The sequence below is a fragment of the Vibrio sp. Vb0667 genome, from assembly GCF_033391095.1.
Map to the genome: position 1 here is coordinate 57,672 of NZ_JAWPOL010000004.1, position 57,671 is coordinate 115,342.

The following is a 57,671-nucleotide window of genomic DNA, read 5'->3' on the forward strand; positions in this document are numbered from 1 at the left end:
TTTGTAACATGTTGATTTCCAAATTTTGAATGGAGAACCAGCGCGATCAAGGTGATTACGCTGACTATCGCAGAAAGTAGGAAAGGGACCTCAAGTAGCCCCAAGCTAGAAATGAAAGAAGCGCAAAATCCCGCTGCCACGCCACCCCATTTGGACATGGCATCAAAGCGAGAAAATACTTTGCCACTGAGTTTGCGATCCAGATTGCTCGCAAGATGCTGATGCAATCCGTGATAACAACACACCATCGCGATGCCGAAGATAATTCTCGCAGCAATGAGTGCGGTTTCGGACGCAATCAAATGCAAGGCAGAGCTCACGGCAAGCAATGCAAACCCAAGCCACAACGTGCGCAGCGGTTGATGGCGATTCAACCCATCTGACAACACGTGAATTTTTCCTGCCAGCAACAGATAGACGCCATGCGGCAGTGCGTACAAAAAACCGATCCATGCGTGGTTAGTGATGCCATATTGCTGCACAAACGGCGAGAAGTAAGGAAAGGTCACCACCATAGAAAACGCAAACCCGAATTGAGCAAAGAAGATCCAACGAATGGCATGCATTGCGTTTTTCTGTGCAACCGGTTTTTCTTGCTGAGGTTCTGAGTTTGGCTTTTCGAGGTTTTGGTCGGCGGGTTTATCCGCTGGCAGTGTTAGCGTGATGCCCATAGCAATTAAAGGCAAAACGCATAACCACAGGTACGCGTTGAGCGGGTTGGTCTCTGACAAGCTCCAGCCGAGCCCAATGGGCGCAACGATCAGCGCCAAGCGAGCAGATAGTTGGGTTTTATTGAGTGACTTGCCGAGTGTTTTGGCTTCTTTAATTTGACTAGATAAGTAGCTGTTCGAGGCGGCCATGGTGCCGCCAAAGGTTCCTTGAACAATAAGACCAAACACAAACATGGCGAGGTTGTCTGCCAAGCCGCACAGCGCAAACCCTGCTGCAAGGCCAAGTTGCGCACGCAAGAGTGAGAGGCGGCGACCGTAGCGATCGGCAAAGTTGCCCCAAAATCGCGCCGCCAACGCAGTACAAAACGTAGGTAGGATAAACAATACCCCTGCCCAGTCCGCATCAATGCTTGCGCCTAACGTTGGCAACACGACGGGTAGAAATAGCGGCATACCTAACGCGGCAAACGCAGCGATAAAGTGGCACAACAACACACTGTAGATGAGTTTGGTCATAATCGTTTAACGTACGCTTTTTTTGATGGCTTCTAAGTAGGCGCGTTGCGCTTCTTCGTTAGAAAGCAGCAAGAAGTTCGGAGCCGACAAACCATAGAACTTATTGATGTCACTCGCGCCGGAGGCTTCTTTCGAGAGCAAACTGCCAGAGCTCAACAAGTACTTGGCGTACAAATCAGGCGCCTCTTGCAGTAACTCGCGTGCCAGTTTTGTCTCTAACCCTTCGCCTTCCAATCGGTTGAGTTGCTCTGCAATGCTTTTGGCCACGATGGCGTAAAGCGATGCTGAAGAGGCAATGCCCTTCGCTGCCATAGATTCTACAATCGCTGCGATATCCAGTTGCAGTGTGATGGTGGTAAACATCTGACCGAGCGCCAATTCATTGTCGACTTTGATGCGTTGGTCGAGCAGTTCATCGCAATCCACTGGAATTGTTTTTGCGCCGTGTTTTTCGGCAGCATGGTCTGTTGCAAAGCGGAAGCGCTCTGGCCAAACTCGCGCCGCGTCGTTGTCTTTCATCGCGAGCGTCATTCTGCCCTGTTGATCAAATGCAACGATGGCGTTTTGCTGGTTGGACTCCAATGCGATGCCATAACGAAGCCACAAGGTGAGGTGCACTTGGCATAATAGATCGACGTAATCTTGGAACCACGCCAGCGTATCTTGTTGATAGTAATGTTCTGCCAAATGTTCTAAGAACAAGCGGTCGTCAGGCATTGGGCTTGCTAGTGCTGCAACCGGAACTAACGCTTTGTCTTCGCAATGAGTAAGTGGGTACTCACGTACGATGTACGCGAAGGTTTTATCATCGCCGATGTGTCCACCGTGTTTTTCGTTGCAATGGAACAAGCGACTGTTTAAGTCGGCGTCCGTTTGTTCAAGGTGGCTGAGTAGGCGTTCAAACCAGTGGCCGTCATACAGTGTTGAAGGCTTGATTAAGCGAATATTTTTCGTGCCTAGCGATCGCATGATCAGCGGAACCTTGATGTGAATGTGCGGTGCCTCGTTGACGACCACAGTACGAACGGAAAGCGTCGGCGTCACGTCTAGATACGTTAAAGGCGCTTCTATCACACCTTCGGGTAAGGCTTCTAAAGATCGCAGGGTGAGCGGATGTGCAGGGAACAGAACGTGGCTCAGTGCAAAATCAGCAGGAAGCCCCACTTGCTCCATTGTTGGCCAGCAATCAGGTTGTCCGCTGGTTAATGTCACCAGTGATTTTTCAATCGCAATCCAATGCAGAGCAAAGCTTTGTGCGAACTCGGGCGCGTACTTAGCAAGGTCTTCATCGCTCAGGCCAAACTTCGCCCGCGCAGTTGGATAGTACGGGTGGTCAAGGTAAGAAGCGATCTGGTCGGCTAGCAGCAGTTTTTGATGCCAAGAACCAAGCTCGGATATTGGTTGAGAAATGTGGTCTGCATGATGATGAAACGCTTGGTCACACAGCGCTTTGTGTTTCTCTGCACATTCCAGTTCTTGAAGGTATCCCGCCAGCAACTCGTGAGAGCTCTCGTGCGCCAGTGTCGTTAGTAGCGCAATCCACTCTTTGTAATGCTGTTGATGCTCGACTTGGCCATTTTTCTCCACCCACCAACCTGGTGGTGTTTCGTCATTGGCGTGACCGTAGCGCCAGTGCTGCATGTAATACGTTGGCGCAACAGGTAAATACAACGTGAAATCAGAGTTGGCAAATATCAGCCAGACTTGCTCGTCTTGAGGAACAATTACCCCTTTTGGCGCGTCTCTACTGAACTTGGCCTTCGACAAAATGCCAAACATGTCTTCGCGCAAGCAAGTGTCGATCAATCGTTGCGTTAGATACAAAGCGTTGTCATTCATGCTGCCACCTCACGAGTCGGAGCTAGATCGAAATTGCTAAGCGCGTTCTGCAGCGCTTGGTCGAGGTTTCGCCCTGATGGTGAGACAATCGAAATTCGGGCGAGATAATCCTTATTGGAATAACTCTGTTGGAAGTGTTCTCCAGCGGTTTTTAGTACCTGTTGCTGGGTGATGATATCGTCATCGTGTTGGATGAACGACGTCGAACCTCCGTCAATCACACCACTGTGTTCCGCAACTACGTAGTGCACGTGCGCTGACCCATGAATTTGGTAATCGCCGTCCAATCTTCGACCCAGATGCAGACCCAAAATCGTGCTAAACCAACCGAAGGGAGCGAGATTGTTGAGCAAGAATTCGCGGCCATCTCCAATACTGCGGTAGTTAATTTCCACCAGAACCGGGCCATTTTCCGTAATAATAAATTCGCTGTGGCAAACTCCAAAACCAACGCCGAACGCTTTCAGTTGAGCCAAGCAAGCTTCTCGGTGAGCAATGCCGTTTGGTCCGTTCCAGTCTGCGGCGGTTTCGATAAAGTAAGGCGGCTCAGAGAGCGACACATCAAAACCGCCCACGGCGATAAGTTGGTTACCGTCTCCTAAAGTTTCGAGCGTAACCAACGGTCCTTGAAGAAACTGCTCCACCAGAATGGCGGCGTTTGGGTGCTTTTGCCAAAACGCCTCGCAGTAAGCATCGAGCTCGCTTTGGGAGTCACAGCGCTGTACATCTAAACTTGCCACGCCTTCTTTGGGTTTTGCTACGACAGGGAAGGCCATGCCTAATGCCACATTCGAATGGCGATGCAGCAAACAGCTTTGTGTGTTGGGTAAGGATTTTTCATTTAACACCTGTCGAGTTAAGTGTTTGTTTTTGGCCTTTAACGTGACAGACCAATCTTTGGATGGGAGGCCAAAAAATTGCGCGCAGATGGCGGTGGAAGTTTGTAAGTGATCACTATTGCTGAAAATAGCGTCTGGCTTTAATTCATGCTCCGTGATGGTTTCGATGAGTTCTAATGGGTTGAAGACATCACATTCTAGAATGGTATCCGGATTAAAGTGACTATCACGACTCGCCAGCTCTAAATGGCTTAGCTTGTGGTCGGTGATAAGAACGACGTGAAGGTCCATCGCTTTAGCTGCAGGCACAAAGCCGTGAGTGACTGCATCGTTAACGACATGACTTACGATAATCATCGTAGATTTCATGAGCTTTCCTAATTTTCTAACATTTTCTTCTAACGTTGATAAAGTCGCTCACGGTCGTCTTCCAATGTGCCTCTCTCGAGACGGAGGGCAGAAGTTTTAGTATTTATTGTTATGATATTTGGTTTTTTTTGTTGTTAGTTGTGTTTTTAGGGTAAATAAATATAGAGCATAAAATTAATATTGCAAATAGAAATAATATTTGTTCTTATTTCCATCCGTTGGCTTTATAACAACTAAACGGAATTATGGAATGAATAAATTATTGACCCTGACCCCCTTGGCGGTCGCGATTGGTTCTTCATTAGTAGCACCAAGCGCAGTGGCTTCAGAAGAGACGAACTCAACCTCATCAGCAACTGAAACGATTCAAGTCTTCGGTCATCAGTACGAAGGTTATGCTGAACACATGCCTCAATCAGGCACCAAAACCGATGTGGAATGGCTTGATGTGCCACAAGCGGTATCCGTAGTAACGAAAACAGAAATGCAAGACCGAGGCGCGGTGCGTTTAGTGGATGCGCTAGATGGGGTAGCCGGGGTCAATAACACCTTGGGCGAAGGCAGCCGCGATCAGTTCATGATCCGTGGTTTTGATTCACTCAACGATATGTACCGTGATGGCTTGCGAGATGACGGTACGTTGCAGTCTTACCGCAGCTTAGCGAACGTTGAACGCGTTGAAATTGTGAAAGGCCCTGCGGGTGCTTTGTATGGCCGCGGTTCGGCTGGGGGCATCATCAACTTGGTGACGAAACGCGCTAACGGTGAGAATTTTACTCACGTAAACGGTAGTGTAGGCAGCAACAACCAGTATGTTGGTCAGGTCGACAGCTCAATGGCGTTTACAGATAAGGTCAACGGGCGTATTAACTTGGAATACCGTCAAGCCGACTCGTACGTTGATCATGTTGATTCAAACGATTTCTTCATTGCACCGACCATTCGTGTGTTACCAGCGGACGGTCACACCATTGATATTGACGTGGAATACGCCCATCAAGAACTAGTGCCGTATCGTGGTGTGCCATCAAAAAATGGCAAGCCAGTTGATTTGCCAGTAAGCACTTACTTTGGCGGCACAAACGACTATCAGGAGTCAGACAGTCTCCGTATTGCGGTGGATTACGAATGGCGTCTGAATGATCAATGGGTATGGAACAACCGAGCGGCGTTCAACCATATCGAACTTGAGCAAAAAGGCACGCGTCAGGGCAAAGTGACGGGTAATGAAGTGTCTCAAACCGTCAACAACTTTGGTTACGATCCACGTACTACGACCACTTTACAATCTGAGTTGGTTTGGGAAACCAGGGACAATCAATTGATGGTGGGTGCAGATTTCAACCAGATCGATATCGACCTAACGTTGGCAAGTGACAAAACGCTTCCTCCGCAAAATATATACGACCCAGTCGTTGGTCCAACGCCTGATCCGGGCTTTAAGCCATTTCGTGACAATACCACCACCACGACAGGTTTGTATGTGCAAGACGTCTATACGTGGGGCGACCTTTCTTTGATCGGTAACGTGCGTTACGACTCGATGGAGCTCGAACAACAAAAAGCGGGCTCAGATAAGGAAAAGTTGGATGATGACAAAGTCAGCTACCGTGCTGGTTTGGTATACCGCATCAATTCCGACACATCCGTATACGCCAGTTTAGCGCGCTCTTGGCAGTTACCGTACGCTGGTATCTACATCAATCCAAAATTGGCGGAATTCTTCCACACCGACTTAAAAGAGGTGGGTGCGAAAGCGTACCTTTTGGATAACGCATTAATGTTGAATGCGGCACTGTTCCAGATTGATCAAGAGCAACCACAAACTAACGTGGACGGCGATGTGATCGATAAAATTGAAGTGCGTCACCAAGGCATTGAATTAGAGGCTCGCGGCCAAATCACCAAACAGTGGGACATCTCTGTTGGTTACAGCTACTTAGATGCGGAAGACAAAGCCACAGGCAAAAAGCCTAACGATGTATCAGACCACTTGTTCTCTCTTTGGAGCACTTACCAATTGGATGACAACTGGCGTTTAGGCGGTGGTGTGAAGTACGTGGGCGACCGTTACGCAGGTAACGACGAAGCCGTCGCACTTGGCGATTACACAACGGTGGATTTGATGGCGGCGTACACCACTGGTCGTCACAAAATCCAAGCGAACGCTTACAACATTTTGGATGAGAAATACATTCTTGGCGCAACAAACGGCACGTCTGGCTTAAACCAGATTGGCTACGGCGCACCAGCCGAGTTCATGCTCAGCTACGGATATCAGTTCTAGGCTTTTTGTGCGTAGTTAGCGCCTGTTAGCCGATTTTTGCCTCATATTGAGGATGTTTAGCCCCTAGAGCCTACGGGATGTATTCTGCCCGAGGCTCAATTTCTCGCAAAGGAGATCTTAATGTCTTACCAGAATTTGGATGGTAAAGTGCGTGTACGTGCTGGTTTGTCTACCACTTACAGTGTGCTTGCGATTGCAATCGCTTCTGCCACATCCATGAGCGCGGTTGCTGCTCCTGCTAAAAAAGAACAAACTACCACGATGGAAACCGTCGTTGTCACTGGTAGCGTGATTGGTAAATCTGAAATTGAAGACGTCAAAGAGTACCCAGGTGCTCGTACCGTCATTACCCGCGATCAAATCGAGAAAACCGCCGCAGGCTCGATTGATAACGCGCTACAGCGCGTGCCGGGTATTAAAGTTCAGGATGAAAGCGGAACGGGCGTATTGCCTAACATTTCCGTACGTGGTTTGAAAGCAAGCCGTAGTGGTCATGCTCAGTTCTTGATGGATGGTGTACCGCTAACACTTGCGCCATATGGTCACACTGGTCAGTCTATCTTCCCAGCAACACTGTCGATGCTTGATCGTATTGACATTGTACGCGGTGGTGCCGCAGTACAGTACGGCCCAAACAACGTCGGTGGTGTGATCAACTTAGTGACCAAACCGATTCCACACACGTGGCAAACTGAAATCAGTAACCGCCTTACCGTTTTTGATGGCGGTGATGCGCCGCTGAATGATTTTTACCTACGCACGGGCGGCTGGTTAAGCGACACATTTGCACTACAGTTGGAAGGTAACTTCCTAAAAGGTGAAAGCTTCCGTGAACATTCCGATACGGACGTGAAGAACTTCCAAGCCAAAGCACAGTGGCTACTGAGTGACACTCAAGAGATTCAAGCATTCCTGCAACGTTACGATGCTGAAACGCAAATGCCGGGCGCACTTTCGCCACAAGATTACGAGCAAGATCGTCACCAATCGAAACGTCCTTACGATGATTATGAAGGTAAGTCGACGCGCTGGAGTGTTAAGTACATCCACGATTTGCCATTTGCCGACAGTGCCGAGCTAGAAGTGCTAACGTTTGGCCATAAGTCAGAGCGTCTTTTCAAGTGGGGCTTTAACAGCGCGGGTGGCCATTGGGCGGATCCGGCTCTGCCAGCGACGGACGTTCGTACCTCTCCACGTGAATTTACCGTGTATGGTATAGAGCCAAAAATGGCGATGTACTTTGGCGAAGGTAAATCCGTTACTCAAAACTGGATCGTGGGTACCCGTTATGTTAATGAAGACATTGACTACAAACTCACTCAGACTCCAATCGCCGGTGGTGCAACCAGCGTTCCGCGTGATTGGCATCTAGATACGGACGCGTTTGCTGGATACGTTAGCAACGAAATTGGTTTGTTCAATGATACATTGAAGGTAACGCCTGGGTTGCGTGTTGAGTCGGTTCGAATGACGTTTACCGATCGTGGTAAAAAACAAACGGCAGACAACACCGTGACGGAATGGTTGCCAGGTTTGACGGTGGCATACAACTTAACTGACCAGTGGGTGACGTATGCGAACGCGCAAAAATCACTTCGTGCGCCACAAATTGCCTACATCCGAGGTTTGGGTGAAGAAGGTAGCGAACTGGCTTGGAACTACGAAGTCGGCGCGCGTTACACCCAAGATGCGACCAGCTTTAACGCTGCACTTTATCGCATCGACTTTGAAGATCAATTGCAATGGCAAAGCTCAACGCAGACCTTCGATAACATCGGAAAAACACTTCACCAAGGCATAGAGCTTTCTGCTCGTTACGTGCCTGAAGCACTACCTGCACTGAGTTTAGGCGCAAGCTACAACTATCTAGACGCTACGCTTGAAGAAGAAGGCGCGAATAAAGGTAATCAACTGCCTTACACCTCTAAGCATCAGCTTGGTTGGGATGCAACCTACGCATTTTACGGCATGGACACCACGCTATCGGGCTTCTACTTTAGTGATTCGTATACCGATAACGCCAACACCAGTGCCGAAGATGCAACTGGCGCAACGGGTAAAGTACCATCTTACATGGTGTGGAACTTCAACTTGGGGACGGATTTATACAAAGACGACAAAGGCAAGTTACGCATGAATGTTGCGGTGAACAACTTGTTTGACGAGGAGTATTACTTCCGCGGGATTGATACAAGCCCAGTTGGTCGGTACCCAGCTCCGGGACGCTCTTACACACTGGATCTGAACTATCAGTTTTAAGCGTTTCGTTCACCGAGTTTGAAAAGAAAAGTCGCCAATTTACCTTGGCGACTTTGCCGATCTTAGGTAATGGAAAACTCTTAGCACTGGAAAAAAGCAAGATGAAAAATAAAAAACAATTTACGATCAAACACTTTTCAACAGTTTTGCTGATGCTGTTGAGCTCAGCTTTGATGTCATTTAGCGCATTTTCTCAGGCGCGCAGCGTGCAAGATGAGCAAGGCACTTTTGAGCTAGAAGCGATACCTCAACGTATTGTGGTTTTAGAATTTTCGTTTGTCGATGCATTAGCGGCAGTCGATGTCTCACCTGTAGGCGTCGCCGATGACAACGATGTCACACGAGTCATCCCTGCTGTTCGCGCCAAGATTGAACCTTGGCAATCGGTCGGCATGCGTTCACAACCGAGTTTAGAGGCGATCGCGGTGCTCAAGCCTGATATGATCATTGCCGATGCCGAACGTCATCGCGCTATTTATCAAGATTTGCAGCGAATTGCGCCAACTTTGCTATTAAAAAGTCGTGGTGAGACATATCAAGAAAACCTCGAATCTGCACAGAAAATCGGCGTGGCAATTGGCAAACAAGCGAAAATGACACAACGCATTGAGCAGCACAAACAGACAATGGCGGAGTTCAAACAGCATTTTGCAACACAAGAAACCATTCAGTTTGGTGTGGTTTCTGACAAAGGGATGTGGCTGCATAGCCCGGCTTCTTACGCTGGGGGCGTTTTGAGTACGCTGGGCATCCAAAGCCCGCTGGCTCCATCTGAGCAAAAAGCGTATATCCCAACCAGTTTTGAACTTTTACTAAAAACCAACCCTGATTGGTTGTTAGTTGGACTTTACTCTCAACCAAATATTGTGGATGAGTGGCGCAAAAACCCATTATTTAAGCTGCTAATCGCTGCGAAAAAACAGCAACTTGTTGAGGTCTCTCCTGAACTGTGGTCGTTAAATCGCGGCATGTTGGCTGCGGAAGAAATTGCCCGCAATCTTGAAGCGTTATTGGAGCGCTCATGAGTTCGGCGATAAGCTCGGAAAGCGCGTCTTCGGTTAGCAAATCGCATTGGAAAGCGAGCTTGTTTGTCTGTGCTATGGCGTTGTGTACGCTCTCAGGCTATGCAGCCTCAATGATTGGCTGGTCCAACTTTTCTTTGAGCGTTAATGATCTGACAAGCTATTGGTTTGCGTTTGATGAGGGCAATATGCTGCATCAAATCCTCGCGACGCTGCGTGCGCCTCGTGCCTATGCTGGGTTATTAATTGGCGCTTCGCTTGCGGTATCCGGAGTGCTGATGCAAGGATTAACTCGTAACCCTTTGGCGTCGCCATCCATTCTCGGCATTAATGCTGGTGCGGCTTGTTTTATGGCCTTGGCGTCTATCGGCGTACCATTCTTTAGTCAATTGAACCCAATCATCAACGCAGTACTCGGCGCGCTACTAAGTGGTGGTGCGGTCATGTTGTTGGGCGGTTTTTTTTCCGCGCGTTCTCACCCATTGCGTTTAGTGCTAGCGGGCATTGCCATCAGTGCACTGCTGATAGGGTTAACTCGTGCGTCGGTAATTTTGGCGGATGACATGGCTTACAGCGTGTTGCATTGGTTAACGGGTTCACTCTCCGCGGTAGATTCTGAACAGTGGCAGCAACTGTGGCCTTTTGCGACTTTAGGTTTGGTGCTCGCCATGGGCTTAGCGCGAAACTTAAATTTACTCGCGTTGGGGGACGAAGTTGCTGTTGGGCTAGGTGGTAACATTCGTCTTACGCGATTTATCAGTGGTTTAGCGGTTGTGCTGTTGGCAGGAACTAGCGTAGCGATTGCTGGGCCAATTGGCTTTGTCGGGTTGTTAGTGCCGCACTTGGTACGCCCAATTGTTGGTCACAACTATCACATTCTCATTCCGGTTTCCGCCTTGTGTGGCGCGGCATTGGTGACGTGGTCAGATGCTTTATCACGAGCGATTGCTTTTCCGGCTGAAACGCCAGTGGGCGTGATTACCGCGCTGTTGGGCACACCTTGCTTTATCGCGATTGCAATGAGGAAATCATCATGATGAATCAAACCAAACTGTTTGCATTAGTTGGATTGTTGCTGATTGCGTCTTCTCTCACGCTGTTTGTTGGCGCGGCGAACATGTCGGCTCAACAGGTTTTTGCATTGCTGTTTTCTTTCTCTGATTCGGACTTTGTGATTCACCAATATCGATTGCCGAGAATGTTGCTCGCCATTGGCGTGGGCGCTGGGTTGGGGCTGTCAGGCGTTTTAGTGCAAGGCGTCATCCGTAATCCACTTGCCTCACCAGATTTAATGGGGATAAGCGCTGGAGCAGGACTGGCGGCTACCGCTTGTTTGGTGCTGTATCCAAATGCGCCAGTGGCAATGTTGCCGATGGTCGCCATGGCGGGAGGCTTGCTTGCTGCTGGCTTTATTGCTGTGCTGGCTTACTGGTCAAAACCAACACCTGCACGTTTGGCGCTGATTGGTGTTGCTGTCAGCGCATTTTTAGCCAGCGGTATCGATTTTCTTCTGATTGTGCACCCTATCGAAATCAACACGGCGATGGTATGGCTAACCGGCAGTTTGTGGGGACGAAACTGGCAACAAGTGCCGTTTATTTGTAGTGCTCTATTGCTGCTACTGCCATTGGCGTTTTGGCTGGCATGGCGGTTAGATGTGATGGGACTGGGAGAAGAAAGTGCCACTACACTTGGCACGAAACCAAGACAGATCCAAATTCTTGCGTTGATTGCTGCCGTGCTATTGGCGAGCATCAGTGTGTCTGTGGCAGGCACGATCAGCTTTGTTGGCCTGCTTGCGCCGCATCTTGCGCGTTTGCTGTTTGGCCACAACCACAAGTTGTTGATTCCAGCCTCTGCAACCCTTGGCGCTTTGTTGGTGATTTGCGCCGATGGTTTAGCGAGAGGCTTACAGCCGCCAATTGAGCTACCAGCGGGAGTGCTAACATCTGTTATTGGCGCACCATATTTCATTTTTCTTTTGTATCGTTATAGAGGTTGGTAAGCATGTTACGAACGCAGAATTTATCCGTCGCGTACGGCAAACAGACCATTATTCCGGATCTCTCTTTGTCGATTCCTCAAGGTAAAATTACCGCACTAGTTGGTCCAAATGGTTGCGGTAAATCGACACTATTAAAAACCTTGGTACGCATCAATAAACCCGCTTCTGGCCAAGTGTTGTATGACGACAAACCACTAAGCAGCTACGGGGATAAACGCTTGGCGCGTTCGTTGTCTTTGCTGCCGCAGATTCTTGTCAGTCCTGAAGGTATTACCGTCAGAAAACTGGTCGAATATGGCCGCTCGCCTTATCTCTCTCATTGGGGCCGGTTAAGTCAACAAGACAAGACCTTAGTCGAGCAAGCAATGCAAGATACTGGCGTGATTGAGTTTGCTGACAAGCCAGTTGAATCGTTGTCTGGTGGTCAAAGGCAAAGGGCGTGGATTGCGATGGTAATGGCGCAAGATACCGACGTAGTGATGCTTGATGAGCCAACCACTTACTTGGATCTCTCTCACCAAGTTGAGCTGATGAAACTCATGAGGCAGATGAACGACAAAGGCAAAACTGTGGTGGTAGTGCTGCACGATCTAAACCAAGCGTGCCGTTACTGCGATCATTTGGTGGTGTTGGAAAAAGGTCAGTTAGTCACGCAGGGAACGCCGCAAGAAGTACTGACAGAAGGCATGTTGGCATCGGTGTTTGATTTACAAGCGAGAGTATTTAATGACCCAATCTCAGGCACGCCGATGTGTGTGGCGGTGTAGGTTTACGTCTTTCGAAAGCTATCTGCAATAAAAACGTCGATCCATAAAAACAAACCCCGCTAGTAACAAAGTTGCTAGCGGGGTTTGTTGTTTTTAAGAGCGTCCTTAATGTGGTGTTTAAGCCAGTTTAAACGTCGCCACTTTCGAGTTGAGATCCTCAGCTTGCGATTTCAGCTCAGCAGATTGATTCATCGATTCTTCGGCACCAACTACCAAGTGATCGGTCACATCTTTAATGGACGTGACGTTTTGCGTGATTTCATTGGTTACGTGCGTTTGCTCTTCGGCGGCGGTCGCGATTTGCGTTGCCATATCGCTGATCAGCGCAACGGCCGCGTTGATTTCATCCAGAGCCAGTGCTGCGCGATCTGCATCTTCCACCGAACCTTGCGCGAGCTGAGAGCTTGTATCCATGATGGTCACAGCGCGTTGTGTGGTTTGCTGCAAAGTCTCGATCGTCGAGCGAATCTCTTCGGTTGAGGTGTGTGTGCGTTGTGATAGCACGCGAACCTCGTCTGCAACAACGGCAAAACCGCGACCTTGTTCACCTGCACGCGCCGCTTCAATCGCCGCATTCAGAGCCAGTAAGTTGGTTTGTTCTGCGATGTCTCGAATCGTTGATAGTACGGTTGAGATGTCTTGCGCGTGCTGGTTGAGCTCGCCGATGACAACGCTCGCTTGGTTGACTTCAGAAGACAAATTGTTGATGGATGACTTGGAGTTGATCACTAACTCATGACCATTTTGTGTGCTTGCTGAAGAGTCTTGAGCGGCTTTAGCCGTCTGCTCTGCATGTGCTGCAATCTCTTGCGTTGCCGATGCCATTTCAGTCACAGCGGTCGCCACCATAGTGATTTCTTGTTGCTGATGGTTCAGATCGGAAACCGATTGATTCGCGCGAGTCGTGCTCAGCTCCGATTGTTGGCTCAGTTCTTCCGCTTGGTGACGAATGTGACCAATAAGTTGCTGCAAACTTTCAACGAACTGGTTGAAGTTTTCAGCCAGCTCACCAACTTCGTCACGGTTTTCTACTTTGATGCGTTGAGTTAGGTCGCCGCTACCGTTTGCGATTTGTGCAAGCGCATTCGAAACGTTGTAGAGCGGACGGAACAAGATGTTACATAGCAGATTAAACAAAGCTACACAGATAACGACGACGATGGTGGTTGCGATGATCTGATCCCAAACAGCATCGTAGAGTGGGGCAACCAACGAGTTTTGATCTAACACCGTCACTGTTGTGAGCTGGGTACCCTCTATGTGGCGCGCGTAAATCACATATTCGGTGCCGTTAATAGAGACGCGACGCTCTGTACCTGAACGTGCGGCAGACGTAATGTCGTTGCTGTTGAGGCCTAGCTTGCTAACCGGTTGATTCAGCAGTTTACCGTTGTTATGAGTGAAAATATTGCCCTGTTCATTGGCAATAAACATATAACCTGCACCCGGTAGGATCACTTGGTTCAGACTGTTCAGGATATCACCGATCTCTACGTCAGCACCCAGAACGACGGTTTGACCATGCAATTGCAAGGCTTTACCGAGCGACACGACGTTAGCCCCCGTGGCTGCTGCGACGGTTGGGTTATCCATAAAGACTTTCGATGGGTTGGCGATTGCATTGGTATACCAACCCCACTTACGAGGATCGTTATTACCTGGTGGCAAAACCACCCCATTAGCGTTGTCTTGTGACCCGTCCGGGTAAGCGAGGAAAACGTTATCGAACGCGCCAGAGTCTCGGACTTGTTTCAAATGCGTAACCAGAGAACGTTTCTCTGAATCAGAAGAGAGTGAAGTTAGTGCCCGCTCTTTAGAGAGTAGCCAGTCCTTTACGTATTGATTGTAAGATGCGCTAGTGCTTTCTAGTCGCTGTGCGACTTCGACATCGAGCCTGTTTAATGAATCTCGAAAAGACAGCCCCTCTACCAGCACTCCCCCTAGAATGATGGCGGCACTGGCAGAGATTGCCAGTTTGTTTTTTAATGATAGATTTTTGAACATAAAGCGAATAATAGATCTTTGAATAATAGTTGTTGTGTTTTTATTCTCATCAGTGCTCTCTGCGCTGTTGAATATGCAGCAGAAAGTCAGATTCGAATCTGTTCAATAATTATATTTTATTGCTCAAAATAAATACTGACTCCATGTCGCGAATTTGAGTTTTACATCAAATAAGCAAAAGGATTTGGGACGATATTATTTATGTATTTGTAAAGTAAGGATTTGTCGATTTTTGTAAATGAGAATTGATTTCAATAAATGGTGATCTTTATCACATTTGTGTGTCTGATAATCCATTAAAAATGTGAAGGTTATAGCACCGGATATATATTGATTAGCTTAATCATTGTTATGGGCAATCGTTATGCGCAGTATATTGTTAGTCCCCGCGTTATTAGTGTCAGGGTGTGCTCTGATACAACAGTCGACGCCGATTCAACCTGACGCCAACTGGCACGTGGACCAGTTATCGAACGGTATGAAATACCATCTTTATCCAACAGAAGACCAAGAAGTTTCGGTCCGTTTGGTGATGAATATCGGCTCATTCCAAGAAACATCTTCTCAAAAGGGTTACGCTCACTTTGTTGAGCATATGGCGTTTAATGGTAGTGAGCATTTTACCGGTAACGACGTTGTCAAACTTTTCGAGCAATCTGGTGGTAGCTTTGGCGCTGATATCAACGCTTTTACCAGTTATCAGCAAACGTCTTACCAACTTGACCTTGCGAATAATACGAAGCTAGAAGATGCCCTGAAGTGGATGAGAGATATCGGTAACGGACTTGAGTTTGCTCCTGAGCAAGTAGAGAAAGAAAAAGGGGTGATTCTTGGGGAATGGCGACGTGCTAATCCAGATGATAAGTCCTTTTCTATGCATGCTTACCAAGCCTCGATTGAAGGCACTATGTATGGTGAACATGACCCAATTGGTACTCGCGAAGCGATTCAAAACGCTTCCTCGAGTAAGTTAAAGGCGTTTTACGACAAGTGGTACCAGCCACAAAATGCCGAGTTGATTGTGACTGGTAATATCGACGTAGATTCACTGTCCAAGATTATCAAAAGCAAGTTCTCGAACTGGGAAAGTACCTCGGATACGGTAATAGAGAAGCGCCGTGATATTCGAGTGAACAACGAAAACAGAATCTTGCCAAGTAACACGATGGAATCACCAAGTCTTCATTTAGTGATTGAGCGTGGTCTAAGTGGCAGCGCGACGATTGAGCAACAACATGAAGTGTGGCGTGATGAAGTCGCAACACAACTCATTCAACAGCGTTTGATCCGTGTACTCAGTGATGCCGCTGAACCTTTTCAATACGCTTATGCAGAGCCCTATTACTCTAACTATCAGCGTATGATGTCGGCAGGGATTTCGTTTGCACCAGATCGCCGCGAACAAATGCACCAGACTTTCATTCGTACCTTGGCGTCGTTAAGAGATTATGGTGCGACTCAATCCGAGTTAGATAGCGTTATGTCAAATTGGCAAGGTGAACTTGCAAATATTGATTCAGATTGGAGTCAGCGTAAGCCAAACAGTTACGCAGAAGCACGTGTTTTTCAAATTGGACAAGACAGTGTCAGCCAATCAAAAGAGAATTATGCCCAGAGTTTGGCAGAATTCATCAACAACGAGAATTTAGAGAGCATTAACACACAATTGACGGCTTTGTTATCTCAGCAGCCAAGCTTTTTTATTGGTTTGGGGAAAAGCGAAACGTCAGAACAGTTCAATGGTGTATTTGCCGCTCTAAACAGTGCCTATCTTCAAACTGGCGAAAAACCGTTAGAGATGTATGACAAAGTGGATGGATTCTTAAAGCCTACCCAGGAAGGCAGCATCACGAGCATGCGTCAGGAAGCGGATGGTTTTCAAGTCTATACGCTATCAAACGGTGTCGAAGTGTGGTTCCAAAAAGATACTAAAGCGGGTGGTCGAGCGTATATTTATTATGCGAGTCAAGGTGGTAAAGCCGCTGTTGCTCCGACGTTGTATGCCGCTTATGAAATCGCAGCAACAACGGCAATACGCAGTGGGTTAGGGGCATTTTCTGGTTCAGAGCTAGATAGCTACTTACGCAAAAACAACATTGCGCTTGGCGCGATGCTTGATGCGACCAGTCACGGAGCGCAAATTACGGCGCCAAATACGCACCTAACTGATGCTTTGAATGGACTATACAACCTAGCGACGGAGATTAAAGTCGACGAGCGCCAGATGGCGGCAGCGAAGCAAGAGTTTAAACAGCAGAGCGGCGCTTTTTTTGAATCACCGATGGGAAAACTGATTCAAAAAGCAAACGGCAATTCTTATTTGCCGGGGAGTCGTCATCGTATAGTGTCCAGTGATGATGTTGAACAAGTGACTTCCGAGCAGATACTAGCGGTGCATGAGCAACTTTTCAAAACCAATGATGGCTTTAAGATGGTTATTGTTGCAAACGTAGAGCCGGAAGAAATTACACAACTTTTGCGTAAGTATGTGGCCTCTATCGAAATGAAACCGAGTCGTTCGATTGATTATCACGTTGCGTTTAACCCGGAAGTGCCGGAGCGAACTGTGGTTGCGGATGGGCATGAACCTTCATCGTTGTATGTAATGCGTTTGACTAATACGAGCGATTACCAACGTACGGCAAGAGACACGGTTATCGAAGATATTTTGCAACGTATTAGTAATGCACGTGTTTTGGATATTGTGCGAGAAGAGTCTAGCCTTGATTACAGCCCGAGCATTTACACCATGACACAAGATCGCGAACCCATCTCTGATTGGCTCTTGGAGTCTCAAGTCGAGCCCGAAGACGTGGCACTTTTAGAGAGTAAACTGGGCAAAGTGTTTGATGATTTAGCGTCAAATATTACCCAAAAAGAAGTGGATACGGCCGCGAAACAATTGGCAGTCGCGATGCAAGGATTGGATGACAACCCAGCACAGAGATCATGGGCATATACTCGTTATTTGGTGCATGATTACGGCGTCGATGTGTTACTTGACGTTGAGAAAGTGGCTAAAAGTGTGACGTTAAATGAAGTGAAAGCGCATGCAAAATCAGCTTTTGGTCCACAAGCAAAACGCTCGGTGATGGTTTTAAATCCGGCCGAATAATCACGTAGTTTCTGACGAAAATCGTGGCAATAGTAATAAAAAAGACGGCGTGAAAGCCGTCTTTTTTAAGCACTTTAATCAGAGCGTTTTATGCTGATTTACGCGCAAGTCGCTTTTCATTGTTGGTGTTGTTTTCTTTTGTGTTCGCACTGTCTTGAGCCTTACCCTTTAACGTTACCACTTCCTTTTCAGGTAATTCGGCTGCTTCACCAAAGAATTTGCCACCAGGTTCAATGCTGAGGTTATTGCTCCAGATCCTACCGCTTACGCGTCCCTTGGCAAGTACTTGAATGTGTTCTGCGTGACAGTTTCCGTCCATCATGCCGTTAATGATCAGCTGTTTAGCGTAAATTTCACCGTTTACTCGCCCGCTTTCTGCGACAACGAGAGTGCCTTCCACGTTAATTTGACCATCGACGATGCCATCAATCTGGACATCGTTTTCTACTTTGAGTTCTCCGCTAAGAGAACAGCCTTTGGCGATGAGAGTTGAAGCTGCTGAGCTACTCGTTGTTCCACTGTTTTGATTAAAGATTCCCATCGTATTCTTCGCTCCTTAGTAAAAATGTCTTCGAAATCATTAAGGCTCCAATCGACAAATGGTTTCGGATTCAGTGCTCGCCCAACAAATCGCACCTCGTAATGCAGGTGAGGGCCAGAAGAGAGCCCACTGTTGCCGGAAATTGCAATCAGCTGCCCTTTTTTGACGAACTGACCACTTTTTACTTTGAACGCTTTCAAGTGCGAATAAGAACTCGAAAAACCGAAAGAATGTTGCAGCCTGAGGAAGTTACCAGAGCCTTTATTACTGCGGCGGGTGACTTCCACTACCCCATCGGCAGGGGCATAAATTTTGGTGCCGATATTTACGGCAAAATCGAGCCCACGATGCATCTTGGCAACTTTTGTCACCGGATGGATACGCTTACCAAATCCGGAAGATAGCCGTACGTTGCCGACTGGAGAGCCACTTGGTATTTGGTTTAATAACACCATGCGAACGTTTGAGGTTATCGCCGCTGCATCGAGCCTAGCATCCAAGTTATTTGTCGAGGTATGTTCTCCAACCCCAAGCACTTTCTCTAATTCACCCAAACGTTCCGAAACAAGTTGTACCCGTTCTTCACGTTCTGAAAGGTCATTTTCTAGCTCTGATTTAAGTGTTTTCAGTGTGCTGAGTTCTTCACCCATGGTGCGTGAATGCTCTGTCAATTCAGCTTGTTTTAACGCTGCATTATCAACGCGAGTGTACAAGTGATGAATTAAGATTACGGTCGCGGCCAGAGCAACAACAAAAAAAACGAAAAACGTTTTTATGTTGCGTTGCATCCTTTTACTGAAGTACCAATGTCTTGAGCCATTGATAGTTGATATAGAGATCGTCAACTGGTCTTTCATCGTCTTCTATTGCTCGTATTTGGTATACGTCTCGTCACTGAGTTAGTAGGAATGTAAAGAAAACGAGTAGGGACCGCCAGAGGCAAATTGGAAAGAAGTGTCAGGTCGTGAGGCGTTTTCAGATATTAGATAAAAGACTCAATAAAGATTTAATATTCTGCTGATTTTGGTCGTAATTACTCCAAATCGCTTCATTTAACTGAATATTATGATTTTTAAGGCGGTTATCCGAGAAATTGGATTGTGAATATTGCCAATAGCATCCGCACGCAATTCAACTTACTTCACGGTTTGCCTTATAAATGTTGGATAATTTATCAAACCGACATTCATTACATCGATAACTTGTTTATGATATCGGTTGATATAAAGCACTATTCATTGGCTTTAAACCTAAGCGTTACATTTCGTTTAGGAACACATAACTATGACAACGGAGTTGGTCGTGAAAAAACTACTATTGGCTACAGCAGTGGTCGCAGCAGCAGGGGGCGCTGGCTACCTGTACCAAAACAATACTACCGCGAGTGATGCAGGCTCACTGTTAACGCAAGTTCCTGCAGATTCACTTATGGTGACGTATCAGACAGAACCTTTTAACCATTATAAATACATGAACGCATTCGGTACGGCGAATCAAGGCTCGATTGCAGAACTTTTTGCCGATGAACCACTGTCTCCACAACAGCAGTTTGCAGTTAACTTATTCGATGGGTACCTAGAGAGTGCTGCGTCGCCAGAAACATTAAAAGCTTATTTGGGCACCGGGGAAAACATTAATCCTGTGTTGTACACAATTGGTATGGTACCGGTGTACAAAGTGGATATTGAAGACCCTGCCGCGTTATGGAAAACACTGGATCATGAAGAGCAGATGAGCGGCGCTAAGCATGAGTTGGTTAAGCTTGGTGAAGTCGAGTATCGTCGTTACGAGATGACTGATTCAATTGACCCGCAGGACGGTATTGGCTTGGTTGTAGCCGTGGTTGATAACGTGCTTACGTTAACGGTTGATGTTCCGCACCTGGGCGTTCAAAACCCGATTAAAATGGCATTAGGGCTTGAAGCACCAAGTCAAAATATTGCTGACAGTGGACGCCTTGAGGCGTTGCAAGCCAAATACGGTGAAAACAACAACTCTTTTGGTTACTTTGATCATCGCGAAGTGATTAAAGGTTTGACGACGAAAGATGGCAATATGTTTGCTCGTCAAATCAGCACGTTGGATGCAATAGATCCTGAACCAACTATTGAGGAAATGCGTTCACCAGCCTGCCATACTGAGCTTACTCAAGTTGCAGAAAACTGGCCTCAGTCCGTCGCGTTTGCAGAATACAAGATGAAAGGCGATCAGGCGTTCATTAAAGGTTCTTTTGTTGTTGAGTCCAACAATAAAGTGATTCTAGATGCGCTCAAGTCGATTCGTGGTGTATTGGCAGAGTCTAAAAGTGATAAGAGTTTCTTTAGTATGGCGCTTGGTTTAGACATTAATACGCTAGCGCCATCGATTGGTCAGATTTGGGCTGACTTGACTCAGCCTCAATACCAATGCTCTTTATTGACGCAAATGCAGCAAGAGATGGGCGGCCAGAATCCAGCTGCCGCTGTAAGCATGGGGTCAGGCATGGTTAACGGCCTCAAAGGGTTAAGCCTGCAAATGTTTGATATCAAAGTAGATACTAATGCTCAGCATGGTGAAGTATTTAGCCAGCTAGATGGTATGTTGTCTCTTTCTGCCAATGATCCAATGATGCTTATTCAAACTGCGCAAATGTTCGTTCCTGAACTTGCTCAATTGCAAATTCAACCGGATAACCAACCTGTTAATGTCAGTGAGCTATTAGAAATGCATACTGGCGTGAAGGTGGACGTGTTTGCTCGTCTAAACGAAAACCATTTCACCCTTTACAGTGGTGATAGTGCTGCGGAAGCAAGCAAAGAAGTGATGGCGCAATCACTTTCTCCAAATGGCTTGTTCAGCTTTGATTTTGATTCAGAGCGTATTTTGGAAGTGTTAGAGAGTGCGTCGTCAATCACTGGGGAGCCGGTTCCGGATGATGTTGTCAAAAGCTTACAAGGCGAGCTTGTTGGTGGTATGACGATGGACGTGACAGACCAAGGTATTGGTTTTGAGTTTGATTACCGTGGTGCAACTAAACCTGTAACGGTTGCACAACAGTAACACATTGAGTAGAAAAAGGCGGCATTGCGCCGCCTTTTGTTATTATGTACCGCATTAAAAAGCGAGTGGGAAGAGCGACGCTTACTCATCTATTTGAGGATGAGAGTATTGTTGATATTCAGGTAACTCTTTTCTTAAATTACTAAATGTCGCCCATGCACTTTCTTTTGAGAGTTTGTTGATCAGCCAGTTTGGCAATAGACCTCCGGGGTCAGCAAACGCCTTGTATTCCACGAGTGTTGTATCGTTTGTGAGTTTTTGTAACTCCCAAGTCGCATCAACCGAGCGAATTCGAACATAACCATTTTGTTCAGCAAGATATGAGTCAGGTGCGCTTTTGATTTCTATCGTGAATCCCAGCTCATCGACCCAGTACTTTGAGTAGGTGACCATATCCCGATTTTTGGCAGGCCATGGTGCTTTAAACTGGGTGTAAACGATGTTCTCGGTGGCCGATATCTGATTTAAAACCCGGCTATGACTGGCATTGTCAATCCAGTTCGGGATGTTGTCACTGTCTTCCAGTAGCGTTAAAAATGCACCATAGCTGGTGGGTGTGAACATCCGGGCACGGATCTCAACTAAACCGTCACTATGTTCTCGGGAGTAAATTGTGATTCCATTCTTGTCACTCTCGAACTGCCAGTTCTCGTTGGCGCTCGCATCAGTACCAGCGGATATCAATGTGGCGAGTGTTACGGCGCCCATTCTTAAATGCAACATCATGTTAGTATCCGCCAACTTTTCCTAAATTTAAATTTATACGATTTGTTGTAGCTATAAGGACAATAGTATGTTTGTTGTTATTGTTCTGAAGGTTGCTCTGCACTAAAGCCACGTTGAATGTTGGTGAAGGTAAGCGATGCAAATATTACGATAACGATCGCTAGATGCCATGCTTGACTCAATCCAAGCTGCACCAGAGTTAAGCTGACCAATGAGGAGACGACCATTTGTCCACCACCAGACATTGCCGCTGCGGCACCTGCTTGCTTTTTATAAGGTTGCATTACCATCGCTTGTGCACAAGGTAGGGCAATACCATTACCCAAGATCATTAATAGCTGTCCTAGCATCAGAAATAGAGGCTCAACAGGGCAGAAAAATAACCATATTGCGGCAGCGAGGTGAAGAAATGGGGTGCAAAGCAGCATTTTTTTATTGCCAATAATTGGCCTTACTCGGTTACAAATCGTGGTACCACATAACATACCCAAAGCGGGAATGAGCGCCCATATCGCGTATTGAGCGGAGGTCATGCCAATTTGATCTTGCATGATAAATGGCATCACAGAGACTGTCGTAATCATTAAGCTGAAGTTTAACCAACTGATACTGGCGAAACTCATAAAGTAACGAGACGTAAGTAAGCTCTTGTATTGGAGTAACATTTTTCGGGGTGACGGAATGACAGAACGTTTTGTGATGGTTTCTGTGAACTTAAAGGCGATGATTACCCAGGCCAGCGAGACATAGCCCAATAGAGAAATAAACACCATACTCCAACCGAAGTGGAAGTTGATAAAGCCGCCAATCACAGGTGCAATAAGTGGCGTGATTGAAGCCGCCATGGCGATGTAAGACATTGCCACTGGGAGTTCATCCCCGCTAAATCTATCTCGAGTCGACGCCCTCGCGAGTACCGCGCAGCATCCTGTACCTAACCCTTGTAAAAAGCGCCCCATCACCATCCCTGTAAATGTGTCACTGAAGAAAATAATCATCAGCAGACCAGACATCGCGATGAGTAAACCGGTAAGTAATACTCTTTTTCGTCCTAAAGCATCTGACACTGGCCCGTAGATAAATTGAGAGGGGCCAAAGCCGAGCAAATAAATACTCACAAGTAGTTGAGCTTGGTCGAGGGAGATGGAAAAGTCTTTTGCTATCCATGGCAAAGAGGGCATGACTAGCCCCATGCTCAACTGGCCAACGCTAATAATAAGACAGGCGAGTAGTATAGTATGAGAGTTGATTGGGCGACTCATGACTGGTCTCCATTCAAACAACCTTTTTGGCGTCGTGATCTTAAGCCGCCTTCGTCATCCACTTCATTTAGCTTTGCTTTGACCCGCTTCACAGTCGATAGACTGACTTCGCATTGCTCTGCTACGTTTTGCAATGTGTAGCCTTCTAGCAGCAACGTTGCGATCTGTTGGTGTTTGGTTTTGTTTGCGGGGCGGCCGCGAAACTTCTGTTTCCATAATTCTGGCTGCTCTTTAATGGCCTGTCGCCCTTGCTCTGCGGCAAACAGGCGATGTTCAGTCTGCACTTTCCCATATCCAGATAACACTGTGAGTAGTGTTTGAGTTTGAACAGAACCTGGCTCAAAAGTTAGTGATTCACATACGGTTTTCAATGTTACCCCTTTATCGAGTAGCATTTTTATTGTGTTCAATGCTTGACTAAAGTCGCGACCAAATGCGGTCAGCCACCAGAGCACAATCGTATCCCCAGTTCTGACGGAATCGAGCAGTCGTAAGAATGCCTCTCTCTCGGTTGGAGGCATGCAACCACGAACCTTATCCTCAAAGTGCTGAGCTTCGGGCGCAAAAGCTTTTAGAGTATTAAGGTGCTCTTGGTAAGCTCGATTTTTTGGCGAATAGCGAGTGTAAAGATACGTGGTCATAAGGATTATGAGCCTCTTTTCTTTTGGTTCATATAGTGTAATAGCTCATAAATATACATGGGTTCATTAATGCTTACAACACTAAATGAGCCGTTTGGGATTCAGAGGCAAATAAAAAAGCCAACCGAATGGCTGGCTATAGCTATTTAAGCTTTTGTTGTCTGGCGCTCGATTAACTTCACTGGCACCATCATTTTTACTAGGCTGCCGTTTTTCGTATTAATTTGATCAACAATGATCTTCACGCACTCGCGAGCGAGGCGACGGAAATCCTGGCGGAACGTGGTTAATTGATAGCTTAACCATTCTGTCTGAGGAATATTATCAAAACCAATGACTTGTAAGTCCTGAGGAATCCTCAACCCGCATTCTATACGGGCGATATCCATGACCGCCATCGCAAGGTTATCGGTTGCACAGAACACTGCTTCAGGCCGATTTTTGTCTGCCAGTATGGCACGGACTTTATCAAGTGAGCTCGCGTAGTCATAGCTGGCTTCAATGATGCGTGGCGTCTTGCCGGTTAGGTCTTCAAATTCAGAGCAGAAGCCGCTTTGGCGTTCGTCATTCGTAAAGGTTGGCACTTCTCCCGTCAAATAAACCGCGTTCTTCACGCCACTTTTGTGCAGAAGTTGCGCGGCTTGTTGGCCTGCTTCGTAGTTGTCACTGATAACGTAGCTACTCCTAGTACCTTCAACAACTCGTGCGTATTGAACAATTGGGATATTAAACTCTTCACATTCTTCATAAAGGGACTTATTGAAGGTTGCGGAAGCAGCAATGACACCATCGACGCGATACTGGAAGATATTTGGGATTGAGTGGCCCTCTTCTTCATCCACTTGCCATGGAATCAATACGGCAGAATAACCTTTTTTCTGTAACTCACTGGAAATTAACTGCAGTGTTTTCATATGGATAGGGTAATCCGCATCAGGAAACACCAAACCTATCAATTTCGATTCGTTTGTGGTCAGGCTACGTGCAAAGGCGTTAGGGCGGTAGTTAAGGGCTTTAGCCGCTTCAAAGACTTTTTGCTTGGTCTTTTCGGATACTGAGCTACCCGGAACAAACACGCGCGATACAGTAGATTGAGAGACGCCTGCCATCTTTGCCACATCTTTTGATGTGACTACGTGTTTAATTGATTTCATGAATAAAACTTAGTTGCCAGTAATTGAGGTCATAAGACTAGCATAAATAGGTACGTATTCATAAATGTTCTGACGGGGTATCCTAAGTAGAATAATGGCTTTGGAGTGTTAAAAAGCAAAATGTGGGTTAACCCATTCGATTTGCTTTGAGCTAGCACTAGATCTAGAGCGTAGATACTGTCCGTTTGTTGGACGTACAGTATCTACGTAAAGAACATTAATTTGCTTGTTTGACTGCAACTTTACGTTTCGGGGAGAGGAGTGAATACCCCATGTATCCGATGCAAGCGGTAGCGACAAGAATAGAGCAGCCACGCATAAAGTTAATCAGCATAGGAGCGTTGTCGGTAAACGCGTTGATCCCCCAAAGCATCACGATCGAGAATACAAACATCACTAGTAAGCCATAACATGGAGCATCGATTTTGCCGGGAACGACATACCAACCATCTTCCTTGATTGGTTTATTTAGACGAGCATATTCCGCTTGCTGGCCTTTCACTGTGTAAAGATGCATTTCATCTTGTTTACCCGTCAGGAGAAGGCTAGCAATGTAAGCGACAACGGCATTCACAAGGACGCCAATCACGCAATACCAAGGCCACGCAATATCGGTCGCAACGGCTACATACCAGATCACCAAGAAGCTAGCAGCAACGCCAATTAACAAGCCTTTTTCCGTAATGTGTTTTGAGTAGAAACCAAGGACGAACATACAGAAGCTCGCACCGACAAAGTAAGAGCCTGCCTTACTCAGCACTTCCAGTACCGAGCCTGTGCTGGTGGCAAACATGATCGCTGGAATGATGACCAAAATCGCCCACGCCACCGTGAAGAAACGCGATACCTTTAAGTAATGCTCTTCCGACTCGTTTTGCTTGTAGAAGCGTTTGTAAAAGTCAGCCACAGAAACGGTCGCCATTGAGTTAAATGCGGAATCGAGACTCGACATACTTGCCGCCAGAATCGCAGCGGCAATGATGCCCATCAAGCCTGGCATTCCATATTCACTCGCATAATGAAGAATGATGGTGTTGCCGTTTTCAAACTCTTTACCGTCGTAATAAGCGTTGAACAGGACGCCAAGCAAGATAAAGACAAAGTAAATAAAGAAGGCCACGTAGCCCATCATCAACATTGCCTTTTTCGCATCGCCCATGTTTTTCGCGGCCATACAACGTTGTACCATCATCTGGTTACCGCCATACACGGTGGTGTGGAACATCGTCATTGCGATAACGCCGGCCCATACAGTCGTTACTTGGCTTAGGTCAAAACTTGTTTGTAGGGCATCGGTCATTCCTTTCGCTTTGAGTTCTGCCATGACCTCCGTCATTGGAGCAGGCATGCCATTCCAAACGGCTTCAATGATGATGAATGCGCCAATAAATAAGATTACTGCTTGAATCACATCGGTCCAAATGACAGCCGCGATACCGCCCATTACGGTGTAGATAAGGGCAATTGCAGTGACGATCATGATGCAGTACATCACGTCGATACCAGTAATGAACTCTAAAATCATTGCTGTCGCGTAGAGTACGGCTGCCGAGCTCAATGCTTGTTTGATAAGGAAGATAAACGACAAAGTCAGTCGTGAAGCCTTACCGAAGCGTCGTTCTTGATACTCGTAGATGGAGGTTAAACCGTTGTTGTAGAAAAACGGCATAAACACAGCCACGATGAAGAAGATCACCAGCGGATAATTGAGGTGAATCGCGATAACCGACAGGCCTTCTTTGTAAGACCAAGCTGGCCCGCCAAGGAAAGACATGGCACTCACGTAAGTACAAACGACAGAAATACCGATCGCCCACCAAGGGATGCTCTTATCACCCAAAGCGAATTGGCTAGCTGAAGTGACTCGCTTACCAATCACCGCACCCAGTACTAGCGTTAGGGCGATATATCCCCCAAGGATGCTCCAGTTAAGTGCGCCAAACTCATGCATAATTAGGTCCTTCTAACTGTTCTTTCATTTGTGCAAACACGTCATAGCCAAGTTGCAGCAGGATATGAACGATGTCGATCGCCACCCAGTTTTCCTTCAGTAAATCGCCTTCGCGTCGCCAAATGTCCATAACGCGAAGTTCGATGTGTTTTCCGGTTGGGGCAAGACCGAGCCAGCCACTGTGACCAGTGTGAGTACCATGCATATGTGGCCAACCACCTGTGGATACGTAGTCATTTTTGGCCAAAAAATTGACCTCAATATCGACACTTCGATCTGGGAACGCAAACACAAATGGCGCTTGATGGTGGTTACGGAAACCTTTGATACCGCGCGTAGTACCAATACCAGCAGGGCCGTACCACATGAAGTCATTGTGCCAGTAGTTTTCTAAATCCATCGAGAAAAGATCTTTGCCATCAAAACGACCCAAGCAAGACAGCATATCTTCAACCAGCTGGGCGCTCTTTTCACTTTCTTCCAAAGACACAACAGATTGTTGAATACCGTTAGAAGTTGCAGGAGAAGGAACCAAGCCATCGTGACCTAAGCTTTTACGAAGAGGGTTGCAGCCTGCTTGATTCATCGCGTCGATGAAGTCTGGGATCATGTAAGATTCGGTGATTTGGTCGTTCTCCACACACACCATTTCGGTGTAACGCAAGTAGAGTGTTTTCCCTGTTGCTGGGATGCCAAACAGTGGTTGTTCAAATGTACCGATAAAGTAGCCGGTAGAGTTGTACCAAGTGCGGCCTTCGTATTCGCCGTGCATAACAATTATTGGTCGGCGCTCGGCGTCAGGCAAAGCATTAACAAGTGGTGAGAGGAAAGATTCGTGGGTTGCATCTGGGCCATTAAGATCGTTCACAGGGTGCGCCACGCACCATTTTACGTCAGGGTTCAAAGTTTGCAGAGCGGCCTGTTTTTGCTCGATGTCTGCGGCTTTGAAGTAGTTCTGGTAGAACTGTTCGATGATGTTGAGTGACATGTTGCTTCCTTACTGTCTGTGATTTTAATAAATAGTGTTTAGTCAGCCGTTAGCCTTGCTGAAGCAGGATTTGCTTCCAGATTGCGGTCTCGTCAAACAAAGTGAATTCGCGACGAAGACCCCAAGGGCCAAACTCAGCGTGGCTGATCCCCATGATGTAAACCTCTTTTCCTGAAGGCTTACCAAACATCCCATATCCCTCATGCTTACCGTGCAAAGACCATCGAATTGCCGCGCGTGGTGACATCATGTCGTCATCTCGGCCAATACGATGGTGAACGGTAAATTGAGCATTTGGGAAAGACGCACGAAGTGCCATCCAAAAATGATCGACTTCCGAGTGTGATAGGGCAGTTTGACCGCCAGTGTATTCGCCGATGCAAGCGCGGTCGTACTCTTTCGGTACTATTGAGAACTCGGCATTCATAAGGCTTCTGAGAATTGCTTCGTAGCGCTGACCATATTCGTTGTCGTTGCCTACGCCCAAATAAGGTCCAGGAATGTCGACTTCAGGAGTGAACGGAAATGGGCTTGATTCCACGCCACCTTCAAATTCGATTTGTTGGCGTGCAAACTCTTCTGACGTCATGCCCAGTTGTTTCGCGATATCGGCTTGATCGCGAACCAACCATTCGTCATTGATTTGGTTATTGATAGCATGGCAATCTGCGATAATACGGAAACGAAGCTTGCGGTTCGAAGCTTGCCCATAGAAGCCGTTGCCACTGTGTGTTGCAGTAGAGATGATTCGATGAGAAGAAAGCATGCCTTGTTCCGGGGTGCCTGACCAAATGACGTCTTCGCCATATAGCGTGCGATCGGGAAACTCGGCCAGTGTCGCCATTGTTGCACTGATCACCCCTTCGTTTCCTTGAACGATAGAGAGTGGAGTACGCACAACAATGTCGGGAGAGTAGTAGTGTTCTAAGGTGTTTAAACCTCGGTCTTCCCAAATCTCTTTTGTGATACCAAGAATGTAGTCGGGAAAATCACGCCACTTTTCATCGAAGCCAACCATGGCCATAAATCACCTCCGTAATTGAATAATTATGTTTTGATTACGTATTCAAAATATATCATGTTGCCATTTTGTCAACGGATTGTTTTTCGATTGTTTAAATAGCGTGCTGATGATCAGATTTTTAACAATTGAGCGGAAAATAAACTAAAAAAAGTACAGGAGAGATGGAAGCTATCTCTTATCGAGACGTGTTAATAAGAAAGGAGGTCAAAGTTTTTTGTATGAATTTCCTAATATCTTATTGTTTTTTAATCGCTTAATTTATTTTGATCTGTTTGAATGGAAACAAATGATTAAGCCAAAACTGATAATCATGCAGATCAAGGCACCCAAATAGACTTTATCGCTAATATTCAGCTATTTTGGTGTCAATTATCCTTATATCTTTCAAATTCTCCTTTTGCATACGAATGCTTAAAGGCTTTTTTATTAAATCGGAAGTAGATAACGAATAAGCCACTAGAAAGGTATTTATCTAGTGGCTATAACAGTCATAAGCGCTCTATGAGTGCAACGATCAGGATAAAAGCGCAGGTAATGATAGCGAGATGGCAGGGATGAAGGTAATCAACATCAAGGCCACTATCATTGCTCCAATCCAACCCATGATGGCTTTAGAGAGCGACTCTATCGGTACTTTGCCTACCTGACTTGCCATAAACAGGTTGGCTCCCAGAGGAGGCGTAACAAAGCCAATGGCCAAGTTCACGATCATCACGATACCAAAATGAACGGGATCCATGCCGAGTGCTGACGTAATGGGTAACAGAATTGGTGTGAGAATAACAATCGCTGCCAGCGTTTCCATAAAGGTACCGACGAGCAACAACAGGACATTGATGCAAAGCAGTATCAGAAGTTTGTTTTCGGTAATCGATAGAATGAACTGAGCAATTTCAGTCGGCAGACGTTCTAGGGTCAATATGCGGCCAAACGTCACGGACGCACCCACAATGACGAGCACAGCGCCAACTAACAGTGACGACTCTAGAATGATTTTCACCACTTGCGCTGGTTTGAGCTCTTTATAAACAAACATGCCAAAGAATAAGCCATAGAGCACACCAATGGCGGCTGATTCGGTAGGTGTGAAGATACCAGAATAGATACCGCCGAGAATGATCACGGGTAGTAGCATTGCCCAACTGGCTTCTTTTAACGCATCAAGACGCTCTGCCCAGGTCGCTTTGCGCTCGTTACCTGTGTAGCCCCGCATTTTTGACACAATTAGACAATAGCCGATCAATACCATACCGACGACCAAGCCAGGAATGATTCCCGCCATGAACATCTTGGTGACCGAGACTTCAGCTGTGATCGCGTAGACGATCATCACCACAGAGGGTGGAATAATGACGCCAATTCCGCCGGAGGACGCGATTAAAGCACCTGCAAAGCTGCGGTCGTAGCCTTTCTTCACCATCGAGGGAATCATCGTCAGGCCGATAGCGGCAACAGTGGCAGACCCTGTACCAGAGATGGAAGCGAAGAACATACACGCCACAATGGCCACGATGCCAAGCCCGCCAGTAAAGTGGCCAAAGAAGACCTCCGCCACATGCAATAATCGTTTTGAGATCCCTCCTTGGCTCATAAGGTTACCTGCCAAGGTAAAAAGAACGACGGCGAGGAGAGGGAAAGAGTCGAGCCCTGTTACCATCCCTTGGACTAAAAACTCGATGTTAAGAAATGGCAGACTGAGTATCGCGACCATACTGGCTGCCGCCAGAGCAATACCGACCGGAACGCCAATGAGCAGAAGCAGACCAAAGCTGCCAAACAAAAGTGCAGACGTCATGCGTTAAACTCCAATAGTCGGTTAGAAGTACGATACTTTGCTTTGATATGGCGATAGCGTTGGCGAGAAAAGCGAACTCGTTCATTGCTGGTGGAGCACGCGTTCACACGTTGATAAATGCTTGTCACTAGGCGCGCGCAGCTTAATAGTGCGCAAACTAAAACAGAGGTATACAAACACGCAATAGGAATTTCCATTGCGGGTGCAATCTGACCGAGTTGCAGGCTGCGGTTTATAACCTTAAATCCAAACCAGGCGACAGTGGCACTAAAGGCAAGGTAGATAAGATCAGAGACAATCAAACTGAATTGCGTCCAATTGCCCGGAAGTTTATCTATGAACACACGAATGCGGATGTGTCGATCATCTCGGATACAGTAGCTGATGCTCAGGTACATCGCCCATACGAATAAATAACGAGCCAGCTCTTCAGCCCACGCGATCGTTGCATCGAACAGGCGTAGGGCGATTTGCAAGCACAGTAAAGTTGTCATCGTTGAGATCGCGATAACGATAAGGGTTGGTTCTAGGTATTTGCCTAGTAAGCGAAACCACTTCATGTTCACCTCCAAAACGAGAAAGCACGACCTGTTGCCAGATCGTGCAAAAGAGTGGGAGTTATAGGCGTTCTATCTCGGCCATCACGTTGTCAAACAAGTCTTTACCCGTTTTACTGCGCAAGTCCTGGTACACGGCCGCATTCATTTTCTCTTTCATGATGCTGCGTACCTCGTCTGGGACGATGTTAACCGTCATGCCTTTTGCTTCGAGCTCTTTGATTACTTCTTGGTTTTGCTTAGCGGCGAGCTCACGCTGTTTTACGATGGTTTCTTTGCTTACTTCACTGATCAGCGCTTGTTGTGCGGCCGGCAGTGAATCCCAAAACGATTTGTTCATGAACAGCACGTAGTTAGTGTAAATGTGGTTAGTCAAAGAGAGGTATTTCTGCGCTTCATAAAAGCGTTCGGCATAAATTGAATAGATGCCGCTTTCTTGAGCGTTAATCAGACCTTGTTGGAGCGAGGTAAAAATTTCTCCCCAAGACAGAGGTGTTGGCGCAGTACCAATAGATTTCCACGCGCTTATTTGAGTGGGGTTAGATGCCGAGCGAATCTTTAGCCCTTTCAGGTCCTCAATACTATCAATTGGCTGTTTGTTGTTGGTCACGCTACGAAAGCCGACCTCCATAAAGCCAAGTCCATGAAAGCCTTTTGATTCCATAGCATTCAACAATGGTTGTCCGATCTTCTCACTGTCGAGCGCTTTGTGTGCTTGCTCTTCGCTATCAAAAAGGTAGAACACGTCGAGCACGTTAAACTCTGGGACGTAGGGAGAGAGTAAAACTGACGCACCAAACGTCATTTGTAAGTTGCCTTGCTGTACGAGTTCAGTCGTCTCACGCACATCGCCTAGTTGTCTTGCCGGATAGATTTCAACTTCTATCTCACCGTTTGAGCGAGCTTCCACTTCTTGTTCGAAATAGAGCATTGCTTTGTGTACGGGAGAGGTTTCTTGACTGTCATGAGCAAGACGAATAACACTGTTTGCAAACGTATTCATGCTGCTAAATGCAAGCCCCAGTGCGGTAAGTGAAGTAAGGATTGCTTTCTTCATCGTTCTTCCTTGTTTCTGGTATGACCTGCCATGGGCATTCGTCGGCAAGTCACACAACTTTTTATGTTTTTATAAATTAGTTGAGCAATTCATATCCATTTTGCATACGAATCCAAAATAAAACATTAAAGTAACAAGTCAATAACAAAATTGATGAATTGATGAGGAATTAAATAACGATTGGTGAAAATTTAATCGCGATCACAGAAAATGCCTTACTTGAAAGCAAGACATTTTGTTTATGAAGAATGAATAAAAATGGATTTATTAAATGGTGCTACTACGTTCGATCAAGGTGCCTTGCTCGAAAAGGTATTCGCCAGTTGCATCCAGGTTGCCGTTGATTCGATTCATCAAGTCTTCAACCGCTCGTTTAACAATTTTGTCGACTGGTTGAGCAATGGTGGTCAAATCATAGCTCGGCCATGCAGACATCGGAATGTTATCTACACCCATCACAGAGAAGTCTTGGGGGATCTTTGCTCCGGCTTGTCGCAAGCCATCCATCACACCCATGGCGAGGATGTCGTTTGCACAAAAAATTGCATCGGGTTTGCTAGTGTGCGACAAGATCGCTTTCGCCGCTTCTAAGCCTGCTTCAAAGCTGTACTTGGCTTGGATAAAGGTTGGTGACGGGGAGCCGAGTTCTTGCAATTTTGAAGAGAAACCCAGCCAACGCTCTTCACTGGTCATGGAGCCAGCATCGCCACTGATGTAAGCACACTGTTTTGCGCCTTTCTGCGTTAAATACTCGGCTGCTTGTTGGCCCGCCAATCGGTTATCAATACCAGAGCTATTGGCATTAATGCCTTCGGCGTAGCGGTTGATCAAGCTTAAATGAACGCCAAACTTTTCGCATTGGGCAAACGCGCGTGAGGTTAAACGGCTGGTGGCGATAACGAGTCCGTCCACTTGGTATTCAATGGCGCGTGAAATGGCGAGATCGAGGTCGTCCTTGTCGATAGGGCAAAGCACAACTTGTCCGCCTCGCTTTTGAATTTCGACAGCCAAAGCACGAGATTGCATGTCGTACATTGGGTTTGATTCGCTATCTAACGCAATCGCCACTAAGCCTGAACGATTCGAAATCAGACCTCGGGCGATGGCATTCGGTGTGTATCCGAGCTTAGCTGCGGCATCCATCACCATTTTGCGTTTCTTCTCGCTAATACTCGCAGTCGGGCTGAATGCTCTAGATACCGTCGATTGAGAGACGCCGAGCATCTTCGCGACGTCGATCGAAGTTACTTTCGCTTTAATGGTGATACTCCTTATTTAAGGCCATTGAACCTTCTCATACGTGCTGAGTGTATGGGCTAGGGGATTTCTGTGTCTAGAGCATTACATTGATAAGGCGTAAATATCAGAGAAAACTCAAGAATTCATCACATTTCTCTCTTGCTTGAAGCCATCAATGATCATTTTGTGTTCAGAGCCAACACAAAAGAAGCTAACGCCGAGTTCACGCCATTCCCGAGCTTGTTGAGCCGTCGCGACAAACATGCCAACAGGTTTATTGGCGGCTCTGGCCGCTTCGATTACTCGCATACTTGCTTGTGCGACTTTCTCATCATGAACGCTATCAGCACCATAAGCGACAGTGAGATCAACTTGGCCAATGAAGAGCGCATCAATTCCTTCAACATTGGCAATCGCTTCAACATTTTCAACCCCTTGAGGGTCTTCAATTTGTGCAATGACAATCGTATTCGCACGGCTGTCTTTTAAGTGTTCAACCATGGGCTTAGTGGCGTATTGCGCTGCTCGACTGGAACCAGCATACCCTCGGCCACCTTCTCCGTAATGGCAGATTTTCGCCAGTTGCGTCGCTTGCTCAGCAGTACAAACATGGGGAATTTGTACACCCGCCGCGCCACAGTCAAGCGCGTTCAAAATGGTTGAAGGGGCGCTGTCTTGTACTCGTACCACGCACGCGAGGTCATTCGCTCTGGCCGCCATGATGCACAGATCAAGCGAGGAGCGATCGAAAGGTGCGTGCTCTGCATCCAGTACCACAAAAGGCAACTCTGCCAGTGCCAATACTTCGATAATGTGAGGGTGAGGGGTTTTAACAAATGTACCTAATATCGTTTCTTGATTCAGACGTTGTTTAAAATTGCTCATGATTCTCTCCTTTGCAAAGGTATGCAAAAACTAACATGTAGAAATGTAAATGATGAGTAAAAATGATGTGATCTAAAACTCATTTTTGATTAAAAATTAAACTCAATTAAGGTCCTTATTACTTGCTTTTATTTGTTTAAACTAATAAATGCAAAGGCTTAAGGATTGTTTTTGTGGTTTGTTGACTTAACTTGTCAAATGTTAATTAAGTGTTTAATCTTATTTTGCATTCGTATCCAAAAGCATAAAAATAACCGTTCGTCAGCCTCAATGTTCAAGGAGAAACCCAATGGCACGCATTTTAAAAAACGGAATCACTGAAGAAGTATCAGCATCAAACGACGCAAAAGTGCGTCAGATTGTTGAAAACATTCTTGCTGATATTGAATCGAAAGGTGATAGCGCTGTACGTGAGTTGTCTGAAAAGTTTGATAACTGGTCGCCGGAGCAATTCCGCCTGTCAGAAGAGCAAATCCAAGCCTGTGTGGATGCGCTTGATGAATCGACTCGTCATGATATCGAGTTCGCTCAGCAACAAGTTCGAAACTTTGCTCAAATTCAACGTGACTCAATGAAAGACGTCGAAGTAGAAACCATGCCTGGTGTGGTACTGGGGCATAAAAATATTCCAGTCAACAGCGTGGGTTGTTACATCCCTGGCGGTAAATACCCATTGGTTGCATCCGCTCACATGAGTGTACTGACGGCGAAAGTCGCGGGCGTAAAACGTGTTATTGCTTGTGCGCCACCGTTTAATGGCCAGCCGAATGTGGCGATTGTCGCTGCGATGGCAATGGCGGGTGCGGATGAAATCTATTGCTTCGGTGGTGTTCAGGCGGTAGGTGCAATGGCTCTGGGGACGGAGACTATTGCACCGGTCGATATGATTGTAGGGCCGGGTAACGCATTTGTAGCAGAGGCAAAACGTCAGTTGTTTGGTCGCGTCGGTATCGATTTGTTTGCAGGCCCAACTGAAACCTTAGTCATTGCTGATGAGAAAGGCTGTGACCCTGAATTGGCAGCGGCGGACTTGCTTGGTCAGGCCGAGCACGGTTACAACTCCCCAGCTGTCTTGTTGACCAACAGCGAGACATTTGCAAAAGAAACTATCAAAGAGATTGAACGTCAGCTAACTATTCTTCCAACGGCGGAAGTTGCGGGTAAAGCGTGGGCAGATTACGGACAAGTGATCGTATGCGATAGCTACGAAGAAATGGTGGAAGTGGCAGACGATATCGCTTCTGAACACGTTCAAGTGATGACGGAAGATCCTAAATACTTCCTAGATAACATGACCAACTACGGTGCCTTATTCCTAGGTCGTGAAACCAACGTTTCTTACGGCGACAAATGTATTGGTACCAACCATACACTGCCAACGAAGAAAGCGGCACGATATACCGGTGGTCTTTGGGTAGGGAAGTTCATCAAGACTTGTACTTACCAGCGTGTGACGGAAGCGGCATCCTTAAAAGTCGGCGAGTACTGCTCTCGCTTGTGTGCACTCGAAGGTTTTGCTGGCCACAAAGAGCAAGCGGATATTCGTGTGCGCCGTTACAAAGGCAAAGTGGAAGAGGCGTAATATGTCGAAACTTGCCTTAGTCACAGGCGGCAGTGGCGGACTGGGTGCCGCCATTTGTCGCAAGCTAGCTGAATCGGGATATCGCGTAATTCTGACTTACAACAGTAATCAGAAAGCGGCCGAGGATGTGCTTTCCTCGCTGCCACGTAACGAGCATCTAGCATTCAAATTGAACGTGGCAGATTCTAGTGCGATTGAACAGCTTAAACATCAAGTCAGTGAAATAAGCGACAAGCTGGATTTGTTGGTCAACTGTGCGGGGATGACGAAATTCGTCGCGCACTCTGATTTGCAAAGTTTAGATGACCAGCTGTTTGACCAAATTTTCCAAGTGAACGTCCGTGCGCCTTTTGCCATGGTTCGAGCGTTTGAGCCTTGGCTTAAGCAAGCCAATGGTTGTGTGGTGAACATTACTTCTATCGCGGCACAGACTGCGATGGGGAGCAACATTGCTTACTGTGCAAGTAAATCTGCCGCGGAGAACATGACCCGTTCTTTAGCTCGCGCTCTGTCTCCCGAGGTTCGAGTTCTGGCTGTTGCTCCAGGGCTTGTCGACACTGAGTTTGTCAAAGGCTTGGATGACGCATGGCGTAATCAACAAGAACAATCCACACCGCTTAAGCGTTTAGCCAATGATGAAGAAGTCGCTCAAGCCGTGTACGCCGCGGCAGATCTTCTTACCTTCTCGACAGGCAATACCATCGCGGTTGATGGTGGGCGACCTTTAGGTCTGTAACTAACAATTCAAAGGCTAGGTCCAAACAAGGACAACAAGGATTTACAATGACTCTACAATCTAAAATGAATAATAACCTGGTCCGCTACATGGAACTGATTCCGGGTACGAGTGCGTTTATTGATGCGCGCACGCCAGGCAGTGATCTCAAAGATAACTTTTGCATTATCGGTGCAGGGGTGGCAGAGAGCAGTCGTCAGCATGTTCATATTCGCGATACGGCGGGCTTTAACATTGGTGCCGCAGGCCAACCGCCGGGCATCAAAAATTCGTTGCACTCTCATCGTACCGCCGAGCTTTTCTTGGTGTTCAAAGGTCAGTTCCGTTTTTATTGGGGGAACGATGGAGAGCATGAGGCGGTGTTGTCTCACGGTGACGTCATCTCGATTCCAACCAATCTCTTCCGTGGATTTGAAGTGGTTGGCCGCGATTACGGCTTTATGTTCTCGGTACTTGGCGGCGACGATTCAGGTGGCGGCGTTATTTGGCATCCAAACGTTATTAAAGACAGTCAAGGTTATGGTTTATACCTCAAAGCCGATGGCACACTCGTGGACACCATTAATGGCGACCCGGTGCCACAAGAATCAGAATTGATGCCGCTGCTTACCGAAGAAGAGCTCGCGACCTTCGATACCTACACCGCAGAAGAGATGATGCCATTTGTCGCTCTGCAAAAAGATTATCGTGAAATCAAAGGCGATTTCAGCGGAAGCAACGTGAAACAATACGCCTTAACGGGTCATCCTTTGGCGAGTTATGACTTCCAAGTAAAGAGTGAAGATGAAGTGAGCATCATGGCTTATGAGCTTTCTGAAGGTGGCTCGATTCCTCAACACTGGCGAGAAGAAAAACAAGTGCTTATCAACTTTGATGGCGATACTGAAGTGGTCCTCACGCATCAAGGCGAACAAGCGAGTGTTGTTTTAACGCGCGGTGATGTGCTGAATGTTCCAGAAGGTGCGTCATACTCACTGACGAACTTGCGTGGTAATAGTTTGACGTATTGCATTCTTGGCTCTGATCAACCAAAGCCGCTGGCAGGAGAATAAAATGACGCAACCCACCTCGTTAGTTTGGCTACCCGGACTACTTTGTGATGGCACATTGTTTGAGGATATCAACCGAGCGTTGCCAAGTTGGGTTGAGCCTACATGCCCGACGCTGGCTTCATTGCCGTCAATGGAACAGCTGGCGCAGAGAGTGTTGCAAGACGCACCGCGGGAGTTTGTCTTGGGGGGCTTATCAATGGGTGGGATTCTTGCCTTTGAGGTGTACCGTCAAGCGCCAAACAGAGTCAAAGGCTTGATCCTCATGGATACCAATGCAGCAGATGAAAAGCCAGAGGTGACACAAAAGCGTGATGCACTGGTTAATCAGGCATTAAATGGTGAGTTTGAACGCATTACGCCTGACACTCTGATGCCTGTGCTGATTCATCCCAGCCGTTTGCAAGACAAAGCGTTAACTGAGCGTATTGAAGGCATGGCGGTCAATGTAGGTTTGGAGGCATTTGAAGCGCATGCTAAAGCGTTAGCAACTCGCCCGGATGCTCGACCTTTATTGGCGGACATTCAAGTTCCTACGTTGGTGATAACAGGTAAAGAAGATAAGCTTTGTCCGCTAGACAATCACCTGCTCATGGAGAGATGCATCCCAAACGTCACGCTTCATGTTATCCCTGAGTGTGGGCATCTATCTACGCTGGAGCAGCCTTTAATGGTTAGTGAAGTGATGACTACTTGGCTTCAAGATAACTTTGCTTTGTGTTGATAAGAACTTCATCACTCACCACCTTAAGGCTACTTGGGTATAGGTGGTGAGCGATGAGTATTATCAGAAGTAGTAGCGAATACCTGCCGCGAATTGATCATCACGGTTTTCGAATTTGCTGCCATCGTACTGATCTTTACCTAGGTCGAACTGGTATTCAGTCCAAACTAGGAATTTGTTCTTCTGGAAGTGGTATTCAAGACCAGGGATCAGCAAGTTACGCTCATAACCTTGTGTCTCGTCACCGCGATCTTCCATGTAGTTGTAGTTCAACGTTGGGCGTAGGCCGTTGTCGAAGTGGTAGTAAGTGTAGATTTCGCCACCTAGGGTATCGAACATTACGTCCGTACCGCCTTGGCTTACCGCTTCCCAGTTTTCGCCAACGTGGAAAGTCGCACCCGCGTAGAAGCCACCGTTGCTGTAGTTTGCGCCCAATAGCATGATGCGCATGTTGTCGCCGTTTTCTACGCCAACCACGCTTGCGTCTAGATCCGCAACTTCATTTTGATGGTAAGCCGCACCAAGTGTTACGCCATCAACGGGTTTGTAAGTGATAGACGCACCCATGCCGTTTTTCAGTGAGGCTGTCGCATTGCTTGCTAGAGCAACATCTTCACGCGTGGTTTGGTAAGTAAAGCCGTAGCTCACTTTTTCATTAATTGAATTACGGTACGTAATTGAGTTTTCTGCACGACCTGCACCTGATGCGATACCCCAGTCAGCTAGGTTGTAAACACCTGAGCCACGAGTACCGAATACACGACCTAAATCGGTGTACCATGCTACGTCGTAGAAGGTAGACCACTGCTTAGTACCCGCAGCAATCTTGCCGTATTTTTCGTGATCAACACCTGCGTATAGCAAGCGGTCGTAAATGTTGTCGCCGTTCGCGCCAGAGTTGTAGCCCCATTCCGCGTGACCGAAACCAGTCCAGCCGTTATCCAGACCCATTTGGCCTTTCAAACCGAAACGTGAGCTGCCGCTATTCCATTCGCCGTTGTCATCACCGCCACGGTCTTGGTAGCGAAGATCGAAACGGCCATCGATGGTTAAGCTGTCACCAGCGTCATTAACAAAAGTGTGTGCAGCAAAGGCTGAGCTAGAAGTAAGCGCTGCTAAAATCACTGCAGAAAGGGTCGACTTTTTCATCATCAATCTCATTATTCAGGGCGCAGAAAGCCACCGTGCGTTCATGCCCGTTGTGAATAAGGGTTCTATCTTGAGGTTGTGCCCCATCCTTGAGGCACGAGTTGGGAGCATGTCGCCTGAACCGAGAGGGGATTCAGGCAACATAAAGGCGGTTTGACAATCCGCCCCTAGGACTTCTTATAGAGAAGGGTTTAGGATCTGTTGAGTACGCTCGAACACGTCTAGACCTTGCTGTTTTAGCCAGTAAGGTAGGTCGATCAGTACCCAGTTCTCAGATAGCTTGTCGCCGTCACGGTAGTAAACGTCAACCACTTGCATGTCTGCACGTACTTCACCACCTGTCATACCTAGGAAACCACCGATTGGCGTGTTAGATAGGTTTGGCCAGCCGAAGAAACAAGAGAAGTTACCTTCTGCGAAACGACATACGTGGCCGTTAAACTTCTTGTCTTTCAGGTTGTTACGGAACGGCAATTGGTGCTGCTGTTGGTAACGAGGGATTGTGTAAGACGCACCGATACCACATGGACCGTACCAGATCATGTCTTTAGACCAGCTCTTCTCAAGAACTTCTGGTGGGCAACCCATAGCGCCACTGTCGTTTAGTGCAGATAGGTCATCAACCATCTTGTTCACTAGTGCTAGTGTTGCTACGCCTTCTTCTGGTGCTGCGTCTTCGAACAGTAGACCGTCGTGGTTACGAGGACCAGGGTATACGAAGTGCTTACCTGTTGATGGTGGTAGTGGGTAACAACCCGCTTGGTCCATCGCGCCTAGAAGGTCTAGGAATAGGCCAGTCTTAGTGATCTTGCCGTTTTCAACACAGTTAAATTCTGCGTAGCGGATGTTCATGATTTTGCCAGTTGGGCGCATGCCTAGGTATTCAGCGTCGAATAGACCCATGAAGTGACCCATGCTCATTACCCAGATTTCACCTGATGTTACTTCGTTCTCACCACCGATGAAGATGTCTTGACGACGCTGCATGCGAGTCATTGATTTCATCAAAGGAGCCCAGAAAACGTCAGCCGCTGCTTGAGCGCCTTGTTGTTCACGGAATGGGTAAACACCACGCCATAGGTAATCTTCTGAAGTGTGTGCTTTTAGTACTTCTGCCACGTTCTCGTGAGTTGCGTTTTCCATTGCGCTGAAGTATTCACGTACAACGCGTTTCGCTTCTTGATATTTAGACATAATAAACTCTCTTATTTGCTGTCGAGTCGGCTTTGGGAACAGGACTCGAAATTAAGTTTTTTCATCCGGCCGGGGAGCCAGCCGGAGTTTTTGAAATTCAGTTACGCTTTTGCTGCTTCGGCTTTTTTGCTCTTATCGAACACGCCGCCTTTTAGTGTCTCTGGCAGTGATAGCCATAGAAGACCAGCAAGGATCCATACGATTGGTGAACCCCACATTGCGGTTTGTAGGTCGGTACGCTCTTGGATGAAGATAAGTACCATTGGTGCCCACATACCGAGGATACGACCACCGTGGAATAGCGCCGCGCCGTAGCTACGTAGGTGTGCTGGGAACAGTTCTGAGAAGTAACCACCCCATACCGCTGAAGAAGACAGGCCGAAGTTGTAAATCAGACCAAGTAGAGCCAGCATGTTTAGGCCGCCAATCACCATGTCGCCAGGTGCAACAAAGAAGATTGAAACCATGATGCCCGCTAGGATGAAGCCAAATGCGTTCACCTTACGACCGAATTTGTCAGCTACCCAACCCCAGAACCACGCACCAAACAGTGAACCAAACGCTGAGATAGAGAAGATGAGACCGATGGTTGCACCGTCGAACATACGTACATCACGTAGGTATGTGGTTACGAAGCCACCAAAGAATTGGAAACCGTAGAAGTTAAGGCCAGCCAGTAATAGACACGTTAGTGTGATCTTACGGTAAGGCTTGCTTAGCATTTCGCCCCAAGAGCCTTTTTTCGCTGGTGCATTTGATTCTTCTGCTTTTGCTTGCTCTTCTTCACCGTAAGCGATCACTTTGCTGTCGCTAGGTAGTACAAAGATCATGACCACAGCGGCTGCCAATGGTGGGATACCACCAACAAGCATTAGGCTTTCCCATGGTGCATCGATGCTTGCAATAAATGCTGCATACGCACCCATTACCATCAGTGCTACAGAGAACATAGAAGACGCGAATGCCGTCAACTTACCACGTACCGTTGGCGTAAATAGGCCGATCATTAGGCTTACTGCCACGGTGAAGTAACCACCCAGTGACAAACCAATGATGAAACGCATTGCTGCCCATGTTGTGTAGTCGGTGAACATCATATTGATGATCGTTGCGCCACCGTTTAGGGCTGTGATGGTAATAAGAGTGGATTTCTTACCAAATTTTGTTGCGAACCAAGCACAGCTCAATGCACCGATAAGTGCACCAACCGACTGCCATGTATAGAACTGGGCAGTGTCTGACAGGCTAATACCATCATACGCTTCAACGATGTATGGGCGTACGTAGTCAATAATTACAAAGTTATAACAATAGAAAAAGTAACCAACCAGTATCGCTAGATAGGCAGCTACCCTTTGAATCATAGGAACTTCGCTCATGTGTCTTTTGGCATTCATGACCGATAAACCTCTATTTCACTTAGGATTTGTTGCTATTCAAACTTAAAGAATACGATCTTATTGGGATCATCTTCGATTTCGTGTCGTGGTGAATCATAGTTTTTTTAAGGTCATTAGATCCGTGATTAATATCAATTTTAAAATGAATGCGTACCCAATTAGTGGTTTTTAGTGATGGGAGTCTCATTAAATCGGTCTTTTTGGCATTTTTGAATATATAACCGTCTATATTGGTGATTATAGTCACAGTTATGGCGGGATTATCGTTTAGATATGCTTTTTTAAAGTAATATCCAAGCACAAATAATTAGCACCCAGAATTATGGAAACCCTGAAATGGTTACGTACTCAAGTTTTGTGGTGATTGCGTTATACGTGTTAATCACCATATTAATCAGCTATTTAGTGAACAAGCGCTACAGCAATGGTGGCGACTTTTCTACGGGTGGAAAGCAATTTGGCTGGTTTACGGCGGGTGTTTCGATACTTGCGACTTACATTAGTGCGATGACGTTTGTAGGGATGCCTGGTTGGGTTTATAGCTCTGGCATGGAAGCGATGAGTATTCACCTTAACTATCCCATCGTTATCTTTTTCACCGTCATTTTCTTTGTGCCTGTCTTCTATAAGCTGGGCTTGACTTCGATTTATGAATACCTTGAGCACCGCTTTGGGGTGTATGCAAGAACCATCAACTCGATTGTGTTCATTGTGGTTCAATGTATCTCTGCGGGTGTGATTTTGTATGCCGTGGCGCTGATCTTAGTGCAAGTTCTGCCTATCAGTATTTCTGAAGCCATTATCTACATTAGTATTTTCACCGCTTGCTATACCTATGCGGGCGGAATTTCCACGGTTATCTGGACCGATATGTTGCAATCTGCAGTATTGGTAGCAGGCAGCATCGCTATCTTTGCCATTCTAATGACAGAGATTAATGCGGCAGATTACCTTTCTCGTGATCACTTGAATATCATCAACTTAGACTTTGATTTGGGCGTGGATACCACACTCTGGGCTGGCGTGGTTGCCGTGAGCTTTTTGCATTTGAGTGTGTACGGCACCAACCAATTGATCATCCAACGCACGTTAGCGACGAGATGTGAAAAGACGGCGCAGAAGTCGATGCTGTTGTGTGGTTACGGTGCGTTTTTCGTGTACTTGTTCTTCGCGGTACTCGGTGTTCTTTTAAGTGTTTTCTATCAAGATCAATCGTTTGAAAACAGCAACGAAGTGATTTTAGATTTCGTCTTCAACCATACTAACCCAATCGTCGTTGGTTTGATCATTTCCGCATTGGCGGCGGCCGCAATGTCGACCTTGGATTCGACCTACAACTCAATGGCGACCGTCGCTACGTTCGATATCTACAAGCGTTTCGTTCGCAAGAGTGCCGATGATGAGCACTACGAAAAAGTCGCAAGAAAGATGAGTTTGCTCGCTGCGGCCATGGTGGTAGTGCCAGCTCTTCTGGCGGTATCGAATGAATCGGTACTCAAAACCATCGCTAGCCTGACCTCCATCTTTGTTGGTATCCGTTTGGGTTCATTCGTGCTTGGTTTATTCTGGGCGAAAGCCAATGAGAAAGGCGTGATCGTTGGCAGTATCATGAGTGTGATTGCGGTGTTTACTGCCATGTATCTCGACGTGGCTTGGCCGTGGTTCGCGCCAATTGGTACGTTTGTCTTCCTTTTGTTTGGTGTGTTAGTAAGCCGTCGTTGGGGCGCTGTGACTGCCGAGCAACAAATTTTTATCAATAATCAAAAACATCTTTTTGCAAAGCCAACCGCAAGCCATTACGGGCTATTGGTGTTCGCTGTGGCGACCATCGCCGCTTGTATGGTTCTCCCTGATTGGCTTTATGCTGCATTGTCGTAATAGGTAAGTTTATGCTGTCCATCTTTGATATTTACAAGATTGGTGTGGGCCCTTCTAGCTCTCACACCAATGGTCCAATGATCGCGGGTTACCACTTCACTCGTTTGATTGAATCGAACTTGGCAAAAGTGGTTCGTATTCAAGTCGATTTATACGGCTCACTCTCGTTAACGGGGATTGGTCACCATACTGACCGCGCAACGATTTTGGGTCTGTTGGGTAACAAACCAGATACCATCAAAATCGCTTCTGCGAATAAAGCGATGCGCAAGGCGATTGAAGAGGGCATGATGTCTGTCGATGGCCGTCATGAAATCGAATTCAACTACAAAACGGACATGTTGTTCCATGAAGAGAACCTTCCTCTGCATGAGAATGGCATGACGATTACTGCGTTAGATGCGCACGGCAATCAGGTTGGGTTTGAAACTTACTACTCAATCGGTGGTGGTTTCATCGCAACGGCGGATGAACTGCAAAATGGCAGTGCGACTGCTCCCGTAGAAGTTGAGTTTCCATTCTCCAGTGCGGACGAAATGTTGGCACAGGCAGAGAAGAACGGCATGAGCCTCGGCGGTATGATTCTGAAAAACGAACAAGCGTTTCAGGAAATGGAAGCCATCAATCAACGCGCAGAACAGATCTGGCGTGTGATGACGCGTTGCATGGAGCGTGGTTTCGAAACAGAGGGCATCTTGGATGGCGGCTTGAATGTGACCCGCCGTGCGCCTAACTTGCTGAAGAAGCTTGAAGCAAATGCAGCAATCGAAAACGATCCAATGGAAATCATGGATTGGATTAACCTGTTTGCTTTTGCTGTGAGTGAAGAAAACGCGGCTGGTGGACAAGTCGTAACGTCGCCAACTAATGGTGCGGCGGGTGTAATTCCGGCGGTATTGATGTACTACCATCGCTTCATCAAAGAGCTCGATACCAAACAGCTTAAAGACTTCCTTGCTGTATCCGGTGCGATTGGCATTTTGTACAAAACTAATGCGTCTATCTCGGGTGCCGAAGTGGGTTGTCAGGGCGAAGTCGGTGTTTCTTCTTCTATGGCGGCAGCTGGCTTGACCGCGCTACGTGGTGGCAGCAATGAACAAATTTGTATTGCGGCCGAGATCGCCATGGAGCACTCACTAGGCATGACTTGTGACCCAATTGGTGGCTTAGTGCAAGTACCGTGTATTGAGCGTAATGCAATGGGTGCAATGAAAGCGATCAATGCATCTCGCATGGCACTAAAGCGTAATAGTAAATGTTTGATCTCGTTGGATAAGGTGATTGAAACCATGTACCAAACGGGCAAGGACATGAACAAGAAATACCGCGAGACGTCACTGGGTGGGTTAGCTTTGATTCACCTAGCGCCGCCTTGCGAATAATGAGTTAGGCACATCTAACCAACAAAAAAGCCGAAGCACTGAGATGCATCGGCTTTCCTTTTTTGGAGCGTTTATAACTTAGCTATGCGTTTGCTCACCTTTTGGTGTGCTTTGGTTTGGTTGATAGTGCAAAATCACCATCGAGGTGGGTGACAGCAAGACTTCGCCTTCAGCATGTCCTGGGTTGAGATTACGTACGTTTGTATCACAGATCGTCACCCATTCTTGCTTTCGCTCATTGGGGAGCTTAAAGCGAGCTGTGGCGTTAGTTTGGTTGATGAGGTAGACCAGCTCTTGCCCTTCTTTACCGATACCAAGGTGAAGTGCGACAGAGCTTAAACGGTTCCAATCATCGTGCTCCATTAAGCGACCGTCTGTACGGCGCCAGAAAATACGGTTGTTATTGCGATTCTCGCCACTGAAAGCTCGGATAAATGGCACCATGTATTGATTTCGGTTGGCGACCATTTGTGACATCCATGCTTTGAAATGTTGCTTACGTTCTGTCTCTTCCCAGTTCAGCCAACTGGTTTCGTTATCTTGGCAATAGGCATTATTGTTACCGCCTTGGGTGTGAGACAGAACATCAGCAGTGAGAATGTGTGGGATACCGAAGGCAAACAGCAAGCTAGCAATAAGGTTGCGTTTTTGCTTTTCACGCGTGGCGATAATCATCAGATTTTCCGTCTCGCCTTCAACACCGTAGTTTTCTGAACGATTGTCACCGTGACCGTCGCGATTTTCTTCGCCATTGGCTTCGTTATGTTTGTGCTTGTAAGACACTAAATCTTGCAGTGTGAAGCCATCGTGATACGTGATGTAATTTACGGTGAGTTTGTATGGCCAGTTCGCTGCACTATAAATGTCACGAGAGCCCATTAATCGAGTGGCAAACTCTTTTAAATAGCCTTGATCACCGCGCCAAAAACTGCGGGAAATATCACGCAGTTTGTCATTACATTCGTTCCAACCAAATGGAAAGTTACCCACTTGGTAGCCATTTGGACCAATATCCCAAGGCTCGGCAATCAATTTGGTTTCACGCAAAATTGGGTCTTGCGCAACGGCTTTAAAGAAAGCTGCTTCTGGGTTGTAATCATCGCCCTGTCGACCTAACGTTGCAGCCAAGTCAAAACGGAAGCCATCGACTTTAAATTCGCTAACCCAGTAGCGCAATGTATCCATCACAAGGTTTAAGGCTGGTTGGTAGGTGAGATCCACTGTATTTCCGCAGCCGGTGTAATTGGCGAAGTGGTTGCCATGTTTGATGTAAAAACGGGAATCGAGGGCCTTCAGGTTGAAGATTGTAGGCCCTTCACCACCTTCAGCAGTGTGGTTGTAAACCACGTCGAGAATCACCTCAATGCCGTTTTTATGCAATTCGCGAATTGTTGTTTTTAATTCCGTAACGGCGTCTTGTTCTGCGTAGCGCGGATCGGGCACCATAAAGAGATAAGGGTTGTATCCCCAATAATTGACCTTTTCCATCTCTAGTAGATGAGGCTCATGCATGCATGCTGCGACAGGTAGCAATTGCAGCGTGTTGATGTTTTGCTGTTTGTAAAAGGCCAGCATTTCAGGTGATGCAAGACCTAAATAGCGCCCCTTCAGCTTGTCCTCAACCTCTGGGTGGCGTTGGGTAAGCCCTTTGACGTGCGTCTCAAACAATACCATCTCTTCTCTGGGTATACGCGGGTGATCCGTGTTTTGCCAGTCAAAATCATCTTCGATAACGACGCACTTCGGCATATCGAAACTTTTGGCTGGAGAGTAGGGAGGGTGATAGTGGAGGGCTTTATCTATTGATTTTGCGTACGGATCAGAAATTAACAGTGGCTCGTCCTTGTGGGAGACAAGGTAACCGTATTTTTGCCCCGGCTTAATATCTGGAATAAAAGTATGACGTATGCCAGCGTATTCATTCGGTAAACCGTGAAGCTCGTAGCTGCCATCGTTTGCAAACAATGCCAGTTGAATGTCTTTTACGCCCGGAGCATGAATAGAGAAGTTACAGCCTTCTTTATTCAATGTTGCGCCCAGGGGGTAGGGGCGAGAGAGAAGTCGTGTCATCGGAGATACTTTATTTAATATTTATTGCTACCTTTAGGAAACTATAAGTTAAAAACTTTGTCTTACTAAGGTCAACCACCCTAAATATAAAAATATTCGTGTAATTTAATTACTTTATGTGACGGCTTAGAGTCAAAAATATGAAATGGCTATCACTTTGTAGCGGCTCAAAACCGAACAAACTTACTAATTCCTCCCTAGATTGGTGATCTGACTCGAAAAAACACCATTCGGTAAATTTTCTACTCCCTTCTCATCCCCCTTAAATTAGTTTAGGGCGGAGGAAGTCATCCTTGTACGCCTCGGGTAATCTCACAACTGTTGAAACAAACGGGGATTCGTTCCCATCTTACCTCTCTTTCTTTAGGTGTGTTTTTACTGCCTATATTCACCTAAAAGAGTGAGCAGGGAAGACAGAATTATAAATACCCTTAATGGAGTTAAGAATGAAAAAAGTAAGTGCAATTGCTGCTGCTGTAGCTGCAACTTTAGCTGCTGGTTCTGCATTCGCAGTGGATTTCCACGGTTACATGCGTGCTGGCGTTGGCGTGAACGCTGACGGTGGTCAACAATTAACATTCGAAAAGAACAAGATCGGTCGTCTAGGTAATGAAAGCGATATCTACGGCGAGATTCAACTAGGTAAAGAAGTTTACAACAACAACGGCAAAACGTTCTACGTAGACTCTATGGTTGCAATGACTTCTAACGGTTCAAACGACTGGGAAAGCACTTCTGCTAACTGTGGTTTGGATAACGGCGAAGTGAAATGTGTAGACGATGCACAATTCGCACTACGTCAGTTCAACGTTCAAGCTAAAGGCCTACTAAACTTTGCTCCTGAAGCAACGCTTTGGGCAGGTAAACGCTACTACCAACGTCACGACATTCATATCTCTGACTTCTACTACTGGAACATCTCTGGCGCGGGCGCTGGTGTTGAAGGTATCGAAGCTGGTCCTGGTAAAGTTTCTTTCGCTTGGGTTCGTAACGACCGCGGCGATATCGCAGACCCAGGCAACGATGGCGGCGCAACAAACGTAAACACTCTAGACGTACGTTACGCAGGTCTTCCTCTATGGGACAACGGCTCTCTAGAAATGGGCTTGAACTACGCAATTCTTAACGAAACTGACGCTGCGCCAAACGGCACTAAAGATGCGAAAAACGGCGTAATGTTCACAGCAGAATTGACTCAAGGTCTAGACGCTGGTTTCAACAAAACAGTGCTTCAGTACGGTACTGAAGGTTACTCAAAAACAATGGCATTCTACGGCGACGGTAGCTGGTACGGCGCAGAAGCTGACAACGGTGCATCTGGTTACCGCCTAATCAACTGGGGTGTAATCGGCATGGGCGACAGCTGGGAAATGGGTCACCAGCTAGTGTACGGTGTTGGTGAAGACATGTGGGCTGGCCAAGACAAGTGGGAAACAATGTCTGTTGTTGTTCGTCCAATGTACAAATGGGATGACAACCACAAAACTATTTTCGAAGCTGGTTACGCTATCGACGATAACGACGGCGAAGAAAACAAATACGGTAAGCTAACTGTTGCTCAAGCATGGTCTGCTGGCTCTAGCTTCTGGGCTCGTCCTGAAATCCGTGTTTACGCTTCTTACCTAACGGCTGACAAAGAAGACAACTCAAACACATTTGACAACGGTCGTTCAGACGATACGTTCCAGTTCGGTGTACAAGCTGAAGCTTGGTGGTAATCATCTAACCACTAAGTCCTAAATTGTCCTAGAATGATACAGCCAGAACTTATCTGGCTGTATTTATTTAAAAAACAATAAAGAGTCGAGGTAGACAGTAATGAAAAAATGGCTTGCTCCCGTACTGCTGGGCATGTTGGCTACTGGTTGTGCGTCTGTAGAACAAGTAGAGATGAGTCCAAAAGGTCAGCAACAAGTGATCACGCAATCGGGTGATATTCAATGGGTACCGCTTAACGTGCCTGTGGTTACTGAATTCGCTTTGACTGATAAAAGCCAAATGTTGTTGGATGGTAACAGTGCTGGCGCTATTGCAGCGTTTGCTCTTCCAGGTAACCGTGGCAGTCTCGATATCAAATTAGAGACATTCGTAAGTAAAGAACTTCAATTTTATGCTCCTAATGTCGCAGTGATGAACTCGGCAGGAGAAACCATTTACCAAGCAGATTTTTCAAAGTTTAAGTACGAACCAGCAAAACTGTTGGACAATGATAAATTCGTACTTGATCTCAATGTGATTCCAGACATGACAGGTAACGATCTGCATGTGTTGGTTTACACTACTTCCGCCGATCTAAAAGGAAGTACACAAGTTTTACACCCAGCAAAAGCCTTCGCCATGGCGCGTCACACTCAGCCGCCAGATATTGCAGACCCTCTAGCGAAACATAGCCCACTAGGTCAGTTCCGCTTTTCGGTATCCGCGAATGATATTGTGAATACTAAGATTGTTGCGAAAAACGACAACATTCCCCAAGGTACGGACCTTACTAGCTACTACTACAGCTCAATTGAAGCGGCAGTCGCAGCGAATGATATTCCGAAAGCGCTCACTTTGCTTGATGAAGCAAAAGAGCTAGGTATTGAAGGTGCACAACAAGTTTTTGTGAAAGCCGTAAATAGAAAATAATCAGATAAAAAAAGGTCAGCATTTCGCTGACCTTTTTCATAGAAAATAAACTAATAAAAATACCCCTACATAGAGTTACCTTATTCACATAATTATTTTTATTACTTTGTTTTTTATATAGGTTGGATCAATAATTAATGGCAGTTCCTAATTTATTTTTTGTACTTAGGAAATAAACAAACTTCTCGAAGTGATTTAAATTCACAATCTGACGATATTTATTTGGCGTTTGATATTTCCATTTTAATAACGATTAATATTTCTTTTAACCGTTGAGTTTATTTTGCTTTGGATATACTAAAAAGGAATTACGTGAAATGAACATGATGAAGACCTCTCTTGCTGCTGCTCTACTTGTTGCCTTAGTGGGTTGTCAATCGACTGCAGAACCAGAAGCGGCCGCAGAGCCTGTTGTTAATATGTCTCAAGACGAAGTGGTTGCTTTCATGAAAGCGTGTGACAACCCAGATAGCACAGCGAAAGGACCTATTTCTAAACCACTATTTGTGGTGGGTACGTTTGCGGATTCCGATTGGAAACACGTGCCTCAGCGTCAATACACCTACAAAGGGAATAATTTCTACCAAGCCGTGGTTCAAGAAAAAGTAGGCTCCTACAAAATGCAGTATGCGACCGAGTTGTGGTTCCCACAATTTACCGCAAAAGGTAATAGAATGAACGTTGGTGAATTAACACCATTAACATTTGGTGGTTACGGTACGGATACTTCGGTTGATATTAAAGAAGATGGTAAATATGTATGGAGTCTTCAGTTTGAAGGAAAAGGCAAACCTGTTCATGTCATGGTAAATAAGTGCCAATAATATTCCATTCAGTTATTTAAAATCTATTTTTATTTATTAACCCCTGCATGAAACACATGTCGGGGTTAATTTTATTACTCAAATTTCCGTAGTTTATTTGAGTAAGTTAGGGAGAATAAAATGCGTAATATCCTACGTAACCATCGCCTGTCTCGATCGTTGCTTGCGTTAAGTGTGATTGGTGCTTTATCTGCGTGTAATTCTTCTGGTGGTGGCGACACTAATAGCAGCACTCCGCTACCGGATACCAGTTATGCTTGCCAAGCCAATGTCATGGCGCAAAGTAACCAACTTCGTACTTATCAAATCATGGTAGAGAGTTTTGTGGATGGTGATGCGAGCATTGGTCACGGTACAGGTTATGGCACCAGCCATCATAACGGCGATTTGCAAGGAGTGATTGATTCACTCGATTACATCCAAGATTTAGGGATGAACGCGATTTGGTTGACGCCAGTTTTTGAATCGGAAGCGATAGCGGGCCAAGAACACTGGGCCGATCGTCTGGATGCCACGGGCTACTTTGCAACGGATTACTTCACCATTGATCCACGTTTTGGTGATTTAGAAACGGCGAGAACCTTGGTCGAGGAAGCACACAAACGCGGCTTATACGTGTTTTTTGATGGTGTATTTGGTCATCACAAAGATGGTTTGATCAAACCATCTCCTTCCGGTTTGTTGCCATCGGGATCGAGCAATCCCGTTGATTACCCGGCCAGTCTCGATTTCTACAAAGAAGTGGCAACGTATTGGATCAAAGAACTGAAGATTGACGGCTGGCGTTTAGATCAAGCCTATCAAGTTCCGACAGACGCTTGGACACAAATTCGTAAAGCCGTCGATGAAGCCTCACAAAGTGTGACGTACACCAATAGCAAAGGCGAACAAGTGAATCCGTTGGGTTACATGGTGGCAGAGATTTGGAAAGGGGAGTCTGAAATCGCGAATGAGGCGTATGGATCGAACAGCGATCCAGCATTGTGCTCTGCGTTTGACTTCCCTATGCGATATCGCCTCGTTGAAACTTTGGCCGTGAATGAGAGCGGCGTGGGTGGTCGCGGTGCGGATTGGTTAGACAACGGCTACAGCACACACAACCAATATCCAACACATGCGCAGCCGAATTTGATGATCGGCAACCATGATTTAGTGCGCTTTGGTGACTTGTTACAGCGCGGAAATTTAGCGGATGTGAATGATGCAGAATATTGGTTACGCCATAAAGCCGCGTTTGCTTTCCAAGCGGCGTACACCGGGCCAATCACGTTGTACTACGGTGATGAAATCGGGGATCAAGTGGATGGTTTTGCCGTAAAAGAAGACAACAGCACCTGCGCCATTCAAGGTTTGTGCGATGATCACGTTGCGCGCAGCAGTGCGAAAATTGAAGGCGTGACGGCGACGCTTGATGCTAACCAAGCCGATCTCAAATCTTATGTGACATCGCTGATGACAATGCGCGATGCGCATCCTGCACTTTATCAGGGGTCACGCACGAATTTAGTTGCGAGTAACGGCAGTTATGTGGACTTGAAACAATCTGGTTCGGACAAAGTCTTGTTTGCGCTAAATACCTTAGAGAGCGCTAGAAGCGTCACTCTTACTCAGGAGAGTGTTGGTACTGGTGAGTTGGTGGATTTGCTTACGAAAGAAAAAATTACTCCGAGCAATGGTCAATATCAGATTCTGATGTCGCCACTACAAGGACGATTCTTTGCGGTAAAACCTTACGGAATTATCCAGAATTGATGCTCACCAGTTGAGCTGACCACAAGCTTTCTTATAAACAAGCCAAGTGTTGTTGCTGACCCCATAGGCGCACACTTGGCTTTTTTCTGTCTGTTTTACTTTTCCCTTAATGGTTTTACGACGATGTAGCCAACAAGTTGCTTCGCTTTTTGTATTGGCGTTTGTTTTCAGCAGATGGATATTTGTGAGATAAGCTGCACATTAAAAAGTAAATTAACACTTGTGCAACGTAAAAATGTGACTGAAGGATTACTTATGCCCCACTAATATGTTTATCGTGTTTGGGATTTATATAACTAATGGAAAAGTATAATGAAATCCATAACGAACTCCCTCTGTCTCCTTGCTGCTGTTAGCTCGCCGTTTGCATATAGCCAAATTATCAACGGTGACTTTGAACAGTGGAATGGCAATGTACCTACGCAGTGGTCAGAGATTGACGCTGGCATTGCAGTGTCGCCAAGCAGCGAGCAAATCAAATCGGGTGGTCTGGCTGCCCAGGTCGTCGTGAATACAGGTACCCAAAGCAACACCGACTTTTTGCAAACCATTAATGTGGAGCAAGGGAAAACCTATCCGTTTTCTGTCTCGGTTTATCATACCGAAGGAAATGTAAAAGCACGTCTGGTGGTTGATGGTTATCACAATTACTCGAACCCACAACAGATAAACCAGTGGCAAGAGCTCGCGCACAACTACACAGCGAGCTCGAACAAGACCATCAACGTCGGTTTGCGTTTTTACGATGAAGCCAGTTTTGATGGCTCAGAAGTTGTCTACGTCGATAATTTTCAACCGACTGAGACGAGTACACAACCTCCTGTAGAAAGTTGTAGTGATCACCAAGTGGTCTTGACTCTCACAACCGATAACTATGGTTCAGAAACTAGCTGGACGTTAAAAAACAACCAAGACGAAGAGCTGTTTTCTGGTCAGGGGTACGAGTCAGCAACTACCATTGAAAAGAGCATGTGCTTAGCTGACGGTAACTACCAATTCACGATTCAAGATGAGTATGGTGACGGCATTTGTTGTGGCAGTGGCGCGGGGTCTTACACGCTGACTGAGGGAGATAAGACTCTTGCTTCTGGCGCTGAATTCTCGAAAAGTGAAACCACCGATTTTACGTTAGGTGACTCAACCACGACCCCACCAGTGGTTGATGGTTACTATCAAGCGGCATCTGGTAAGACGGGCTACGCTCTAAAAACGGCGCTGTTTAACATCATCAACAACCACACTAGCCGAGGTTATTCTGCGGTGTGGACCTTGGTAAAAGATGCCGATATTGATCGTTATTACGAAAATGATGGCTCTATTCTCGATATGTATTCTGAAAAGCCATCTGGTAGCGATACAGTAAGCTTTACCAAAGTCACAGACCAATGTGGCCAATACAAAACGGAAGGGGATTGCTACAACCGTGAGCACTCTTTCCCGAAAAGCTGGTTTGGCGGTAAGGTTGAGCCGATGAACTCAGACGGTCATCACTTGTTTGCAACCGATGGTTATGTAAACGCGAAGCGCAGTAATTGGCCATTTGGTGAAGTGGGCACCGCGACCTACGTGTCTAGTAATGGCTCTAAACTTGGCCAAGCAAGCACTAGTCTGGGCTACTCCGGTACGGTGTTTGAGCCGATTGATGAGTTTAAGGGCGACTTCGCCCGTGCTTATTTCTACATGGCAACCCGCTATGAAAATGTTGTAGGTAACTGGGAAGGCAATTCAAGCAATGCGGATGCTGTCCTTGATGGTTCAAGTTCAACGGTTTTTGAACCTTGGATGTTAAACATGCTGAAACGTTGGCACAAAAATGATCCCGTTAGTGAAAAAGAACGAAATCGGAATCAACAAGTGTTTGATTTTCAGGGCAATCGTAATCCATTCATTGATCATCCTGAGTTTGTTGAACAGATTTGGGGAAACTAACGCCTTTTTGATTTTGGTATCCACCATTTAGTGACGCCAACAAAACAAAGGGGAAGCGTGATGCTTCCCCTTTTTCATTACGGATGTTTTTAAATGAAACTAGTTTTTCGTTACCGTCACGATTGGCGCCGACTTGTCAGCCGCGTTGAAGTGGAAGTTGTAATTTCCTGCTTCTGCAATCGCAATTTTCAGGTTTGCACTACCGCCACCGACTTCCATCGTTAGCGCTTTACCAAGCTCAACACTGCCTTCGCCACCGAAGTTGGTGTCTGCTGCCCAGTCTGCGCTAGCAACTTTCATCTCGTAGTTGCCCGCCGCTAGGGGAATGTCTAGCGAATAAACGTCATTTGCAACATAGCTGAACTTCGCTGTTGAGTCTTGTGCTGGAGCATCCCATGTAGTGATAGTGCCACGTAAGTAAAGTGCTGTTTCACCGAATGTTGGTGCATCTGCTGACTTGGTCACTGACACGACCGGTTTTTCTACGCTTTCATCTTGAACATGCAGCGCGTTCAGAGTGAAGTTGTACTTACCTGTTTCAGCAACAGACAGCTTACAGTTACCTTCTGAACCTAATTCTAGTGAACCAGAAGCTATATTCGCAGCATCACAACCGATGTTTGGATTTGCCCAACCAGAGTCCGCGAATTTGAACTCGTGTTCACCAGCTTCAAGAACGCCAGTTACAGAGTACATACCGTTGCCAATAAAGGTCATCGCCCAATCACTGCTATCAGACCACTCGTTCATCGTGCCTTTCACGTAAACAACGGTTTCGCCGTAAGGAGGAATACTCGATACGTCTTTGTTATCCGTGTTTACTGGTAGGCCAGCACCTTGCGCGCCGTTTTGTGGCTGCACGAATACCGCTGTTGTCAGTGCTGGTACTGTGAAGGTTTCATTGGTGAAGCTTGCACCTTTCACGATGTCATCCGCAGAGTTTTGTTGAACTTCATGTAACTCGAAACCAGTTGCGCCAGCAACTTTGAAAGATTTCTCAGTTGATGTTGAGTTCACAACGGCCACGACAGCATCGTAGTTCGAATCTAAATCGGCACCTGCTGATGTACCATCGTCGATAGACATCACAATCAAGCCTTCCACTTGGTCTTTCCCTACGTTGCGGAAGTCAACACGGTTCATCACTTCTTGCGCGGTATCTAGGCGGAACAGTTCGCTTGTGCTACGGATTTTTAGTAGCTCTAGGAATTGTTGCTTAGTCAGCTCGATGTCGGTTGAGTCTGGTTTCGCCGTGCTGTCACCAACGATGGTTTTGATCAACTCCCAGTTTGCACCGTCTTTGTCTTCACGTGGTAGACCAACGTTCCAGTTATTGTCGCTTCCGTCGAAGAATACACGGTTGAACCAGTCACCAGAATCGTACGAGTCGCGCTGCATAGATTTAGAGCGCAATAGCTCAGAACCCATGTGGATAAATGGAATGCCTTGACCAAGCATCACCGTTGATAGGGACACAGACTGCATACGTGCACGCTCGGCAGATGAAGTGCCTGTCGCAATCTTGTAGGCGTTGTTATCCCACAATGTTTGGTTGTCGTGCTTAGACACGTAAGAGATGTTCTCTGATGGCACTTTCGTGTAGCCTGCAGGCGCACCATTGTAATCAACGTTCTTGCCCAGTTTGGTTTCGCCTTTGTAATCAAGAAGGATGTAATCAGCCAAGTTACCAGCCATACCTAGACGAACCAGATCTTGGTTGTGTAAACGACCATTCACCGATTCTGCGTCAGTTTTGGTTTCTTCGTTAGGATAAGCAGCATTACCAAAGCCCTGGTTGAAGCGAAGTGGGTGCTTACCTTCAGAATCTACACCGCCATCAAATGGGCTTCCGCCACGAACTGCGTCACGCAGACGATCAGAGAAAGTACCGATTTCTGTCCCTGCCATGTTGACTTGTGTCGCCTGATCGAAGCGAGCGTTTTGCGCGACTTCACCAAAGTCCCAACCTTCGCCGTAGAACAGAGTATTCGGATCAATTTCACGGACTTTTTCAAGTGCGTAAACCATCACATCTTTCGGCTGGTGGCCCATAAGGTCAAAACGGAAACCATCGACTTTATAGTCATCCGCCCATACCATCAATGAGTCAACCATTAGTTTACCCATCATCAAGTTCTCGGTTGCGGTGTTATCACAACAGGTTGAGTTTTCGACGCCGCCAGTGTTGACGTTTAGGCGGTGGTAGTACCCAGGGACAATCTTATCCAGTACGGATTTTTCGTTCACACCAGATGCATTTGTGTGGTTGTACACGACGTCCATGACCAGTTTCAGATCCATTTTATGCGTCGCTTGAACCATTTCGCGGAACTCAAGAATACGCTTAGACCCGTTAGGATCGGTCGCATAACTGCCTTCTGGCACGGTGTAGTGGTAAGGGTCGTAACCCCAGTTGAAGCTGTCTAGCATGCGAAGATCGTTCATCAACGCTTGTGCTTTGCCCGTTTTTGGGTCGTAGCTATTTAATACCTCTTCAATTACTTTGCCGTCATCTTCGGTCTCACAAATGGAGGCTTCTGGCTTGATGCCACAAAGTTTACCCACGGTGTCGGTGATATCGACTCGCTTGTCAGCGTCTTCATCCACGGTTGCAATATCAAATGCTGGCAAGATATGTAGCGTTGTTAGGCCAGCATCTTTTAAAGCTTGTAAGTGAGATACAGACTCACGCTCAGGTTCTGTAAGCGCCAGATATTTGCCATCAAGACTTGGTGTGCCTTTGCTGTCGTTAAAGCTGAAATCACGAATGTGTGACTCGTAAAGGACGTGGTCTTCGTCTTTTTTAACTGTTGGGCGTGCGT

43 protein-coding genes (3 of these 43 running past the window's edge) are annotated in these 57,671 nt (G+C 46.6%); 19 read left to right on the forward strand and 24 right to left on the reverse strand.

What is annotated here, in order from left to right; translation table 11 throughout:
• Positions 1 to 10, reverse strand: partial view of an IucA/IucC family protein gene (locus R8269_RS07000; protein WP_213880225.1) — the start only. 1,820 nt of this gene lie to the left of the window's left edge; 10 of the gene's 1,830 nt are visible here — the first part of the coding sequence; the start codon lies at positions 8 to 10; its stop codon lies beyond the left edge, outside the window.
• On the reverse strand, positions 1 to 1,187 hold the 5' portion of the coding sequence (locus R8269_RS07005) for an MFS transporter (RefSeq protein WP_005374702.1). Its footprint begins 19 nt before the window's first position; 1,187 of the gene's 1,206 nt are visible here — the first part of the coding sequence; it begins with the start codon at positions 1,185 to 1,187; its stop codon lies beyond the left edge, outside the window. Before R8269_RS07005 ends, R8269_RS07000 begins: the two co-directional genes overlap by 29 nt.
• 6 nt (positions 1,188 to 1,193) lie before the next feature.
• A complete protein-coding gene (locus tag R8269_RS07010; protein WP_206959516.1) occupies positions 1,194 to 3,026 on the reverse strand; it encodes an IucA/IucC family protein in 1,833 nt (610 codons plus the stop codon).
• Positions 3,023 to 4,234, reverse strand: coding sequence for an ATP-grasp domain-containing protein (locus tag R8269_RS07015; protein WP_213916992.1), 1,212 nt, complete (start codon positions 4,232 to 4,234; stop codon positions 3,023 to 3,025). The genes R8269_RS07010 and R8269_RS07015 overlap by 4 nt, the downstream gene beginning before the upstream one ends.
• Positions 4,235 to 4,484: 250 nt before the next feature.
• On the opposite strand from R8269_RS07015, the gene R8269_RS07020 reads away from it, so the two are divergent.
• The 6 genes from R8269_RS07020 (at position 4,485) to fecE (ending at position 12,574) form a co-directional block, all read left to right on the forward strand.
• Complete coding sequence (locus R8269_RS07020; protein WP_033906633.1) at positions 4,485 to 6,521, forward strand: TonB-dependent receptor; 2,037 nt, start codon at positions 4,485 to 4,487, stop codon at positions 6,519 to 6,521.
• 120 nt (positions 6,522 to 6,641) lie between these two features.
• Entirely contained in the window at positions 6,642 to 8,780 is a 2,139-nt protein-coding gene (gene pvuA, locus R8269_RS07025) for a TonB-dependent siderophore vibrioferrin receptor PvuA (RefSeq protein WP_054576556.1), read from the forward strand.
• A 101-nt stretch (positions 8,781 to 8,881) separates the two neighbouring features.
• Positions 8,882 to 9,805, forward strand: a complete 924-nt coding sequence (locus R8269_RS07030; protein ID WP_258476618.1) for a Fe(3+) dicitrate ABC transporter substrate-binding protein FecB — start codon at positions 8,882 to 8,884, stop codon at positions 9,803 to 9,805.
• A gap of 74 nt (positions 9,806 to 9,879) precedes the next feature.
• Positions 9,880 to 10,839 (forward strand): FecCD family ABC transporter permease, encoded by a 960-nt coding sequence (locus R8269_RS07035; protein WP_370687806.1) that lies wholly within the window; start codon positions 9,880 to 9,882, stop codon positions 10,837 to 10,839.
• Positions 10,836 to 11,807, forward strand: coding sequence for a FecCD family ABC transporter permease (locus R8269_RS07040; RefSeq protein ID WP_132936230.1), 972 nt, complete (start codon positions 10,836 to 10,838; stop codon positions 11,805 to 11,807). Before R8269_RS07035 ends, R8269_RS07040 begins: the two co-directional genes overlap by 4 nt.
• Before the next feature lie 2 nt (positions 11,808 to 11,809).
• Positions 11,810 to 12,574 carry a Fe(3+) dicitrate ABC transporter ATP-binding protein FecE gene (fecE, locus tag R8269_RS07045; protein ID WP_054575393.1) on the forward strand — a complete coding sequence of 255 codons (765 nt, stop codon included), beginning with the start codon at positions 11,810 to 11,812 and terminating at the stop codon, positions 12,572 to 12,574.
• Positions 12,575 to 12,691: 117 nt separating this feature from the next.
• On the opposite strand, the gene R8269_RS07050 is transcribed toward fecE, so the two are convergent.
• The gene (locus R8269_RS07050; protein ID WP_132936231.1) at positions 12,692 to 14,578 is read right to left on the reverse strand and encodes a methyl-accepting chemotaxis protein; all 1,887 of its coding nucleotides are present in this window, start codon (positions 14,576 to 14,578) and stop codon (positions 12,692 to 12,694) included.
• Between the two features lie 364 nt (positions 14,579 to 14,942).
• Here R8269_RS07050 and R8269_RS07055 point away from each other — a divergent pair, with 364 nt between their 5' ends.
• Positions 14,943 to 17,693: a M16 family metallopeptidase gene (locus R8269_RS07055; RefSeq protein ID WP_318222490.1), complete on the forward strand. Its 2,751-nt coding sequence runs from the start codon at positions 14,943 to 14,945 to the stop codon at positions 17,691 to 17,693.
• Between the two features lie 88 nt (positions 17,694 to 17,781).
• Here the strand turns inward: R8269_RS07055 and R8269_RS07060 are convergent, their stop codons facing one another.
• Both R8269_RS07060 and R8269_RS07065 read right to left on the reverse strand, forming a co-directional pair.
• Positions 17,782 to 18,234, reverse strand: a complete 453-nt coding sequence (locus tag R8269_RS07060) for a bactofilin family protein (protein WP_080659230.1) — start codon at positions 18,232 to 18,234, stop codon at positions 17,782 to 17,784.
• The gene (locus R8269_RS07065) at positions 18,138 to 19,091 is read right to left on the reverse strand and encodes a M23 family metallopeptidase (RefSeq protein ID WP_005374721.1); all 954 of its coding nucleotides are present in this window, start codon (positions 19,089 to 19,091) and stop codon (positions 18,138 to 18,140) included. Before R8269_RS07065 ends, R8269_RS07060 begins: the two co-directional genes overlap by 97 nt.
• Before the next feature lie 427 nt (positions 19,092 to 19,518).
• On the opposite strand from R8269_RS07065, the gene R8269_RS07070 reads away from it, so the two are divergent.
• Entirely contained in the window at positions 19,519 to 21,273 is a 1,755-nt protein-coding gene (locus tag R8269_RS07070; protein ID WP_206169853.1) for a hypothetical protein, read from the forward strand.
• Between the two features lie 81 nt (positions 21,274 to 21,354).
• On the opposite strand, the gene R8269_RS07075 is transcribed toward R8269_RS07070, so the two are convergent.
• The 12 genes from R8269_RS07075 to R8269_RS07130 all read right to left on the reverse strand — a co-directional run bounded on the left by R8269_RS07075 (position 21,355) and on the right by R8269_RS07130 (position 34,552).
• On the reverse strand, positions 21,355 to 21,999 hold the full coding sequence (locus tag R8269_RS07075) for an START domain-containing protein (RefSeq protein WP_132936234.1): 645 nt from the start codon (positions 21,997 to 21,999) through the stop codon (positions 21,355 to 21,357).
• A gap of 77 nt (positions 22,000 to 22,076) precedes the next feature.
• Entirely contained in the window at positions 22,077 to 23,261 is a 1,185-nt protein-coding gene (locus R8269_RS07080) for a multidrug effflux MFS transporter (protein ID WP_054576560.1), read from the reverse strand.
• Complete coding sequence (locus tag R8269_RS07085) at positions 23,258 to 23,902, reverse strand: recombinase family protein (protein WP_132936235.1); 645 nt, start codon at positions 23,900 to 23,902, stop codon at positions 23,258 to 23,260. Before R8269_RS07085 ends, R8269_RS07080 begins: the two co-directional genes overlap by 4 nt.
• Before the next feature lie 146 nt (positions 23,903 to 24,048).
• Positions 24,049 to 25,056 carry a LacI family DNA-binding transcriptional regulator gene (locus R8269_RS07090; protein WP_017820101.1) on the reverse strand — a complete coding sequence of 336 codons (1,008 nt, stop codon included), beginning with the start codon at positions 25,054 to 25,056 and terminating at the stop codon, positions 24,049 to 24,051.
• Between the two features lie 217 nt (positions 25,057 to 25,273).
• Positions 25,274 to 27,007, reverse strand: a complete 1,734-nt coding sequence (locus tag R8269_RS07095) for a sodium:solute symporter family transporter (protein ID WP_005374733.1) — start codon at positions 27,005 to 27,007, stop codon at positions 25,274 to 25,276.
• Positions 27,000 to 27,995 (reverse strand): ester cyclase, encoded by a 996-nt coding sequence (locus tag R8269_RS07100; RefSeq protein ID WP_017634491.1) that lies wholly within the window; start codon positions 27,993 to 27,995, stop codon positions 27,000 to 27,002. The genes R8269_RS07095 and R8269_RS07100 overlap by 8 nt, the downstream gene beginning before the upstream one ends.
• Before the next feature lie 49 nt (positions 27,996 to 28,044).
• Positions 28,045 to 29,019 carry an ester cyclase gene (locus R8269_RS07105; RefSeq protein ID WP_017820104.1) on the reverse strand — a complete coding sequence of 325 codons (975 nt, stop codon included), beginning with the start codon at positions 29,017 to 29,019 and terminating at the stop codon, positions 28,045 to 28,047.
• 514 nt (positions 29,020 to 29,533) lie between these two features.
• The gene (locus R8269_RS07110) at positions 29,534 to 30,814 is read right to left on the reverse strand and encodes a TRAP transporter large permease (protein ID WP_005383432.1); all 1,281 of its coding nucleotides are present in this window, start codon (positions 30,812 to 30,814) and stop codon (positions 29,534 to 29,536) included.
• Complete coding sequence (locus R8269_RS07115; RefSeq protein WP_132936238.1) at positions 30,811 to 31,374, reverse strand: TRAP transporter small permease; 564 nt, start codon at positions 31,372 to 31,374, stop codon at positions 30,811 to 30,813. The genes R8269_RS07110 and R8269_RS07115 overlap by 4 nt, the downstream gene beginning before the upstream one ends.
• Positions 31,375 to 31,432: 58 nt before the next feature.
• Entirely contained in the window at positions 31,433 to 32,428 is a 996-nt protein-coding gene (locus R8269_RS07120; protein ID WP_318222491.1) for a TRAP transporter substrate-binding protein, read from the reverse strand.
• A gap of 267 nt (positions 32,429 to 32,695) precedes the next feature.
• Entirely contained in the window at positions 32,696 to 33,652 is a 957-nt protein-coding gene (locus tag R8269_RS07125; protein WP_025768661.1) for a LacI family DNA-binding transcriptional regulator, read from the reverse strand.
• 150 nt (positions 33,653 to 33,802) lie between these two features.
• A complete protein-coding gene (locus R8269_RS07130; protein WP_053307977.1) occupies positions 33,803 to 34,552 on the reverse strand; it encodes an HpcH/HpaI aldolase family protein in 750 nt (249 codons plus the stop codon).
• Positions 34,553 to 34,841: 289 nt separating this feature from the next.
• Between R8269_RS07130 and hisD the strand changes: the two genes are divergently transcribed.
• Genes hisD through R8269_RS07150 form a run of 4 tightly spaced genes read left to right on the forward strand, consistent with a single transcriptional unit; the run spans position 34,842 to position 38,643 of the window.
• A complete protein-coding gene (gene hisD, locus R8269_RS07135; protein WP_186585588.1) occupies positions 34,842 to 36,134 on the forward strand; it encodes a histidinol dehydrogenase in 1,293 nt (430 codons plus the stop codon).
• Position 36,135: 1 nt separating this feature from the next.
• The gene (locus R8269_RS07140; protein WP_025768659.1) at positions 36,136 to 36,870 is read left to right on the forward strand and encodes an SDR family NAD(P)-dependent oxidoreductase; all 735 of its coding nucleotides are present in this window, start codon (positions 36,136 to 36,138) and stop codon (positions 36,868 to 36,870) included.
• 47 nt (positions 36,871 to 36,917) lie between these two features.
• Positions 36,918 to 37,922 carry a cupin domain-containing protein gene (locus tag R8269_RS07145; protein ID WP_186585589.1) on the forward strand — a complete coding sequence of 335 codons (1,005 nt, stop codon included), beginning with the start codon at positions 36,918 to 36,920 and terminating at the stop codon, positions 37,920 to 37,922.
• A gap of 1 nt (position 37,923) precedes the next feature.
• Positions 37,924 to 38,643 (forward strand): alpha/beta fold hydrolase, encoded by a 720-nt coding sequence (locus R8269_RS07150; protein WP_258473891.1) that lies wholly within the window; start codon positions 37,924 to 37,926, stop codon positions 38,641 to 38,643.
• Positions 38,644 to 38,706: 63 nt separating this feature from the next.
• Here R8269_RS07150 and R8269_RS07155 read toward each other — a convergent pair whose 3' ends face one another.
• The 3 genes from R8269_RS07155 to R8269_RS07165 form a co-directional block, all read right to left on the reverse strand.
• Positions 38,707 to 39,792, reverse strand: coding sequence for a porin (locus R8269_RS07155; protein ID WP_017634480.1), 1,086 nt, complete (start codon positions 39,790 to 39,792; stop codon positions 38,707 to 38,709).
• Positions 39,793 to 39,969: 177 nt separating this feature from the next.
• A complete protein-coding gene (locus tag R8269_RS07160; RefSeq protein ID WP_005374772.1) occupies positions 39,970 to 40,986 on the reverse strand; it encodes a nuclear transport factor 2 family protein in 1,017 nt (338 codons plus the stop codon).
• A gap of 101 nt (positions 40,987 to 41,087) precedes the next feature.
• Positions 41,088 to 42,383, reverse strand: coding sequence for an MFS transporter (locus R8269_RS07165; protein ID WP_017634479.1), 1,296 nt, complete (start codon positions 42,381 to 42,383; stop codon positions 41,088 to 41,090).
• 339 nt (positions 42,384 to 42,722) lie between these two features.
• Here R8269_RS07165 and R8269_RS07170 point away from each other — a divergent pair, with 339 nt between their 5' ends.
• Both R8269_RS07170 and R8269_RS07175 read left to right on the forward strand, forming a co-directional pair.
• On the forward strand, positions 42,723 to 44,264 hold the full coding sequence (locus R8269_RS07170; RefSeq protein ID WP_005374777.1) for a sodium:solute symporter: 1,542 nt from the start codon (positions 42,723 to 42,725) through the stop codon (positions 44,262 to 44,264).
• An 11-nt stretch (positions 44,265 to 44,275) separates the two neighbouring features.
• A complete protein-coding gene (locus tag R8269_RS07175) occupies positions 44,276 to 45,646 on the forward strand; it encodes an L-serine ammonia-lyase (protein WP_005374779.1) in 1,371 nt (456 codons plus the stop codon).
• Between the two features lie 78 nt (positions 45,647 to 45,724).
• Here the strand turns inward: R8269_RS07175 and glgX are convergent, their stop codons facing one another.
• Positions 45,725 to 47,716, reverse strand: a complete 1,992-nt coding sequence (gene glgX, locus R8269_RS07180; protein ID WP_005374781.1) for a glycogen debranching protein GlgX — start codon at positions 47,714 to 47,716, stop codon at positions 45,725 to 45,727.
• Between the two features lie 446 nt (positions 47,717 to 48,162).
• Between glgX and R8269_RS07185 the strand changes: the two genes are divergently transcribed.
• From R8269_RS07185 to R8269_RS07205, 5 genes are all read left to right on the forward strand, one after another.
• Positions 48,163 to 49,434 (forward strand): maltoporin, encoded by a 1,272-nt coding sequence (locus tag R8269_RS07185; protein WP_005374784.1) that lies wholly within the window; start codon positions 48,163 to 48,165, stop codon positions 49,432 to 49,434.
• Positions 49,435 to 49,534: 100 nt separating this feature from the next.
• Positions 49,535 to 50,344 (forward strand): MalM family protein, encoded by an 810-nt coding sequence (locus tag R8269_RS07190; RefSeq protein ID WP_005374786.1) that lies wholly within the window; start codon positions 49,535 to 49,537, stop codon positions 50,342 to 50,344.
• 317 nt (positions 50,345 to 50,661) lie between these two features.
• Positions 50,662 to 51,168 (forward strand): hypothetical protein, encoded by a 507-nt coding sequence (locus tag R8269_RS07195; protein ID WP_005374788.1) that lies wholly within the window; start codon positions 50,662 to 50,664, stop codon positions 51,166 to 51,168.
• Positions 51,169 to 51,288: 120 nt separating this feature from the next.
• Positions 51,289 to 52,920 (forward strand): alpha-amylase family glycosyl hydrolase, encoded by a 1,632-nt coding sequence (locus tag R8269_RS07200; protein ID WP_005374790.1) that lies wholly within the window; start codon positions 51,289 to 51,291, stop codon positions 52,918 to 52,920.
• Positions 52,921 to 53,232: 312 nt separating this feature from the next.
• The gene (locus R8269_RS07205) at positions 53,233 to 54,849 is read left to right on the forward strand and encodes an endonuclease (protein ID WP_005374792.1); all 1,617 of its coding nucleotides are present in this window, start codon (positions 53,233 to 53,235) and stop codon (positions 54,847 to 54,849) included.
• 99 nt (positions 54,850 to 54,948) lie between these two features.
• Here R8269_RS07205 and pulA read toward each other — a convergent pair whose 3' ends face one another.
• On the reverse strand, positions 54,949 to 57,671 hold the 3' portion of the coding sequence (pulA, locus tag R8269_RS07210) for a pullulanase-type alpha-1,6-glucosidase (RefSeq protein WP_170889943.1). 1,267 nt of this gene lie beyond the right edge of the window; 2,723 of the gene's 3,990 nt are visible here — the last part of the coding sequence; its start codon lies off the right edge, out of view; the stop codon is at positions 54,949 to 54,951.

What these genes read in the sequence shown, in the direction of transcription:
- R8269_RS07010 (WP_206959516.1), bottom strand. Translation starts at nt 3,026, where the DNA reads ATGAATGACAACGCTTTGTATCTAACGCAACGATTGATCGACACTTGC.
- R8269_RS07015 (WP_213916992.1), bottom strand. Translation starts at nt 4,234, where the DNA reads ATGAAATCTACGATGATTATCGTAAGTCATGTCGTTAACGATGCAGTC.
- R8269_RS07020 (WP_033906633.1), top strand. Translation starts at nt 4,485, where the DNA reads ATGAATAAATTATTGACCCTGACCCCCTTGGCGGTCGCGATTGGTTCT.
- pvuA (WP_054576556.1), top strand. Translation starts at nt 6,642, where the DNA reads ATGTCTTACCAGAATTTGGATGGTAAAGTGCGTGTACGTGCTGGTTTG.
- R8269_RS07030 (WP_258476618.1), top strand. Translation starts at nt 8,882, where the DNA reads ATGAAAAATAAAAAACAATTTACGATCAAACACTTTTCAACAGTTTTG.
- R8269_RS07035 (WP_370687806.1), top strand. Translation starts at nt 9,880, where the DNA reads ATGGCGTTGTGTACGCTCTCAGGCTATGCAGCCTCAATGATTGGCTGG.
- R8269_RS07040 (WP_132936230.1), top strand. Translation starts at nt 10,836, where the DNA reads ATGATGAATCAAACCAAACTGTTTGCATTAGTTGGATTGTTGCTGATT.
- fecE (WP_054575393.1), top strand. Translation starts at nt 11,810, where the DNA reads ATGTTACGAACGCAGAATTTATCCGTCGCGTACGGCAAACAGACCATT.
- R8269_RS07050 (WP_132936231.1), bottom strand. Translation starts at nt 14,578, where the DNA reads ATGTTCAAAAATCTATCATTAAAAAACAAACTGGCAATCTCTGCCAGT.
- R8269_RS07055 (WP_318222490.1), top strand. Translation starts at nt 14,943, where the DNA reads ATGCGCAGTATATTGTTAGTCCCCGCGTTATTAGTGTCAGGGTGTGCT.
- R8269_RS07060 (WP_080659230.1), bottom strand. Translation starts at nt 18,234, where the DNA reads ATGGGAATCTTTAATCAAAACAGTGGAACAACGAGTAGCTCAGCAGCT.
- R8269_RS07065 (WP_005374721.1), bottom strand. Translation starts at nt 19,091, where the DNA reads ATGAAAGACCAGTTGACGATCTCTATATCAACTATCAATGGCTCAAGA.
- R8269_RS07070 (WP_206169853.1), top strand. Translation starts at nt 19,519, where the DNA reads ATGACAACGGAGTTGGTCGTGAAAAAACTACTATTGGCTACAGCAGTG.
- R8269_RS07075 (WP_132936234.1), bottom strand. Translation starts at nt 21,999, where the DNA reads ATGATGTTGCATTTAAGAATGGGCGCCGTAACACTCGCCACATTGATA.
- R8269_RS07080 (WP_054576560.1), bottom strand. Translation starts at nt 23,261, where the DNA reads ATGAGTCGCCCAATCAACTCTCATACTATACTACTCGCCTGTCTTATT.
- R8269_RS07085 (WP_132936235.1), bottom strand. Translation starts at nt 23,902, where the DNA reads ATGACCACGTATCTTTACACTCGCTATTCGCCAAAAAATCGAGCTTAC.
- R8269_RS07090 (WP_017820101.1), bottom strand. Translation starts at nt 25,056, where the DNA reads ATGAAATCAATTAAACACGTAGTCACATCAAAAGATGTGGCAAAGATG.
- R8269_RS07095 (WP_005374733.1), bottom strand. Translation starts at nt 27,007, where the DNA reads ATGCATGAGTTTGGCGCACTTAACTGGAGCATCCTTGGGGGATATATC.
- R8269_RS07100 (WP_017634491.1), bottom strand. Translation starts at nt 27,995, where the DNA reads ATGTCACTCAACATCATCGAACAGTTCTACCAGAACTACTTCAAAGCC.
- R8269_RS07105 (WP_017820104.1), bottom strand. Translation starts at nt 29,019, where the DNA reads ATGGCCATGGTTGGCTTCGATGAAAAGTGGCGTGATTTTCCCGACTAC.
- R8269_RS07110 (WP_005383432.1), bottom strand. Translation starts at nt 30,814, where the DNA reads ATGACGTCTGCACTTTTGTTTGGCAGCTTTGGTCTGCTTCTGCTCATT.
- R8269_RS07115 (WP_132936238.1), bottom strand. Translation starts at nt 31,374, where the DNA reads ATGAAGTGGTTTCGCTTACTAGGCAAATACCTAGAACCAACCCTTATC.
- R8269_RS07120 (WP_318222491.1), bottom strand. Translation starts at nt 32,428, where the DNA reads ATGAAGAAAGCAATCCTTACTTCACTTACCGCACTGGGGCTTGCATTT.
- R8269_RS07125 (WP_025768661.1), bottom strand. Translation starts at nt 33,652, where the DNA reads ATGCTCGGCGTCTCTCAATCGACGGTATCTAGAGCATTCAGCCCGACT.
- R8269_RS07130 (WP_053307977.1), bottom strand. Translation starts at nt 34,552, where the DNA reads ATGAGCAATTTTAAACAACGTCTGAATCAAGAAACGATATTAGGTACA.
- hisD (WP_186585588.1), top strand. Translation starts at nt 34,842, where the DNA reads ATGGCACGCATTTTAAAAAACGGAATCACTGAAGAAGTATCAGCATCA.
- R8269_RS07140 (WP_025768659.1), top strand. Translation starts at nt 36,136, where the DNA reads ATGTCGAAACTTGCCTTAGTCACAGGCGGCAGTGGCGGACTGGGTGCC.
- R8269_RS07145 (WP_186585589.1), top strand. Translation starts at nt 36,918, where the DNA reads ATGACTCTACAATCTAAAATGAATAATAACCTGGTCCGCTACATGGAA.
- R8269_RS07150 (WP_258473891.1), top strand. Translation starts at nt 37,924, where the DNA reads ATGACGCAACCCACCTCGTTAGTTTGGCTACCCGGACTACTTTGTGAT.
- R8269_RS07155 (WP_017634480.1), bottom strand. Translation starts at nt 39,792, where the DNA reads ATGAAAAAGTCGACCCTTTCTGCAGTGATTTTAGCAGCGCTTACTTCT.
- R8269_RS07160 (WP_005374772.1), bottom strand. Translation starts at nt 40,986, where the DNA reads ATGTCTAAATATCAAGAAGCGAAACGCGTTGTACGTGAATACTTCAGC.
- R8269_RS07165 (WP_017634479.1), bottom strand. Translation starts at nt 42,383, where the DNA reads ATGAATGCCAAAAGACACATGAGCGAAGTTCCTATGATTCAAAGGGTA.
- R8269_RS07170 (WP_005374777.1), top strand. Translation starts at nt 42,723, where the DNA reads ATGGTTACGTACTCAAGTTTTGTGGTGATTGCGTTATACGTGTTAATC.
- R8269_RS07175 (WP_005374779.1), top strand. Translation starts at nt 44,276, where the DNA reads ATGCTGTCCATCTTTGATATTTACAAGATTGGTGTGGGCCCTTCTAGC.
- glgX (WP_005374781.1), bottom strand. Translation starts at nt 47,716, where the DNA reads ATGACACGACTTCTCTCTCGCCCCTACCCCCTGGGCGCAACATTGAAT.
- R8269_RS07185 (WP_005374784.1), top strand. Translation starts at nt 48,163, where the DNA reads ATGAAAAAAGTAAGTGCAATTGCTGCTGCTGTAGCTGCAACTTTAGCT.
- R8269_RS07190 (WP_005374786.1), top strand. Translation starts at nt 49,535, where the DNA reads ATGAAAAAATGGCTTGCTCCCGTACTGCTGGGCATGTTGGCTACTGGT.
- R8269_RS07195 (WP_005374788.1), top strand. Translation starts at nt 50,662, where the DNA reads ATGAACATGATGAAGACCTCTCTTGCTGCTGCTCTACTTGTTGCCTTA.
- R8269_RS07200 (WP_005374790.1), top strand. Translation starts at nt 51,289, where the DNA reads ATGCGTAATATCCTACGTAACCATCGCCTGTCTCGATCGTTGCTTGCG.
- R8269_RS07205 (WP_005374792.1), top strand. Translation starts at nt 53,233, where the DNA reads ATGAAATCCATAACGAACTCCCTCTGTCTCCTTGCTGCTGTTAGCTCG.